This window comes from Kitasatospora sp. NPDC088264, from assembly GCF_040685715.1.
Lineage (GTDB): Bacteria > Actinomycetota > Actinomycetes > Streptomycetales > Streptomycetaceae > Kitasatospora.
On the sequence record NZ_JBFBIR010000025.1, the window covers coordinates 1 to 56,579 of the forward strand.

Here is a 56,579-nt window from a genome sequence, read left to right on the forward strand (position 1 = left end):
GCCGGGCTGCGCCCGCCCCCCCCGCGCGGGCGCCCCCGCCCATTAGAAACCGGCCGGGCCAGGTCGGCCAGGCCGACTTCCCGCGCCGGACGCGGGTCAGAGCCAGCGCTGCGCGGCCTCGACACTGTCGGAGCCACTGGTGTTGAAGGCGATGGCGGCCTGCGGGGCGTGGCGGCGGACGAGGTTGACGACGAGCTCGAAGAAGGGCAGGGCGGGTTCGGGCTTGCGGATGCCGCCGCCGATGACGACGACATCCCAGTCCCGGCCGGCGAGGGCGGCGGTGATCACGGGCCCGGCCGTCTCGTCGGGCGCGACCAGGGCCATCGACGCGTCGATGCCGTGGTCGGCGAAGCGGGCGAGTTCGGCGTCGAGGACGGCCCGCAGGCCGTCGCCGTCCATGCCGGGGACGGTGTGCGGGTCGAAACCGAGGATGAGTGCGGTAGCCATGCCGGGGAGGACGGTCAACCCGACCGGCCGGGTTCCGTGCCGGCCGGCGCGGTGACCATCCGCAGCGGGACGAAGGCCCGGAGCCGGAAGCCCCGGCCCCGCTCGCCCGGCCCGGCCTCCAGCCGCCCGCCGACCAGGGCCAGCCGCTCCTCCAGGCCCGAAAGCCCATTGCCCGGCTGGGACTTGCCCGGTCCGCGCCCGTTGTCGGCGATCTCCAGGACGGCGTAGCGCTCGCCGCCGCCCTCCCAGCTCTCGTCGGCCGTGACGGTGCAGACGGTGGCGCCCTCGCCGTGCCGGACGATGTTGGTGACGGCCTCGCGCAGTGCCCAGGCCAGCGCGCCCGCCTCCTCGTCGGCGAGCCCCGGCCAGGTGTCGGCCAGTTCCGGCGCGGCCTCCAGCCGGACCTGTGCGGCGGCCAGCGCGGTGCGGGCGGCGGCGAGTTCGACCGGCAGGGTGGGGCGGCGGAAGCCGGTCACCGCCTCCCGGACATCGATCAGCGACTGCCGGGCGACCTGCTCGATGTCGGCGACCTGCGCCCGCGCCGCCTCGTCCTTGCCTGCGTCCATGAACCGCCCGGCCAGTTCGCTCTTCAGCGTGATCAGCGACAGCGAGTGCCCGAGCAGGTCGTGCAGGTCGCGGGAGAGGCGCAGCCGTTCCTCGGAGGCGGCCAGGTGGGCGACGGCGGCGCGGGCCTCGCGCAGTTCCTTCATGGTGGCGACCAGCCGCTGCATGCCGGTCATCGCGGCGCCGGCGAGGAAGGAGGTGAGGGCCAGGGTGGGGATGGTGTCGCCGCCGGCGTGGCTCAGCACGCCGACGGTGGCGGTGAGCGCGGCCATGGCGGCGACACCGGGCAGCGCGTAGCGCACCGGCAGGATCACGGCGACGCACACCGAGGCGTAGGTGAAGAGGGTCAGGAAGGCCTCACCGAGGACGAAGGCCGAGACGCTCGCGAGCACGACCATCATCGCGACGATCAGCCGACAGGCCCGGGGCCGCATCCCGACCATCGAGCGGAAGATCACCAGCAGGACGTAGCTGCCGACGAAGACCGCCAGGCAGAGCCAGCCGAACACCCGGGCGGCCGTCCCGTGCCCGCCGTGCAGCAGGTTGCCCACCGGGTAGGCCAGGTAGATCGTCCACAGCAGCATCCAGCTGACCTTGACCAGCAGCTGCCGCCTGGTCTCGATCGGCGAGCCCGGGACGGTCATGAACGACGTGCGCGCCGGACCCGCCTCCGGCTGCTCGTCGGATCGGCGGGTCTGGCGCGGCTCGGTCATGCCGGTCATCATGCCTGGCGGGTGTCGCGGCGGTACAGCGCCGCCGCGGCGACGACGAACACCGCGAGGAAGGCGGCCAGCCCGGCGACCGCGCCGGTGTCCAGGGAGTGCCCGGGCTGGGTGAACGCGGCCAGCTGGTTGTACAGGTATACCGGGTTGAACCGGGCGAACTTCTCCAGCGAGCCGCTCACCGGGAACCACGTCCCGCCGAACAGCGCCATCACCATGTAGGTGATCATCACGATGGTCTGCACCGAGTCCGGCGCCGCCGCGTACCCGAGCGCGACCCCGAGCGCCGCGAACACGAAGCTGCCCAGCCACAGCGCCGCCGCCAGACCGGCCCACTGCGCCGCACCGAGCGACACGCCCTGGACCGCGCCGAGCGCGAAGACCACCAGGATCGCCGGCAGCGTGGTCACCGAGCTCGCGGCGATCTTGCCGAGGGTGTACGCCCGGCCGGGCAGCGCGGTGAGCCGCAGCTGGCGCACCCAGCCGCTCTTGCGCTCCAGCGAGATCCGCTGCGCGCTGCCGGTGAGCACCGCGCCGACCGCGCCGAAGGTGGCCATCGAGACCATGAAGTAGGTCTTCGCCGACAGGCCGCCGGCCAGTGGGGAGGAGCCGTAGGCGTGGGTGAAGAAGAAGTACATCAGCGCCGGGAAGGCGATGGTGAAGACCAGGTAGCGCCGGTTGCGGAAGGTCCGCAGGATCTCCAGCCGGATCAGGGTGGTCATCGCACGGTCTCCTTCGCGTCCTCGCGCTGGTCCTGCGCGCCGGTGATGGTCAGGAAGGCCTGTTCCAGGCCGAGGCCGGTGACTTCCAGCCCGCGCGGGTACAGGCCCGCGCGGTAGAGCCCGGCGACGCTGGCGTCGGCGTCCGCGGTGCGGATCCGGACGGTCCGCACGCCCGGCACCCGGGCGGTGACGTCCAGGGACTGCACGCCCGGCAGCAGGCGCAGCACGCCTTCGTCGAACTCACCGTCCACGTCGTGGAGTTCGAAGGCGACCCGACGGGCTCCGGCGCGCGCCTTGATCTCGGCGGAGCTGCCGTCGGCGATCAGCCGGCCCCGGTGCAGGACGAGGACGCGGTCGGCGATCGAGTCCGCCTCCTCCAGGTAGTGGGTGGCGAACAGCACCGTGCGCCCGGCGTCGGCCTGCGCCCGCATGCTCGCCCAGAACGCCTGCCGGACGGTGACGTCCATGCCGGTGGTGGGCTCGTCCAGCACGATCAGGTCGCTGTCTCCCGCGATCGCGAGCGCGAAGCGGACCCGCTGTTCCTGGCCGCCGGACAGCTTGTCGGCCCGGCGCTCGGCCAGTTCGGTGATCCCGGCATCGGCCAGCACCTCCTCGACCGACCGGCCGCGCGGGTGCACGTCGCGGGCGAGCTCGACCAGTTCGCGGACCTTGACGTCGGCCATCAGCCCGCCGCTCTGCAGCATCGCGCCGACCCGGCCGGCCGCGATCGCCTCCCGCGGGGTGCCGCCGAACAGCGTGACGCTGCCCTGGTCGGGCTGGCGCAGGCCGAGCAGCAGGTCAAGGCTGCTGGACTTGCCGGCGCCGTTCGGGCCGAGCAGGGCGACGGTCTCGCCCGGGCGCAGCACGAGGTTGAGGTCGTCCACGGCGCACACCCGCCCGTAGCTCTTGCCGACGCCGCGGAAGGCGGCCACTTCGGTGCTCATCGTCCCGCTCTTCTCCCCTGGTGGTGTCGCGCCCGTGGTCGCGATCGGTGTCGCGATCGGTGTCGTTCGCACCACCTCAGAGTCCCGTGCGGGCGGGGTGCGGCGGCAGTGTCCGCCGTCGTGCCTTCGGTATGACGGATGTCATGGCTGCGGCCGGTACCCGGGTCAGGGGTACCGGCCGCACGACCGCAGGTCAGGCTGGGTGTCAGAGGCCCAGCGCGCGCTTCACGAAGTCGACCTGGAGCAGCAGCAGGTTCTCCGCGACCTCCTCCTGCGGCGTCATGTGCGTGACACCGGACAGCGGCAGCACGGTGTGCGGGCGGCCGGCCGCGAGCAGCGCGGAGGACAGCCGCAGGGTGTGCGCGGCGACCACGTTGTCGTCCGCCAGCCCGTGGATGATCATCAGCGGCCGCTCCAGCCCGGCGGCGTAGCCGGTCAGCGAGTTGGCCGCGTACACCTCGGGCCGCTCGGCCGGGTGGCCGAGGTAGCGCTCGGTGTAGTGGGTGTCGTACAGCTCCCAGTCGGTCACCGGCGCGCCGGCGACGGCCGCGTGGAAGACGTCGGGGCGGCGCAGCACGGCGAGCGCGGAGAGGTAGCCGCCGTACGACCAGCCGCGGATGGCGACCCGGCCGAGGTCCAGCGGGAACTCCTCGGCGAGCGCCTGCAACGCGTCGGCCTGGTCGTCGAGGGTGGCCCCGGCGAAGTCGAAGGCGATGGACTTCTCCCAGGCCGGGCTGCGGCCGGGGGTGCCGCGCCCGTCGGCGACGACCACGGCGAAGCCCTGGTCGGCGAACCACTGCGAGTTGAGGTGCGGGTTGTGCGCCTGGACGACGCGCTGGCCGTGCGGGCCGCCGTACGGGTCCATCAGGACGGGCAGCAGGCCGTCCCGCTCGCGGTCGTAGCCGGTGGGCAGGAAGACCGCGGCCGGGATGCGGCGCTCGCCGGCGAAGCGGAACACCGGGCGGGCGGTGATGACCGGGGTCTCGGCGTAGGAGGCGATGGTGGCGACGTCGTCGACGACCACGCCTTCGGGCAGGTCGCGGGCGACCTGGACGAGGGTGCCGGGCAGGTCGGGCTCGGCGGTGGCGCGCACGGTGATCCCGCCCGCGTGCACGGCGCTGGTGACGGAGGTGAACGGACGGCCGTTGGCGGACTCCCAGCCGAGCCGCTTGCCGTCGTGGCTGATCCGGCCGACGGCGATCCAGCCGGGCTCGGGGTCGGTCTCCGCGGCGCCGCCGGAGGCGGTGAACAGCACCTCGGCGTCGGTGACGGCGACCACCGAGCGCAGGTGCAGGTCGGCCCCGGTGACGGCCTGGTCGCCGATCACCAGCGCCCGCACGCCGCCCTCGTCGGAGATCCGGACCAGCTTGCCGTCCGGGGTCCAGGCCGGGACGCCCTGGAACAGCTCCAGCCAGGCGTCGTCGCGCTCCTCGAACAGCACCTCGGTGGCGCCGGTGGCCACGTCGAGGCCGAGGACCAGCTGGCTGCGCTGGTCGCGGGCCTGGACGAGCAGCAGCGGCACGCCGCCCGCGGACCAGTGCACCCGGGCGAGGTACGGGAAGGCCGTGCGGTCCCAGACCACCTCGGTGCGGCCGCCGTCCAGGTCGAGCACCCAAAGGCCGACCTCGGCGTCGGCGGTGCCGGCGGCCGGGTAGGCGACCTCGGCGGGCTCGCGCTGCGGGTTGGCCGGGTCGGCGATCCACCAGCGGCGCACCGGGGTGTCGTCGGCGCGCTCGACCAGCAGCCGGTCGCCGTCGGGGGACCACCAGAAGCCCCGATCGCGGCTCATCTCCTCCTGGGCGATGAACTCGGCCTGCCCCCAGGTGACGTTCGGGCCGTCGGGCTCGGCGAGCACCCGGTCGGCGGTGCCGTCGGCGCGGGTGAGGCGCAGTTCGCCGGCGGTGTTGGCGTAGGCGACGTGGCTGCCGTCCGGGGAGACCCGCGGGTCCAGCAGCGGGCCCTGGGCGGGCAGTTCAGCGGTGGCGCCGGTGGCCAGGTCGGCGGTGAACAGCCGGCCGGAGAGGGCGAAGGCGGCCAGCCGGCCGGCCGCGTCCAGGGCGTAGCCGACGATGCCGGCCGAGCCTTCGCGGCTGCGCTCGCGGCGGGCCTTCTCGGCGGGCGAGAGGTCCTCCTCGCCGCCGCCGAGCAGCACGGCCGGGTCGGCGGCGATCCGCTCCTCGCCGGTGGCGGTGTCGAGGGTCCAGAGCAGGTTGGCCCGGTCGCCGCCCGATCGGGAGCGCAGGAAGACGACCCGCGAGCCGTCCGGTGCGACGGAGAAGGAGCGGGGCGCGCCGACGGTGTAGCGCAGGGTCCGCGCGTACTGCCGGGGGAAGGTGTCCGCAGGGGTGTGGGAGGTCATGGCACCAGACCCTACGACGCCGTACTCCCGCTGCCGGGCGCCGGTGATCACTCGTTCGGAGCATCGTTCCCGAGTACGCCCCAAAGGCGCCCATACCCCCTCCGACCGGCCCATGCGCCCTACGAGTGCCTCCGTACCCCGGCGTGTGGAGACTCACCGAATGTAATGCTCCCCTTACTCATCGGGTATGACTGGTCGGGCGAGTGATCGTCGGGCCCGTCCCGGCCACGGTCGCCCGACCGCAAGTCCCGTACGGTCCCACCGTCACCCTCCCCAGGGGGTGGCGCACCCGAGAAGGGGTGTGAGCCGACATGGCTTTGTCCGTCTCCGCAGCCATGCTGATGCTGGTCATCGTGGTGGTACTGATCCGCCGCTCCGGGCTGAAGCTCGCGCACGCGATCATCTGCGCGCTGCTCGGCTTCTACCTGGCGTCCAGCTCGATCGCGCCGTCGATCAGCCAGGTCACCAGCAACCTCGCCGGGATGATCAACGGCCTGAAGCTCTGACCCCGCCACGGCGGTCGTTAGGCTTCCTCCCATGACCGCGACTACCGGCCGCCGCCTGCTCCTGGTGCACGCCCACCCCGACGACGAGTCGATCGGCAACGGCGCCACCATGGCCCGGTACGCCGCCGAGGGCGCCCAGGTCACCCTGGTGACCTGCACCCTCGGCGAGGGCGGCGAGGTGATCCCGCCCGGGCTGGCCCATCTGACGGCCGATCGGGAAGGCACCCTCGGCGCGTACCGGATCGGCGAGCTGACCGCGGCGATGCGCGCGCTCGGCGTCACCGACCTCCGCTTCCTCGGCGGCCCTGGCCGCTACCGCGACTCCGGGATGATGGGCCTGCCCGACAACGACGTGCCCGGCTGCTTCTGGCGGGCCGACCTCGACGAGGCGGCCGGCCACCTGGTCGCGGTGGTCCGCGAGGTCCGGCCGCAGGTGCTGGTCACCTACGACGAGAACGGCGGCTACGGGCACCCGGACCACATCCAGGCGCACCGGGTCGCGATGCGCGCGTACGAGCTGGCGGCCGATCCGGCGCACCGCCCGGAGCTGGGCCCGGCCTGGCGGATCGCCAAGGTGTACTGGAACCGGATGCCCCGCTCGGTGATCGAGGCCGGGCTCGCCGAGACCGCCGCCCGGGCGTCCTTCCCCGGGACGGCCCGGCCCGCCGACGTTCCCGGGGTGGTGGCCGACGAGGTGGTCACCACCGTGCTGGACGGCTCCGCGTACGCCGGGCGCAAGGCCGCCGCGATGGCCGCGCACGCCACTCAGATCACCGTGGACGGCGCCTTCTTCGCGCTCTCCAACGACCTCGGCCAGCCGCTGGTCGCCACCGAGTACTACCAGCTGGTACGCGGCCAGGCCGGGCCGGAACGGCCCGAGGACGACCTGTTCGCGGGGCTGTCGCCCGCCGCCGACCCGCTGCCCACCGCCACCGCCACCGCCGAGGAGAGCGTCCGATGACCGAGCCCGCCGCCGCCCGGCCGCCGCGCCGCTCGTTCCCGGCGGCCGTCCTCGGCACCCGCGGGGAACGGCTGGCCGAGCCTCAGCCCCCGCGCGCCGCCCGGATCGCGGCCTACGTCCTGTTCTTCCTGCTGGGTGTCGCGGTGTCGGTCTGCGGATCCTTCGTGCAGGCCTTGTGGCCGCCCGTGGGGGTCCTGCTGGCGCTCGCGGCGACCGGCGCCACCTTCTACGGCGGCCTACGGGTCACCGGCACCCGGCTGGGCGCGGCACTGCCCGCGGCCGGCTGGTTCATGGCGATGCTGCTGGTGATCGTGCCCCGGCCGGAGGGCGACAACGTGCTGTGGTCCAACGCCACCTCGCTCGGCTGGCTGTTCGGCGGCTCGGTCCTGGGCGTGATCTGCGCCACCCTGCCGACCCGCGGCAGCTGGTTCCCGGGCGTGCCCGGCCCGCCGCGCTGAACCCGCCCGCGGGGCACGTACGCACCGCGCACGACGCGCAGTCAGGAGCGCGCGGCCGTACTCTCATACCGGAGGAACCGGACGTATCAGGATCTGTCCGAAGCCGTTCGCCGCTCTGTTCTTCCCAGTATGGTGGTCCCGCAGAACGCCGTACCCGACCGCCGCCCGCCCAGGCCCGGCGACCACGAACCGCGGTCGCGCCGCACGGCCCGCCCGCGAACCCGGAGCAGAGCAGCATTGAGCAGCCGCGAATCTGACAACGCCCACCCGACGCCCCGGCGTACGGGTCCGGACGCCTACCCGTCGGGCACCCCGCCCTACGGCACACCGGGGCTCCCGGGCGGCGACCGGGCCGGTGCCGCCCAGGGCGCCGCGTCGGGCGGCGAGGACGACGGCCCGAAGACCGAGACCACCCTGACGACCCGGGTCCGGATCAACATCCCCGGGTCGCGCCCGATCCCGCCGGTCGTGGTCCGCAGCACCGTCAAGAACGAGGACGGCCCGGGCGAGGAGGCCCCGGCGGCCGTCCCCGAGCCGGGCGGCCCGCGGCACCGGTCCGCGCCCTCCTCCCCCGTCCTCGGGTTGATGGAGGGCGGCGCCCGCACGGCCACCCCGCCGGAACTGCCGCCGGAGTGGCAGGTCCCGCCGATCCCGCCGGCGACGTCCGAGGCCGAGTCCACCGGCGCCTGGTTCCGGCCCCGGCAGAAGAAGGCCGAGCCGGCGCCGACCGCCGTACCGGCCGGTGCCCCGAACACCCCGGGCGCGCCGGAGGCCCCGGCCGCGCCCGCCGCCGCCGAGCCCCGGCCGACGGCCGCCCCGGCCCCCGGCGCCCGCCTGAACGGTGCCCGCCCCGCCCAGGGCGCGGCCCGTCCGAACGGCCGACCGGTGCCCGCCCAGGCCCAGGCCCCGAACCCGGCCCCGAATCCGAACGGTGCGCAGGCCCCGGCGGAGGAGCCCGGCGTGTACGAGGCCGCCTCCCCCTTCGCGCCGCCCACCGCCGACCCGTTCGCCCCGATGGCGCCCACGGCTGGAGCCCGCGGCCGGCGCGACGACCGCCCGCAGCAGGACGCCCAGCAGAACGGCGGCCGGCGCAACGGCCGGCAGTCCGACGGACGGCCGCAGCAGGGCCCGCGCCCGGGCGCCCGCCCGCAGGGCCCGGCGGCCGGCGCGACGGACCCGGAGGACACCTCGGTCGACGGCTTCGAGCCGATCCGCGAGGGCACCCCGCCGCCCGCCGCCATACCGGGCCTGCCGCAGAACGGCGCCGCGCACGGCGGCGAAGCCCGCCCGCAGCCCGGCCTGTTCGCCTCGGCCCCGGCCGGTGCCGACCCGTTCGCCGCCCAGCGCCCCGCCGCACCGGGCCAGGACGCCTTCGCCCACCCGGCCCCCGGCGGGCTCTTCCCCGGCGCCCCCGGTACCGCCCCCGGGCACCCGCAGCAGCCCGGACCGGACCCGGAGGCCACCGAGTTCACCCCGCTGCCGACCCCCGCCCCGGGCCCCCGGCCCGCACCGCAGCCGGCCAGGACCGAGTCCGCGCCCGCGCCCGCGCCCGCGCCCGCGCCCGCCAAGACCAAGGGCAAGGCCAAGCCGAAGGCCAGCGCCGGCAAGAAGCTGGTCAAGCTGGGCGTGTACGGCTTCGGCTTCGTGCTGTTCCTCGGCGCCGCCGCGTACGGCACCGGCCTGATGCTCAACCAGTCCGACATCCCCAAGGGCACCGTGGTGCTCGGCACCGACATCGGCGGCAACAGCCGCGACCAGGCGATCCACCAGCTCGACGAGACCGTCGGCAAGACCGGCCAGCAGCCGCTCAAGCTGAAGGTCGGCGACCAGGCGCTGAACCTCGACCCGACCGTCGCCGGGCTGAGCTTCGACACCACGGGCACCGTGGACGGCCTCGCCCAGCACAGCTACAGCCCGGTCGACGTCATCAAGTCGCTGAAGGGCGGCACCAAGGCGGTCGCACCGGACGTCAAGGTGGACCGGGCCAAGCTCAAGGCCGCCCTGGACACCCTGGCCTCCGGCTCGGGCCAGGGCCTTCAGGAGGGCTACGTCAAGTTCGCCGACAACGGCGACCCGGTCGTGGTGCCCGGCCGGGCCGGCCAGGCCGTCGACTCGGCGAGCGCCCTCGACGTGGTCGAGCAGGCCTACCGCGACCGCGCCGCCGGCAAGCCCGAGCAGCCGATCGCGCTCGCCGTGACGGCCGCCCAGCCCAAGGTCTCCCCGCAGGCCCTGCAAGCCGCCGCGGACAGCCTCGGCAAGTCCGCGCTCAACGGCAACGTGTACGTCCTGGCCGGCGCCAAGAAGTGGATCTTCGGCAAGCAGGTCGCCGCCAAGACGCTCACGCTCGTCCCGGACGCCTCCGGCAAGATCGTGCCCAAGTGGGACCTCGACGCGCTGAACGGCCAGCTGGGCAGCGTGTTCGACAAGGTGAAGGTCAAGAAGAACGGCCAGAACGCCGCGATCACCCCGCAGGACGTCGCGGACGCCGTCACCTCGCTGCTCGACAAGACCGGCGAGAAGGACCGCACCTTCAAGTTCACCGTCGCCTGAGCAGCGACCGCACCGATCGGGGGGCGGGCCGGCATCCGGCCCGCCCCTCGACAACTCCCCCTCCCGGTCAGCAAGATGTGACGCCACACCTTCCGCCACAGCCACCTCGGGGAGCACGCCGATGAGCCGCCGCCTCCAGCACCGGACGGCTCTGCTCGCCGGTCTCACCGCCCTGTCGCTCTCACTGACGCTCTGTTCGTGCGCCTCCGGCCAGGGTGGCGCCGCCGCGGACGGGCCGTCCGCCACCGGGGCCCCCAAGCTCACCTCGATCGACGTCAACCCGCGCGAGCGCTCCCAGCTGCGCCAGGGCGGCACCCTGCACCTGGCGATCGCCCAGTTCTCCCGCCAGTGGTCGCCGATCCAGACCGACGGCAGCGAGTCCTCGACGATCAGCGTCAGCAAGCCGCTGCTGCCGACCTTCTTCCGCTCCGACGCGGCCGGCACCCAGACCGCCAACCCGGCCTACCTGCAAGACGCCCACGCGGAGCTGCGGGACGGCCGGCAGGTCGTCGTCTGGACGCTCAACCCGAAGGCCCACTGGTCCGACGGCACCCCGATCACCTGGCGCGACCTCGAAGCCAACTGGCGGGCGCTGAACGGGAAGGACCCGGCCTACCGGCCCGCCAGCAACACCGGCTTCGAACAGGTCTCCTCGGTCGAGCGGGGCAAGGACGACTTCCAGGCGGTGATGACCTTCGACCGGCCGTTCTCCGAGTGGCAGTCGATGTTCAACGGCGCCGCCAACGCCCCGCTGCTGCCCGCGAGCCGGCTAGCCACCCCGGAGCTGTTCAACTCCGCCTACCTGGACGCGATCCCGGTCACCGCCGGCCCGTTCAAGGTCGAACGGCTGGACCGCGCCGCCCAGACCATCACGCTGGTCGCCGACCCCGCCTGGTGGGGCGACAAGCCGCTGCTGGACCGGATCGTCTTCCACGCCATGCTGCCCAACGCCATGGCCCCCGCCTTCGCCAAGGGCGAGATCGACCTCTTCAACAACGGCCCGGACGTCGCCGGCTACCAGACCATCAAGAGCACCAAGGGCGCCGCCGTCCGCCGGGCCGGCGGGCCCGACTTCCGCCAGCTCACCCTCAACGCCCGCACCCCGGCGCTCAGCGACGCGACCGTCCGCCAGGCCGTCTTCCAGGCCATCAACCGGGACGCCGTCATCCGCTCCGACCTGAACGGCCTGGACTGGCCAGCCGCCCCGCTCAACAACCACCTGCTGGTCGCCAACCAGAACGCCTACCGGGACAACTCCCTCGGCCTCAGCCGCTACGACCCCGCCGAGGCCGCCCGCAAGCTGGACGCGGCCGGCTGGCGGCTCGACGGCGACGTCCGCAAGCGCAACGGCCGCGAGCTGAACCTGCGGATGGTCATCCCGGCCGGCGTCACCCAGGCGCAGAGCGAGGCCGACAGCGCCACCAGGACGCTCAAGGACGTCGGCGTCAAGGTCACCACGGTCACCTCCGCCGCCAACGAGTTCTTCGACAAGTACGTCAACCGCGGCGACTTCGACATCACCGCGTACTCGCTGCTCGGAACGCCCTTCCCGGCCAGCGGCAACCGCGCCGACTTCGTCCAGAACGGCGGCACCAACCACGTCGGCACGGGCAGCCCGGCGGTGGACGCCGCCCTCGACCGGGCCGCCGCCGCACCCGACGCGGCCACCGCCTCCGAGGCGATCAACCAGGCCGACGGCGAGCTGTGGAAGGTGGCCGGCGTGCTGCCGCTCTACCAGCGCCCGCAGCTGTACGGCGCCCGCGCCAACCTCGCCAACATCGGCGCCCAGGGGCTGTCCGACATCGTCTGGGAGAACGTCGGCTTCGAGCGGTAGGCGCCGGCGGCGCCCCGGCGCCCTCAGCCGTGCAGGGTCTCCCGCCAGAAGTGGCAGGCGCTGCGACGGCCCGGCAGCTCGGCGCCCTCGGCGTCCACCATCGGCACCAGCGGCGGGAGTTCGCTCAGGCAGCGGTCCTGCACCCGGTCGCAGCGCGGGTTGAACGCGCAGCCCTGCGGGATCTCCAGGAGGCTGGGCGGCAGGCCCTTGATGGCGTGGAGGTTCTGCCCCTTCTGGTCCAGCCGCGGGATCGAGTCGAGCAGTCCCCGGGTGTACGGGTGGGCGGGGCGCGCGTACAGGTCGCGCACCGGGGCCGTCTCGACGATCCGGCCCGCGTACATCACCGCGATCGTGTCCGCGACGTCGGCGACCACGCCGAGGTCGTGGGTGATCAGGATCAGCCCCATGTGGAACTCGTGCTGCAACTCGGCCAGCAGGTCCATCACCTGGGCCTGCACGGTGACGTCCAGCGCGGTGGTGGGCTCGTCCGCGATGATCAGGTCCGGCTCCATGGAGAGCGCCATGGCGATCATGATGCGCTGGCGCATGCCGCCGGAGAACTGGTGCGGGTAGTCGCCGACGCGCTGCCTGGCCGCCGGGATCCGCACCCGGTCCATCAGCTCGATGGCCCTCTCCCTGGCCTCCTTGCGGCTGGCGCCGCGGTGCACCTGGAACATCTCGCCGAGCTGGTACCCCACGCTGAGCACCGGGTTGAGCGAGGACAGCGCGTCCTGGAAGATCATCGCGATCTTCTGGCCCCGGACGAACCGCCGGGCCCTGGAGCCCATGGTCAGCAGGTCCTCGCCGCGGTAGAGGATCCGCCCGCCGGTGATCCGCCCGGGCGGCGTGTCCAGGATGCCCATGATCGCCTGCGCGGTCACCGACTTGCCCGAACCGGACTCACCCAGCACCGCCAGCGTCTCCCCGGCCGACACCGAGTAGCTCACCCCGTTGACGGCCCTGGCCACGCCGTCCCGGGTACGGAACTCGACGTGCAGGTCGTCGACCTCCAGCAGCGGGGTCCCGGGCACCAGGTTCTCCCGACCGCCGCCGATCACCTCCACCATGTCCATCCGAGCAGCCCTCCCCCAGCGCAGCGGCGAGCACCTGTACGCGCAGAGCAACTATCAACGACCCGACCCCACTTGCGGAATCGCGCGGCACGTCTCTTTTCCATCACAAGAAAGGGCGCACCCCCGGTGCGGGGGCGCGCCCTGGGTCTCGCGAGCCGCTAACCGGGCTCGGTACCGCCCTGCCCGACCTCGCGCTCCGCCGCGCTCTGCCCCATCTCGCGCTCCGCCGCGCTCTGCCCGATCTCGCGCTCCGCCGCGCTCTGCCCGATTTCGCGCTCCGCCGCGAAGTGACACGCCGAGTCGTGCCGGGCCGCCCCGCCCAGCCAGGACGGCGAGGCGAGCAGCGGGATCTCGGCCGCGCAGCGGTCCTGCGCCTTCCAGCAGCGGGTGCGGAAGCGGCAGCCGGACGGCGGGTTGGCCGGCGAGGGCACGTCCCCGGTGAGCACGATCCGGTCCCGCGACTCCCTGGCCGTCGGGTCCGGCACGGGGACGGCGGAGAGCAGCGCCTGGGTGTACGGGTGGGTGGCGTGGTCGTAGATCTCGGCATCGCTGCCGATCTCGACCATCTTGCCGAGGTACATCACGCCGACCCGGTCCGAGATGTGCCGGACGATGGAGAGGTCGTGCGCGATGAACATGTACGAGAGGTTGAACTCCCCCTGCAGCTTGTCCAGCAGGTTGATCACCTGCGCCTGCACCGACACGTCCAGCGCGGAGACCGGCTCGTCACAGATGATGATCTCCGGCCTGAGCGCCAACCCCCTTGCGATGCCGATGCGCTGACGCTGCCCGCCGGAGAACTGGTGCGGATAGCGGTTGATGTACTCGGGGTTGAGCCCGACCACGTCCAGCAGGTCCTGGACGGCCTTGCGGCGGTCCCCCTTGGGCGCCACCTCGGGGTGGATCTCGAAGGGCTCCCCGATGATGTCGCCGACCGTCATGCGCGGGTTCAGCGAGGTGTACGGGTCCTGGAACACCATCTGGATGTTGCGGCGGACGGCCTTCAGCGCCGACCCGGACAGCCGGGAGATCTCCTCGCCCTTGTAGCGGACCGATCCCCCGGTGGCCGGCTCCAGGTTCATCAGCACCTTGGCCAGCGTGGACTTCCCGCAGCCGGACTCGCCGACGACGCCCAGCGTCTCGCCCTGCCTCAGGTCGAAGGAGATCCCGTCGACGGCCTTCACGGCGCCGACCTGCTTCCTGAACAGCACGCCCTTGGTCAGCGGGAAGTGCTTGACCAGGTCCCGGACTTCGAGGATCGGCTCGCCGCGCGGCACTTCCTGGGCGAAGGCGGCCTCCTCCGGCACCGCGGCACCCAGTGCGGTGGACCCGTTAGCGGCCATGGAGGGTCTCCTTCCAGAAGAAGCAGGCGCTGCCCCGCCCGGCCAGCGGGGCGCCGTCGTCCTCGGCGACCGGGTACAGCTCCGGCACCTCGGCCCGGCAGCGGTCCTGCGCCCGCGGGCAGCGCGGGTTGAAGGCGCAGCCCTGGGGGATCCGCAGCAGGTTGGGCGGCAGGCCCTTGATGGCGTAGAGCTCCTGGCCCTTCTGGTCCAGCCGCGGGATGGAGTCCAGCAGGCCACGGGTGTACGGGTGCGCGGGGCGCGCGTACAGCTCGTGCACCGGGGCGGTCTCGACGATCCGGCCGGCGTACATCACGGCGATCTTGTCGGCGACGTCGGCGACCACGCCGAGGTCGTGGGTGATCAGGATCAGGCCCATGTTGTACTCCGCCTGGAGCTCCGCGAGCAGGTCCATCACCTGCGCCTGGACGGTGACGTCCAGCGCGGTGGTGGGCTCGTCCGCGATGATCAGGTCCGGTTCCAGGGCCAGCGCCATGGCGATCATGATGCGCTGGCGCATGCCGCCGGAGAACTGGTGCGGGTAGTCGTTCACCCGCTGCTTGGCCGCCGGGATCCGCACCCGGTCCATCAGTTCGACGGCCCTGTCCTTGGCCTCCTTGCGGGACGCCCCCCGGTGGGCGCGGAACATCTCGCCGAGCTGGAAGCCCACCGTCAGCACCGGGTTGAGCGAGGACAGCGCGTCCTGGAAGATCATCGCGATCTTCTGGCCGCGGATCCTGCGCCGCTCCTCGTTGCCCATCTTCAGCATGTCCCGACCGCGGAAGCGGATCTCCCCGCGCGGGATCCGGGCCGGCGGCATGTCCAGGATGCCCATGATCGCCTGCGCGGTCACCGACTTGCCCGAACCGGACTCGCCGAGCACCGCGAGCGTCTCCCCCGCCCGGACGCTGTAGTCGACCCCGTTGACCGCCTTGGCCACGCCGTCCCGGGTGACGAACTCGACGTGCAGGTCACGGACGTCGAGCAGTGGCCCCTCGTACGACGCGGTCCGCTCGGACCTGCTGGCGTCCACAGCTGTACTCACGTTGCGCTCCCCTCGCTCAGCGAAGCTTCGGGTCGAGGGCGTCGCGCACCGCGTCGCCCAGCATGATGAAGGCCAGCACGGTGACGGAGAGCGCCACGGCCGGGAAGAACAGCACGTACGGCGCCGTCCGGATCACCTTCTGGGCGGAGGAGATGTCGATGCCCCAGGAGATGGTCGGGTCCTGCAGACCGATGCCGAGGAAGCTCAGCGTCGCCTCGGTGGCGATGTAGCCGCCGAGCGCGATGGTGGCGACGACGATCACGGGGGCGATCGCGTTCGGCAGGATGTGCCGGAACATCAGCCGCCCCGTCCCGGCGCCGAGCGCCCGGCCGGCCACCACGTAGTCGGACTGTTTGACGGTCAGCACGGCGCCGCGCATGACGCGGGCGATCTGGGTCCAGCCGAGGAAGGCCAGCGCGATGACCACGCTCCACACCGTTCGGGTGGTGAAGGCGTTCAGCAGCACCAGGGCGCCGAGCAGCAGTGGGAGGCCGAAGAAGATGTCGGTGATCCGGGAGATCACCGCGTCGACGGCGCCGCCGAAGTAGCCGGCGACCATGCCGGCCAGTCCGCCGAGCACGGTGACCGACAGGGTCACGCAGATGCCGACGGTGATCGAGGCGCGGGCGCCGTACACCACCCGGGCGTAGATCGACCGGCCCTGCCCGTCGTAGCCGAACCAGCCGGCACCGAAGAAGTCCGTCCAGTCCGGCCGCCTGAGGTAGTCGTGGATCAGGTCGGCCTTGCGCGGGTCGGCGTCGGTGAACGCCCAGGGGAAGACCGCCATGACGACCAGCAGCAGGATCAGCACGGCGGAGATCAGGAAGATCGGCCGCCGGCGCAGGTCCCGCCAGGCGTCGCCCCAGAGGCTGCGGGCCTCCTCCCGCTTGGCCGGGTCGGGCTCGACCAGGGTCTCCTGCTCGACCGCCATGCCCTGCTCCCCGGCGTAGTCGAGGTGCGAGACCCCGGGCTTGGGGCGCGGCTCGTACGAGTTCTCGTCGTGGACGTCAGGCATAGCGGATCCTCGGGTCCAGGACCGCGTAGAGCAGGTCGACGAGCAGGCTGGCGACGAGGTAGACGATCACCAGGACGGTCACGATGCCGACCACGGTGGGGCCTTCCTTCTGGTTGATCGCCCGGTACAGGACGTTGCCGACGCCCTGCACGTTGAAGATGCCCTCGGTGACGATCGCCCCGCCCATCAGGGCGCCGAGGTCGGTGCCGAGGAAGGTGACCACCGGGATCAGCGAGTTGCGCAGCAGGTGGCGGGAGATGACGGTCCGCCGGGGCAGCCCCTTGGCGACCGCCGTGCGGATGTAGTCGGCCCGCAGGTTCTCGCCGATGGACGTCCGGGTGAGCCGGGCGACGTACGCGAGCGAGAGCGAGCCCAGCACGATCGCGGGCAGGATCAGCTGGGAGAGGTCGGTGGAGTCCTGCACCGTCGGGGTGACCCAGCCGAGGTTGGTGGCGAAGATCGTCTGCGCGATGTAGGCCAGCACGAAGACCGGGATCGAGATCACCACCAGGGTGAGGATCAGCACCAGGGTGTCCTGGACGCTGCCGCGCCGGAGGCCGGAGGCCATACCCAGGGCGAGGCCGAGGACCACTTCGAAGACGAAGGCCATCAACGCGAGCCGGATGGTGACCGGGAAGGCGGTCGCCATGATCTCGGAGACGGGGCGGCCGGTGAAGCTCGTCCCGAAGTCCCCCTGGAAGAGGTTCCCCATGTAGTGCAGGTACTGCTTCCAGACCGGCTGGTCCAGGAAGTACTTGTGCTTGATGCTGGCCACGATGGCCGGGTCGGCGGCCTTCTCGCCGAACAGCGCCGACACCGGGTCGCCCGGCAGCGTGTAGACCATCAGGAAGATCAGCAGCGTGGTGCCAAAGAACACCGGGATCATCTGCAGCACCCGCCGCAGCACGTAACTGCCCATCCGAGCCTCCTTCCTAGACGTGCCCTGGGTGCACGGCCGGCCGGGGACGGTCGGCCGGGAGGGCCGGGCCCCGCCCTCCGTGCGGGAAGGGCGGGGCCGGCGCGAGGGGTCGGGGGATCAGCCCTTGACCTCGACCTGGGTCCAGGCCGGGTTTCCGAAGGAGTCGAACTTCACGTTCTGCACCTTGGTCGAGTAACCCGAGTTGGTGCGGTAGTACCAGAGCGGGATAGCCGGCATCCCGCTCGGCAGCACCGCCTCGGCCTGCTGGTAGCCGGTCACCGTGTCGGCGACGCTGGCGGCCTCGTCGGCCTTGGTGGCCGCCTGGTCGAACTGCGGGTTGCTGTAGCCGAAGTCGTTGGACGCGGCGCCGGTGCGGTACACGTCGGACAGGAAGTTGGCGTTCAGCGGGTAGTCCTGCACCCAGCCGGTGCGGAAGGCGCCGTTGACCTGGTGCCCGGTGATCGCGGCGCGCGCGGTCTTGAAGTCGGGCTTCGGGTCGCCGAGGCACTCGACGCCGGTGCTCTGCCGGATCGAGTTGCAGACCGCGTCGACCCACTCCTTGTGGCCGCCGTCGGAGTTGTAGGTGATCAGCAGCTTGTTGCCGGGGACGCCGCCGCCGTCGCTGATCAGCTGCTTGGCCTTGGCGGGGTCGAACTTGCAGAAGTCGCCGCAGGCGCCGTCCTTGTAGCCCTCGACGCCCTCGGCCACCCAGGCGGTGGCCGACTTGCGGGAGTTCTGCAGCACCGTCTTGGTGATGGTGTCGCGGTCGATCGCCATGGACAGGCCCTGGCGCACCTTGGCCTTGTCGGGCGCGGCCCAGTCGGCCTGGTAGAGGGTGAAGCCGATGTTCTGGATGGCGCCCTGCGGGGCGTCGATCGCCCGGTCTCCGAGGTCGCTCTTGTACGTCGCCAGCGCGGACGGCGGCACCTGGTCCATCACGTCCAGGTTGCTGGACTGGAGGTCGGCGTAGGCGGCCTCGGACGTGGTGTACATCTTGAAGACGATGCCGCCGTTCTTCGGCTTGTCGACGCCCTGGTAGTCCGGGAAGGCCTTGGTGACGACCTCGGTGTTGTGGTTCCAGCTGACGAACTGGTAGGGGCCGTTGCCCACCGGCTTCTGCCCGTACCCGGTCGGGTCGTTGAAGAAGGCGTCCGGCAGCGGGGAGAAGGCGATGTAGCCGAGCTTGTACTCGAAGTACGAGACCTTGTTGCTGAGCTTGACGGTGAAGTGCAGGTCGTCGACCACGGTCAGGCCGGACATCTTGGTCGCGGTCGGCTGGCCGCTGCCGGGGTGGACGTCCTGGTAGCCCTCGATGTCGGAGAACCAGGAGCTGTTGATCTGGTTGTTGCTGGTGGTCGCGCTCCAGTTCCAGGAGTCCACGAAGTTCTTGGCGTGCACCGGCGTGCCGTCGTGGAACTTCCAGCCGTCCTTCAGCGTGACGTCGAAGGTCTGGGAGTCGCTGGTGTCGATCTTGTCGGCGACCTGCATCCGGATCTTGGCGGTGGCGGGGTCGTAGTCGACCAGCCCCTTGAAGAGGTTCTGGATGATGCGACCACCGCCGACCTCGTTCGCGTTGGCCGGCTGCAGCGGGTTCTGCGGCTCACTGCTCTGGTAGCTGAAGCTCTTGCTGCTGTCCGACGAGCTGTTGCTGCTTCCGCCGCCGCCGCTGCTGCACCCGGTGGCCACCAGGGCCACGGATGTCGCAGCGGCGAGGACCCAGCGAGCACGGGCGGCTACGGGCATGGAAGTCCCTCCTCGTGGTGTGTGTCGCATCACACCCCATGAGAAGCGCGCCCGGACGACGGCGCGAGTCAGGTGCACCCGGACGGGTGCACCGGACGCCCCGTGAGTTGACGGAACGACGGAAGGGCCCGCGGCGCGAAGCCACGGGCCCTTCCGGGGATGCCACGGGGAGTCAGGCGGCGGCCGGCTCCCGGACCTCGGCGAAGTGACAGGCCGACTCGTGCGCGGCCGGGCCCTTCAGCACCGAGGGCACCGCGAGCAGCGGGATCTCCTCGGCGCAACGGTCCTCCGCCTTCCAGCAGCGGGTGCGGAAGCGGCAGCCGGACGGCGGGTTGGCCGGCGAGGGGATGTCACCGGTCAGGATGATCCGATCGCGGTTCTCGCGCGCCGTCGGGTCCGGCACCGGCACCGCGGAGAGCAGCGCCTGGGTGTACGGGTGGGTGGCGTTGTCGTAGATCTGCTCGTCGGTGCCGATCTCGACCATCTTGCCGAGGTACATCACGCCGACGCGGTCGGAGATGTGCCGGACGATGGAGAGGTCGTGCGCGATGAACATGTACGACAGGCCGAAGTCGCCCTGCAGCTTCTCCAGCAGGTTGATCACCTGCGCCTGGACGGACACGTCCAGGGCGGAGACCGGCTCGTCGCAGATGATGATCTCGGGCTTGAGCGCGAGGCCGCGGGCGATGCCGATGCGCTGGCGCTGGCCGCCGGAGAACTGGTGCGGGTACCGGTTGATGTACTCCGGGTTCAGACCCACGACGTCCAGCAGGTCCTGGACGGCCTTGCGGCGGTCGCCCTTGGGCGCCACCTCGGGGTGGATCTCGAAGGGCTCCCCGATGATGTCGCCGACCGTCATGCGCGGGTTCAGCGAGGTGTACGGGTCCTGGAACACCATCTGGATGTTCCGGCGGACGGCCTTGAGGGCCTGGCCGGACAGCTTGGAGATGTCCTCGCCCTTGAACAGCACCTGGCCGGAGGTCGCCCGCTCCAGGTTCATCAGCACCTTGGCCAGCGTGGACTTGCCACAGCCGGACTCGCCGACGATGCCGAGCGTCTCGCCCTTCGCCAGCTCGAAGGAGATGCCGTCGACCGCCTTGACCGCGCCGACCTGCTTCTTGAAGAGGATGCCCTGGCTCAGCGGGTAGTGCTTGACCAGGTCCTTGACCTCCAGGATGGGCTCAGCCATGGAGGGTCTCCTTCCAGAGGTGGCACGCGCTGCGGCGGCCGGTGAGCTCCTTGCCGTCCTTGTCGGTCACCTGGTGCAGCGCCGGGATCTCCGTGCGGCACAGGTCGGTGGCGACGTCACAGCGGGGGTTGAACGCGCAGCCGGCCGGGACCTTCAGCAGGTTCGGGGGCAGGCCCTGGATCGCGTAGAGCTCCTGACCCTTCTGGTCCAGGCGCGGGATCGAGCGGAGCAGGCCCTTGGTGTACGGGTGCGCCGGGTTGGCGTACAGGTCGTGCACCGGGGCGGTCTCGACGATCCGGCCGGCGTACATCACGGCGATCTTGTCCGCGACGTCGGCGACCACGCCGAGGTCGTGGGTGATCAGGATCAGGCCCATGTTGTACTCGGCCTGGAGCTCCGCGAGCAGGTCCATCACCTGGGCCTGGACGGTGACGTCCAGGGCGGTGGTGGGCTCGTCCGCGATGATCAGGTCGGGCTGCATCGAGAGCGCCATGGCGATCATGATGCGCTGGCGCATGCCGCCGGAGAACTGGTGCGGGTAGTCGCCGACGCGCTGCCTGGCGGCCGGGATGCGCACCCGGTCCATCAGCTCGATGGCCTTCTCCTTGGCGTCCTTCTTGGAGGCGCCCTGGTGCACCCGGAACATCTCGCCGAGCTGGTAGCCCACGCTGAGCACGGGGTTGAGCGAGGACAGCGCGTCCTGGAAGATCATCGCGATCTTCTGGCCGCGGATCCTGCGCCGCTCCTCGTTGCCCATCTTGAGCATGTCCTGGCCGCGGTACAGGATCTCGCCCTGCGTCACCTTGCCGGGCGGCATGTCCAGGATGCCCATGATGGTCTGGGCGGTCACGGACTTGCCGGAGCCGGACTCTCCGAGCACGGCGAGCGTCTCGCCGGCCGCGACGGAGTAGTTGACGCCGTTCACGGCCTTCGCGATGCCGTCCCGGGTGTGGAACTCCACGTGGAGGTTCTTGACCTCCAGCAGCGGGGTGCCAACTTCGAGTCGGCCGCTCTTCTGGTTGTTGTTCTCGATCACGGTGGTCATCGGGTCGTCACCTCTTCTCTCAGCGGAGCTTCGGGTCGAGGGCGTCGCGCACCGCGTCGCCGAGCATGATGAAGGCCAGAACCGTGAGGCTCAGCATTCCGGCGGGGAAGAACAGGGCGAACGGGGCGGTCCGGATCACCTTCTGGGCGGTGTTGATGTCGATGCCCCAGGAGATGGTCGGGTCCTGCAGACCGATGCCGAGGAAGCTCAGCGTCGCCTCGGTGGCGATGTAGCCGCCGAGCGCGATGGTGGCGACGACGATCACCGGGGCGACCGCGTTCGGCAGGATGTGCTTCCACAGGATCCGGCTGGTGCCTGCGCCGAGCGCCTTGGCGGCCGTCACGAAGTCGGCCTGCTTGACCGTGATGACCGAACCGCGCATGACACGGGTCATCTGGGTCCAGCCCAGGGAGACCAGCGCGAAGACCACGCTCCAGATGGTGCGCGAGGTGAAGGCGTTGAGGATGACCAGGGCGCCGAGCAGCAGCGGGATGCCGAAGAAGATGTCGGTGACCCGGGAGATGATCGTGTCGACCCAGCCACCGAAGTAGCCGGCCAGCATGCCGGTGATGCCACCGAGGATGGTCACACCCGCCGTGACGCAGATGCCGACGACGACCGAGGCGCGGGCGCCGTAGATCACCCGGGCGTAGATACTGCGGCCCTGGAGGTCGTAGCCGAACCAGTCCGCCTGGAAGAAGTGGCTGTAGTTCGGCTTCGTCAGGTAGTGCGCGCGCAGGTCGCCGGCGCGCGGGTCCGCCGAGGTGAACAGCCCGGGGGCGATCGCGATGACGATCAGCAGCAGGATCAGCAGCGCGGAGATCACGAAGATCGGCTTGCGGCGCAGGTCGTGCCAGGCGTCGGAGCCGAGGCTGCGGGCCTTCTCGGGCTTGGCCGCCGGGGTGTCGGCGCCACGCTGGGCCGGGATCTCCTCGGCCGTCTTCTTCTCGGTCAGGTCAGGCATAACGGATCCTCGGGTCCAGGACCGCGTAAAGCAGGTCGACGATCAGGCCGGCGGCCAGGTATACGAGCACCAGGAAGGCCACGAAGCCGGCGACCGTCGGGCCCTCCTTGTGGTTGATCGCCGCGTAGAGCGCGTTGCCGATGCCCTTGACGTTGAAGATGCCCTCGGTCACGATCGCGCCACCCATCAGGGCGCCCAGGTCGGTGCCGAGGAAGGTGACCACCGGGATCATCGAGTTGCGGAGCAGGTGGGTGCCGATCACCTTGCGCCGGGGCAGGCCCTTGGCCACCGCGGTGCGGACGTAGTCGGCCTTGATGTTCTCGGCTATGGAGGTACGGGTGAGACGCGCCACGTACGCCAGCGACAGCGAGCCGAGCACGAACGCCGGCAACACCAGCTGGGTGATGTCGTTGCTGTCCTGGACGGTCGGCGTGACCCACTTCAGGTTCTGCCCGAAGACCGTCTGGAAGATGAAGCCCAGCACCGGAACCGGGATCGAGATCAGCAGCAGGGTCAGGACCAGGGTGCTCTTGTCGAACGCCTTGCCGCGGCGCAGACCGGCGAAGAGGCCGATGGTGACGCCGAGCACGATCTCGATGGCGAACGCGAACAGCGCCAGCCGGGTGGTGACCGGCAGCGCATCGGTGATCACGTCGAGCACCGGCCGCTGGTCCAGGGTGGTTCCGAAGTCACCGGTGAGCAGCTTCCCCATGTAGTCGAGGTACTGCTGGACCAGCGGCTTGTCGAAGCCCATCTGGTGCCTCAGAGCGGCGAGCTGGGCCGGGTCCGGCGCCTTGTCGCCCCACATCGCGGCCACCGGGTCACCCGGCAGCGCGTGCACCATGAAAAAGATGAGCGCGGTCGTTCCGAGGAAGACCGGGATCATCTGGAGCAGTCGCCTTGCGACAAAGCGCCCCATCGTGCCTCCATGTATGACTCTGCCGGGCCCGTCATCCCGGCCAGAGATAAGTCGGCGTGCCAACGGCCGGTGCCAGTCCTCGCCCTTGTGGGGATGGGACGGGCACCGGCCGTTGTCACCGGGTCAGGCGGTGCCGACCGATTACTTCTTCTTGACCTCGACGTCGGTGTAGACCGGGTTGCCGAAGGAGTCGAACTTCACGTTCTGGACGTTGTTGGACCAGCCGGAGCTGGTCTTGTAGTACCAGAGCGGGATGGCCGGCATGTCCTTGGCCAGGACGGCCTCGGCCTGCTGGTAGAGCTCGGTGGTCTTCTCCACCGTGGTGGCCGCGTCGGCCTCCTTCGAGAGCTTGTCGAACTCCGGGCTGGAGTAGCCGGCGTCGTTCGCCGCCGCACCGGTGCCGTAGACGTCGCGCAGGAAGTTGGCGTTCAGCGGGTAGTCCTGCACCCAGCCGGTACGCATCATGCTCGACACCTGACGCTTGGTCACGATGTCGCGCGAGGTCTTGAAGTCCGGCTTCGGGTCACCGAGGCACTCGACGCCGGTGGCCTGGCGGATCGAGTTGCAGACCGCGTCGACCCACTCCTTGTGACCACCATCGGAGTTGTAGAGGATGGTGATCTTGTTGCCGGGCACGCCGTTGCCCTCGGCGATCAGCTGCTTGGCCTTGGCCGGGTCGTACTTGCAGGCGTCGCCGCAGGCGCCGGCCTTGTAGCCCATGACGCCGGGCGCCACGAAGCCGTCGGCGGGCTGACGCGTGCCGTTCAGCACGGTCTTGGTGATGGTGTCGCGGTCGATGGCCATCGACAGGCCCTGGCGGACCTTGGCCTTCTCCGGCGCGTTCCAGTCGGCGTTGTACAGCGCGAAGGAGATGTTCTGGATGGCGCCCTGCGGCTGGTCGACCGCGCGCTTGCCCAGGTCGTCCTTGTACTTGGGCAGGTCGGTCGAGTCGACCTGGTCCAGGACGTCGAGGGTGTCCGACATCAGGTCCTTGTACGCGGCCTCACCGGCGGTGTAGTTCCGGAAGACGATGCCGCCGTTCTTGGCCTTGTTCGTGCCCGCGTACTTGTCGAAGGCGGCCAGGGTGATGGCCTTGTTGTGCTCCCACGACACGAACTTGTACGGGCCGTTGCCGACCGGCTTCTGGCCGTAGCCCGCCGGGTCGGAGAAGAACCCGGTCGGCAGCGGGTAGAAGGCCGAGTAGCCGAGCTTGTACGTGAAGTACGAGACCGGGCTGCTCAGCTCGATGGTGAAGTGCGTGTCGTCGACGACCTTCAGACCGGACATGGTGTCGGCGGTCGGGTCACCCTTCTCCGGGTGAACGGCGTCGTAGCCGACGATGTCGGAGAACCAGTCCGAGTTGATCTGGTTGTTCTTGGTGTTCGCCGACCAGTTCCAGGAGTCCACGAAGGACTTGGCCGTCACCGGGGTGCCGTCGTGGAAGGTCCAACCGGACTTCAGCGTGACGGTGTAGTTCTTGGCGTCAGTGGTCTCGATCTTGTCGGCCACCTGGTTACGCAGGGCGCCAGTGGCGGGGTCGTAGTCGACGAGGCCCTGGAAGAGCTGCTTGACGATGCGGCCGCCCTGGTTCTCCATGGCGTTGGCCGGCTGCAGCGGACGCTGCGGCTCGCCGCTCTGGTAGCTGAACACGCCCTGGGCGTTGACCGCAGCGCCATCGGAGCTGCTCCCACCGGTGGAACCGCCACTGCTACAAGCAGTCGCGGCGAGGGCGACCGCAACAGCTGCGACAACCCACTTGGCCTGGCTCCCACCACGCATCGGTGTGCCTCCTGAATTCGACGTTGCAACGAGGAGGGCACTGCGGACGGGTGTTACCTGGCCCGCTGTGCCGTCCGCGCTCGTGGTTTCGGCGCGCACCCCTGCGCGTCACCCTTGACCCGAGCCTGACTGCACCCACTATCCGTCACGCACGGACACGAAAGTGACCAGTGACGATCTCAATTAGGTCACATGAACAGTCGGTAAGTTTCGAAAACCGGACATAAGAGACATAGCCAGACAGGCACCAAACGGACAGTCGTCATGAATGACGAACTGTCACGTTCGCTCAGCGGACACCTGGGAGTGATGAGCGCTATTCCGTTAATACGCCCGTCGACAACTTGGAGTAGTTGAAAAAGTTCGCCCCCCTCTCCATGGGAAAGGGGGGCGAAGCATTCCGGCCAAAGGCCGGTCAAGCCGTCCGGATCACGCCTTCTTGGCGCGCGAGGCGGTGCGGCCGCGGTCCTTCGCGTCGAGGACGACCTTACGGATGCGAACCGTCTCCGGGGTCACCTCGATGCACTCGTCCTCGCGGCAGAACTCCAGCGACTGCTCCAGCGAGAGCTTGCGCGGCGGGACGATCGACTCGGCCACGTCTGCGTTCGAGGAACGCATGTTGGTGAGCTTCTTCTCCTTGGTGATGTTGACGTCCATGTCGTCGGCGCGCGAGTTCTCGCCGACGATCATGCCCTCGTACACCTCGGTGCCCGGCTCGCAGAAGAGCACGCCGCGCTCCTGGAGGTTGGTCATCGCGAAGGCGGTGACCACGCCGGACCGGTCGGCGACCAGCGAACCGTTGTTGCGGGTGGTCAGGGTGCCGAACCACGGCTCGTGGCCCTCGTGGATCGAGTGCGCGATGCCGGTGCCGCGGGTGCTGGTGAGGAACTCGGTCCGGAAGCCGATCAGACCGCGGGACGGGACGACGAACTCCATCCGGACCCAGCCCGAGCCGTGGTTGGACATGTTGTCCATCCGGCCCTTGCGGACGCCCATGAGCTGCGTGACCGCGCCCATGTGCTCCTCCGGCACGTCCACCGTGAGGCGCTCGACCGGCTCGTGGGTCTTGCCGTTGACCTGCTTGGTGACGACCTGCGGCTTGCCGACGGTCAGCTCGAAGCCCTCGCGGCGCATGGTCTCGATCAGGATGGCCAGCGCCAGCTCACCGCGGCCCTGCACCTCCCAGGCGTCCGGGCGCTCGGTCTCCAGGACGCGCAGCGAGACGTTACCGATCAGCTCACGGTCCAGGCGGTCCTTCACCTGGCGGGCGGTGACCTTGCGGTCCACCTTGCCGCTGGACTTCGCGTCCGCGCCCTTGCCGCTGCCGCCACGGCCGACCAGCGGCGAGGTGTTGGTGCCGATGGTCATCGAGATGGCCGGCTCGTCCACCGTGATCAGCGGCAGCGCGATCGGGTTCTCCGGGTCGGCGAGGGTCTCGCCGATCATGATCTCGGAGATGCCGGCGACGGCGCAGATGTCACCCGGGCCCGCCACCTCGGCCGGCTTGCGGGTGAGCGCCTCGGTCATCAGCAGCTCGGAGATGCGGACGCTGGAGATGGTGCCGTCGCGCTTGATCCAGGCCACGGTCTGGCCCTTGCGCAGCTCGCCCTGCTCGACGCGCAGCAGCGCGATGCGGCCGAGGAAGTTGTCGGCGTCGAGGTTGGTGACGTGGGCCTGGAGCGGCGCGTCAGCCTCGTACGTCGGGGCCGGGACGTGCTCCAGCAGGGTGGAGAAGAACGGCTCCAGGCTGGTGCTGTCGGCCGGGACGGTGCCGTTCTCCGGCTTGGTCAGCGAGGCGACGCCGTCACGGGCACAGGCGTAGACGATCGGGAACTCGATCTGGTCCTCGTCGGCGTCCAGGTCCAGGAACAGGTCGTAGGTCTCGTTGATGACCTCGTCGATCCGGGAGTCCGGGCGGTCCGTCTTGTTGATGCAGAGGATGACGGGCAGCCGGGCGGTGAGCGCCTTGCGGAGCACGAAGCGCGTCTGCGGCAGCGGGCCCTCGGAGGCGTCGACCAGCAGGACGACCGCGTCCACCATCGACAGACCGCGCTCGACCTCGCCACCGAAGTCGGCGTGGCCCGGGGTGTCGATGATGTTGATGGTGATGGGCGCGCCACCATCCTTCGGGTGGTACTTGACGGCGGTGTTCTTCGCGAGAATGGTGATGCCCTTCTCGCGCTCCAGGTCGTTGGAGTCCATCATCCGGTCGTCCAGGTGCTGGTGGGCGGCGAAGGCGCCGGCCTGCTTCAGCATGGCGTCGACCAGAGTGGTCTTGCCGTGGTCGACGTGGGCGACGATAGCGACGTTGCGGATGTCGTTGCGCGTGGGCATGCCTAGCTGATTCTCCTGGAATCGTGGGTTACGGCGCCCGGCCGCGAGACGCCGACCAGCGATCCCTGCTGGATCGCCGCCGCCCGTTCCGCCTGCTACTACCGGTCCACCCGCCGTGGCAACGGACATGCCCCGGCTTCCTCCTATCGTACGGGGAAGCGCCCAGGTGAGCAGAAACGGGCAGGTCGGGCGGGATCAAGATCACAGGCAGGCCACCCGTTCGTCACCCGCTGTTCGCTCCCCGACCGGCTCCGGCGGGCCCGGGGAACGGGCTCAAGCGCTCCACCCCACGTCCTGGAAGCGCGGCCAGCCGTACCCCCAGACCCCGGCGCCCGCGACGCCCGCCCGGACGCCGACCAGCTCGGGCCGCTGGTAGAGCGGCACCGAGTGGCCGAGCTGCCAGATCCGCACGTCCGCCTCCTGGAGCAGGCGGAGCCGGGCGGCCGGGTCGAGCTCGGCGGTGGCGCGGTCGAAGAGCCGGTCGATCTCCTCGGTTCCGCTGCGGGCGTAGTTGCTGCCGGGGTCGAGGGTGCCGTCGGCGTCGGGCCGGGGCTTGGCGTAGACGGGCCGCTGCTCGCTCGCCGGGCTGGTGCCGGCGGGCCAGGAGAACAGGGCGAGGTCGTACTCCCCGGCGGCCAGCTGGTCCTGGACGAAGGTGTCGGCGGACGCGGTCACGGCCTTCACCTCGACACCGGACTCGCCGAGGTCGGCGGTGAGCGCGTCGGCGGTCCGCTTGGCGGTCGCGGAGCCGGCCGGGACGAGCAGGGTGAGGGTGAGCTCCTTGTCGTCCTTGGTGCGGGTGCCGCCGGTGTCGGGCCGCTTCCAGCCCGCCTCGTCGAACAGCCGGGCGGCGTCGGCCGGGCCGGCGGCCGCACTGTTGTCGCGGTAGCCGTCCTGGTCGCCGGCGAGCAGGTGGCTGCCCAGCGGGGCGCCGGGCAGGCCGAGCGGGGTGAGCGCGGCGTCGGCGATCCGCCGCCGGTCGACGGCGCGGGTCAGGGCGAGCCGCAGGGCCGGGTCGGCGAGCGGGCCGTGGGCGGAGTTGAGGGTGAGCTGGGTGAGCGAGGCGCCGACGGCCCGGTGCACGATGACGCCGTGCAGTCCCTCGGCCCGCCGCAGGGCCAGCGCCGCGGCCTCGGGTGCGGCGGGCGGGGGCGCCGCCTCGGCGGTCGGCGTATCGGAGGCGCCCGGGGTGGCGGTCGGTGTGGCGGAGGCGGTGGGCGTGGCGGAGGCGGCCGGGGCGGGCGCGGGCACCGCCTGGTCCACCGCCGCGGTGAGCGGGGCGATGTCCAGCCGGTTCTGGTCGAGCGCGTCCAACCGGCCCTCCGGCGGCGCGGCGATGAACTCGATCCGGTCGGTCTTCGGCTGGTCCCCCCACCACCGCGGGTTGCGGGCGAGGACGACCTGCCCGCCCGCGGGGTCGTACCCGGAGACGGTGTACGGCCCGGCGCTCAGGTGCTCTCCGCCGGTCAGCGCCTGGTTGAACGCGGCCGGGGTGGCCGTCTCGGCCGCCGGGTAGAGCGGGCCGAACAGCGAGCGCCATTCGGCGTACGGGCGCCGGAAGGTCACCCGGACTTCGTGCGGGTCGGCGCCCTGGGCGATCGCGTCGATGGCGTCGTACCCGGCCGGGCGTCCGCCCTGGTAGGTCGGGTCGAGGCCGGAGAGGGCGGCCCGCTGGGCGGTCAGGTCGGCGGCCGTGAGCGGGGTGCCGTCGCTCCAGACCGCGCGCGGGTTGAGCCGGTAGGTGACGACCTGCGGCTGCTGCCCGGGCGGGGTGGACTCGGCGCCGGCCAGGTAGTCCGGGTCGGGGACGAGCCGGCCGTGCCCGTCGGGCCGGAACAGCGAGGGGTAGAGGGCGTGCGCGAGCAGTGCCGAGTCGGCGGTCGCGTCACCCTGGTAGACGTTGAGCGTGGCCGGGACGCCGTCCACGGCCCAGCGCAGCCTGCCGCCGCCCCGGACGGCGGTGCGGTCCGCGGCCCGGACGTCCCCGGTGCCGGAGGTGGGGTCGGCCGAGGCCGGCGCGGGGTCGGGGGTACGGGCCGGATCCGGGCCGTCGGAGCAGCCGCCGAGGCCGGCGGCGAGCAGCAGCGCGACGGCTGCGGAGGTGAGCTGGCGGACGCGCATGGCGGCCATGGAACGCCGTCCGGGCGCCCGGGCCCGGGCCGACACGGCGAACCGCCCGCCGACTGCACCCGGACGGCCGAACCGCGACCGGCCTAGAGGCCCAGCTCGAACCAGACGATCTTGCCCTTGGGCGTCCGCCGGCTGCCCCAGCGCTCGGCCAGCAGGCTGACCAGTTGCAGGCCGCGCCCGCCCTCGTCGGTCTCCTGGGCGCGCCGCTGCCGGGGCTGGGCGTAGCCGTCGTCCCAGACCTCGCAGACCAGGCCGCGATCGCGCAGCAGCCGCAGCCGGATCTCGCCCCGGCCGTGCTTGAGCGCGTTGGTGACCAGTTCGCTGACCAGCAGCTCGGTGGTGTCCACGAGCTCCTCCAGGCCGCGGGTCAGCAGCCAGCTGCAGGCCAGCTCGCGGGCCTTGGCGACGGAGGTGGGCTCGGGCGGCAGGAACCAGTTGCCGACGGCGTCCTCGGGGAAGGCGTGCACCTTGGCCATCAGCAGGGCGATGTCGTCCTCGCCGTGGTGCGGGTTGAGCTCGCCGAGGACGTGCTCGCAGAGCTCTTCGAGGCCCTTGCCCTTGGCCGACAGCGCGGTGCGGAAGCCGCGCAGGCCCTCGTCCAGCTGGTGCTTGCGGCTCTCCACCAGGCCGTCCGTGTAGAGGCCGAGGATGGCGCCGTCCGGGAGGGTCAGCTCGACCTCCTCGAAGGGCTCGCCGCCGACGCCGAGCGGCAGGCCGGGCGGGACGTCGAGCATCCGGGCGGGCTCGCCGGGGCTGAGCAGGACGGGCGGCAGGTGGCCGGCGTTGGCGATCCAGCAGCGCCGGGTGACGGCGTCGTAGACCGCGTAGACGCAGGTGGCCAGGTAGACCTCGCGGGCCTCCTCGTCGGCGGCGGAGGTGAGCCGGCCGTACGGGGTGGGCGGGCCGGCCGGCACGGTGTCGCCGCCGAGGCCGCGGGCGATCTCGTCGAGGGCGGTGAGCACCTCGCCGGGCTCCAGGTCGAGCATGGCGAGGGTGCGGACGGCGGTGCGCAGCTGGCCCATGGCGACGGCGGCGCGCAGGCCGCGCCCCATCACGTCGCCGATGACCAGGGCGGTGCGGTTGCCGGGCAGCGGGATGACGTCGAACCAGTCTCCGCCGACCTCGGTGTTGTTGTTGCTGGGCAGGTAGCGGCAGGCGATCTCCAGGCCGCTGGCGGCCGGGTTGCCCGGGGGCAGCAGGCTGCGCTGGAGGATCAGGGCGCGCTCGTGCTCGCGGCGGTAGAGCCGGGCGTTGTCGATGCAGACGGCGGCGCGGGCGACGAGTTCCTCGGCGATGGCGACGTCGCGGGCGTCGAAGGGCTCGCTGCCGATCGCGCGGGAGAGCTGGACGAGGCCGAGCACCTGGTCGCGGGCGACCAGCGGGACGATCAGGGTGGAGCGCAGCAGCGGGTCGGGCCCGGGCTCGGGGACGACGCTGCGGCCGGTGCGCAGCGCCCGGGCGTGCGGGGAGCGTCGCGGGTAACAGAGGGTGCCGCCGGCCTCGGCGATGGGCAGGCCGGTGACCGAGCCGAGCACCGAGGAGGCGCCGCCGATGACGCTGGAGACGGCGACCCGGCGCAGTTCGCCGCTGCCGTCGGTGAGCACGGTGTCGCCGAGCCGGCCGGCGCTGGGCACGGTCTCGCCGGAGAGCAGCGCGGTGTACAGGTCGACGGTGGCGAGGTCGCAGAACGGCGGGACGACGACGTCGAGCAGTTCCTTGGCGGTGGTCTCCAGGTCGAGGGTGGAGCCGATGTGCGCGCTGGCCTCGTTGAGCAGGGCGAGGTTGCGGCGGACGCCGTCGGCCTCGCGCTCGGCGACGTGCCGGCTGGTGACGTCGGAGACCTGCCCGGCGACGCCGATCGGCTGTCCGGCCGCGCCGTTGAGGCGGTACAGCGAGACGGCCCAGAGCCGGTTGCCCTCGCGGGTGGGGACGGCGCCGTGGAAACGCAGGTCGAAGACGGGCTCGCCGGTGGCGAGGACCTTGCGCAGGGCGGCGGTGAGGCGGTCGGCCTCGGACGGCGGGAAGAGGTCGTGCGGGGTGAGGCCTTCGAGGTCGGTGGGGGCCAGGCCCATGCCGGAGGCGAAGGCGTCGTTGACCCGCTGGAGGCGCAGCCGGTCGTCGAACAGGATGAAGCCGGTGGGCGTCTGCCCGAAGACGGCCTCGGAGGCGGCGAGGTCGGTCTCGACCCGGCGCAGCCGCCCGAGGTCGACGGCCAGGCAGGTGGCGCCGGCGGTGGGCAGGGCGCTGTCGGGCATCAGGTAGAGCTCGGCGAGGCCCTCGCCGCCGACGGCGTCCCGGTAGGGGGTGGTGCCGACCCACTCCTCGCCGGCCAGGGCGCGTTCCAGCCGGGCGCGTCCGCGCTGCCAGAGCTCGCGGGGGACGAAGGTGGTGATCGGGTCGGCGCCGACGGCGTCGGGGGCGGGGACGCCGAAGAACTCGGCGGCGCGCTCGCTCCACTGGCTGATCCGGCCGTCGGGGCCGATGGTGAAGGTGGCGACCCGGATGTAGTCGTAGATCGACCCGGGGCCGCCCGCGCCCCGCGGCTGGTCCGCGGCCCCGGGGTGGTGACCGAGGCCCACGGGGCCGGCGCCGGGCGGGTCCGCCGGCGCGGGCAGGTGCGGTGAACCGGCCTGCCCGGGCACGACAGCATGACCGCTGCTGCTCGGCGCGTTCCGCGCCGGGGTGCTGTTCAACGGACCGACCCCTCCAACCCGCGACCGTCCGGATGTCGAGAAGACCGAGTATTCATCATCGAGGGGTACGTTCACACGCCCTCAACATCACAACATCAGATCGGGCGAAGGTTTTTGTCCTACCGCCCGCGCAACCACAATGCCACGTCCGCGCCCCCTTCCGGGCTGCGCGCTCCCCCCGGCCACCTGCTGGCATATGCGGTCCCGCCCTCCTCGCCCCCGCTCGGGCTCGCGCCCCCGACCCGCTGCGCTCCCTATGACTCCTCGGGCTCACTACCCGGCAGCGCCTGCTCGAACCAGACCACCTTGCCGATGCCCTCGGCCCGGGCACCCCAGTGCAGCGCCAGGCGGCGGACCAGTTCCAGGCCCCGGCCGCCCTCGTCGGCCTCGGCCGCGTGCCGCTCCCGGGGCGGCTCGGGCAGCGGGTCGGAGATCTCGACCAGCAGCGTCTCGCCGAGCGTCAGCCGCACGCCGATGGGGGCGCTGGCGTACCGGACGGCGTTCGTGACCAGCTCGCTGACCAGCAGCTCCGCGGTGTCGGTGAGCTCCTCGACGCCCCACTCGGCGAGCGTGGAGCGGACCAGCCGGCGGGCCCGGGAGACGGCGGTGGGCTCGGCGGGCAGGGTCCAGCCGGCCGTCGGGGTACCGGCCTGGCCGTGGCCGAGCCGGGCCAGCAGCAGCGCGACGTCGTCCGGCTCGCGGCCCTGCTCCATGGTGTCGAGCACGGCCTCGCAGGCGGCCTGGATGGAGGCGTGCGGCTCCTGGAGCACGGTGACCAGCCGACCGAGGCCGACGTCGAGGTCCTTGTCCCGGGACTCGACCAGGCCGTCGGTGCAGAGGGCGAGCAGGCTGCCCTCGGGGATCTTCAGCTCGACGGATTCGAACGGGACGCCGCCGACGCCGAGCGGGGCGCCGGAGGGCAGGTCGAGGATCCGGCCGGCGCCGCCGCGCAGCGGGCCGCCGGTCCGGGTCGGCTCCCCGCCCTCCTCGCCCGGCACCACCAGGACGGGCGGGATGTGCCCGGCCTTGGCGACGGTCAGTCTGGCCGTCCCCGGGTCGAACACCGCGTAGACGCAGGTGGCGAGCAGCGCCTCGTCCGGGCCCTGGGCCAGGTCGTCGGCCAGCTCGTGGACGTGCCGCAGCAGGACGTCCGGCGGCAGGTCGAGGGCGGCCAGCACCCGGACGGCGGTGCGCAGCCGCCCCATGGTGGCGGCGGCCCGCAGGCCGTGGCCCATCACGTCGCCGACCACCAGCGCGGTGCGGTCGCCGGGCAGCGGGATGACGTCGAACCAGTCGCCGCCGACCTCGGCGCCGCTGCTGCCGGGCACGTACCGGTAGGCGACCTCGACGCCGGTGGGCTGCGGGACCTGCTGCGGGAGCAGGGTGCGCTGGAGGGTGAGCGCGGCGGTGCGCTCGCGGGCGTACAGCCGGGCGTTGTCCAGCGAGCTGCCGGCCCGGTCAGCCAGCTCGACGGTGAAGGCCAGGTCGTCCCGGTCGAAGCCCTCCCGGTAGCCGCCCCGGCTGACCAGCAGCAGACCGATCACGATGCCGCGGGCGCGCAGCGGGACGACCAGCATGGAGTGCACGCCCAGGTCGTGGGCGGCCTGCGTCTTCGGGTCGCCGGGGTACGTCACGTCGTCGAGCTGGTCCGCGCCGGAGAGCAGTTCGGGGACGCCGGTGCGCAGCACCCGGCCGCAGGCGGAGTCCTCGGCGAAGGTGATCCGGGCGCCGCGGCGGAGCATCACCTCGACCTCGGGGCCGTCCTGGACGGAGGCGGTGCCGAGCTGGAGCAGCGAGGTGCGGCGGTCGTGGCCGTGCCGGGGCAGGTCGTCACCGTGCGCGACGGCCTGCAGCAGGATCACCGCGGAGTGGTCGGTGAGCCGGGGGACGACGGAGCTGGCGAGCTCCTGGGCGATCCGGGCGGCGTCGAGCAGGTCGCCGACCCGGGAGCCGAACTCGTTGAGCAGCGAGAGCCGGCGCCGGGCGTGCTCGACCTTGGCGACGGCGCGGTAGCGCTCGGTCACGTCCATCACGGTGCCGGAGATGCCGAGCACCCGGCCGGAGCGGTCGGTCATCCGACTGTAGGAGATCGAGCGGTAGCCGGAGCGGGCGGTGACCGGGGAGGCGAGGGTGACGTCGATGACCGGCTCGCCGGTGGCCAGCACCTGGCGCTGGATCGCGGTGACCTCGTCGGCGGCCCGCTCGGGCAGGGTCTCGCCGGTGGTCCGGCCGACGTGGTCCGCCAGGGCGACGCCGTTCATCTCGGCCAGGGTCTGGTTGACGGCGGTGTAGCGCAGCTCGGTGTCCATGATCGCGATGCCCAGCGGGGACTGCTCGAACAGCGCGTCACGGACGGCGAGGTCGCGCTCGACGGCCCGGACGGCGGCCGCCTCGGCCATGTTGACCTGGAGGAACGGGGTGCCGTCGCCGTCCACCAGGAGGGAGATCCTGGCGTCCACCGCGATCGGCACGCCGTCCCGGTCGCGCAGTTCGGCGTTGCCGGCCCAGCGGCCGTGGCGCAGGGTGTCCTGGATCGCGGCCCGGATCCGGCCGACCTGCTCCTGGTCGGGGATCAGCTCGTCGATCCGGCGGCCGACCAGCAGCTCGTTCGGCCAGCCGAGCAGTTCCTCGGCGGCCGGGCTCCAGAGCACCACCCGGCCCGCGGTGTCCAGGATCGCGATGGCGACCTTCAGCATGTCGAGCAGGCTGCCCTCGGCCGGCCCGCCGGGGCCGTACGGGGCGTCGGACGGCCCACCGGGGAACGGCCGGGCGGGCCGGCTGCGCAGGCCGGGCTGGGGGCCCGGGTCGGAGACCGGGACGGCCAGGGTCGGCGCCGGCTGGTCGGGCCGCGGGGCTTCGGGGGCATCGGCGGCGTCCCGCCGACGGCGGCCGGCCGGTGGCTGCGGGGCGGCGGGCCGGGCGCCCCGGCGCAGCCGGGCGCGGGCGGCTGCGCTCCCCGCGGCGCCTGTCCGCGGTGCTCCTCCGCCGCCGTTCCCGGTACTCGACACCGACGGGGCCTCCGGCTCTGGTCGGGATCGGCGTCGCCGGCTGGGACGGCTCACCGATGGTGACGAATAGTGCCGAAAAGTGACATACCCAGCAGAACCCAGGCTATCCCGGCCGCCGGGTCGTCTTGTCTGATTGACCTACCCCGTACCCCGCGCGTCGCACACCGGCTCAGGCCGCCCTATGCATGGAGCAACCGGGCGACGTGCGGCAGGACGTCGCGGTCGTGCTCGATCCAGTCGACGCTGTCCAGCTCGGCCGGACCGAGCCAGCGCAGCTCGTCGTGGTCCTCCAGCGGACGGGGGTCGCCGGCCAGCAGCTCGGCCGCCCAGAAGCGCAGCTCCAGACCCGGCCGGACGCTCCACGCGCCCGGCAGCCGCTCCAGCGCCCGCGCCCGGACACCCAGCTCCTCCAGCAGCTCCCGCTCCAGCGCCTGCGCCTCGGTCTCGCCGGGTTCGGCCTTCCCGCCCGGGAACTCCCAGCGCCCAGCCACCGCCGCGGGCGCGCTGCGCCGGGCGGCGAGCACCCGGCCCCCGTGGATGAGGGCGCCGCCGACGACGATCCGGGGCTCGACGGGGTTCTCGCTCGCCTTGTCCATGGGCCCGACCTTAGGTCCTGTCCGGCCCCGCGCCGTCCGCAGCGGCGGCCTCGGCCTCGACCCAGTACAGCTGCTTGTGGCCGCGGGCCTCGAACTCGACCGCCAGCCGCTCCGCCGCGACGCGGTCGAGCCCGGCCGCGACCAGGAAGCGGTTGCCGTTGTCGTCCTGCCGCATCACCCGAAAGGCGCTCATGGCGGGGAGCGTATCCCCGGCCTGCGTGGGGGTCGGGCCGGGGATCCGCCCCCACGACGCTACGGGCGGCTCGCTACCGGGAGGTACGGGTGCGGTTAACGGCGGGTAACCCGGCCGCGCCCGGCGGCCCGGACCCGTCGGCAGCTCAGACCTGGAGGTCGGGCACCTGCTCGCCGGTGGACAGGCCGAGCCCGCGCCGGATCTCGATGCTGAGCGGCACCGACTTGGTCACCAGCGCCCGGGCCCGCCGGACGTCGCCCTCCAGGTCGTCGCCGGAGGCCGCCGCGTCCCAGGCGGTGGCGGCCGCCTCCTGGGCCGCCGCCAGCTTGCGGACCGCCGGCTTGACCTCGGCCGGCCACGCCGCCGACGCCTTGTTCAGCGCCGCGGCCTCCGCGTGGGAGGCGGTGGACATCCGCCGGGCCCAGGTCCGGTACTCGGACGACGCGTCCGCGAAGCCCTTGCTCGGCTGCTCCGCGTAGGCGTCGTTGAAGCCCCGGACGGCCTCCAGGTAGGCCAGCTGGGCGGGGTTCAGGCTGCCCCGGTCGGTGCGGACCGTCCCCAGGTGCTCGCCGTCGCGGTCCTCGAACGCGCAGGTGACGTAGCGGTCACCGGACCTCCAGTTGCCCCGGGTCGGGTAGAGGTAGACGTCGTCCATGCCGTCCGGGATCGCCCACTGGTCGAGGGCGTAGTCGTCGAGCACCGTGCGGCACAGTTCGGCGGCCCGCAGGCGGACCGTCGCCTCGCCCGGGTAGGACGGGCCGTCGCCCGCCGGGATCCGGGCGGTGCCGGCCACCTCGCCGTGGTGCGGGGCCGAGCACGGCACCCGGCGGACCCAGTAGAGCGTCTCGTCGCCGCCGTCGGGGTCGGCCCGGCTGCCGTTGTCGGGGGTGTTGTAGCAGTCCCCGGACTTCAGCGCGGCCCACGGGACGGACCCGGCCGGAGCCTTCGTGGACTGGCCGAACCGGCCGCCATCGGGGGACTCGAAGGTCGAACCGGACACGACGAGCGACAGCAGCACCGTGCCGACCACGCCGAGCACCAGCCCGGTCACCGCCATGCCGAAGCCGCGCTCCTTGCGGCGGTTGATCTGGACCAGCGCGATGATGCCGAACACCAGGGCCACCGGCGCCGCCACGACCAGGCCGGTCACCAGGGCGGCGACCGCGAAGCCGTTGGTGACGGGGGCGGGCCGGGGGTAGGGGAAGCCGGGCTGGAGGCCGGACTGCGCGGCGGGCGGCACCGACGCCCAGCCGCCGGCGGGCAGCGGCGGGGGCGGGGGCTGCGGCGGGGCCTGCGACGGGGACTGCGACGGCAGGGGCGCGGCCCACGGGTTGGCGGGCGCGGGCGGGAGGGGCGGCACGGGCGGGGCGGGCGCGGACGGGGCGGCGGGGCCGGGCTGTCCGGGTACCGCGACCGGCTCGGGCTGCCCGGCCTGCGCCTGCTGCTCCGGCTGGTCCGGCTGGTCCGCCCGCTCCGACTGCCCCGCCCGCTCGGCCCGCTTCGCCGGCGCGGCCCCGTGGGCCGGTGTGCGGGGATCGGCCGCAGGCGACTCCGGCCCCGGCGCGGGCGGTTCGGACGCAGGCTTGGACACGTGGACTCCCCCGGCCCGCCGGTACGGGCATCGACTCGGCAGCTCGACTCGTCGGCTCGCCCCCTCCAGCAACGGGCCGGACGGGCCCGAACGGCCCCGGTACGAGCGGACGCGCGACTTTACCCGATCTTTCCGAACGCCCGCGCGACCGTTTCGCCCGCCCCGCCGCCCATCCCGCCGCCCGGCCTCGCCCTCGGCCCGTCGCCGGCCCGGCCCCCGGTCAGCCGCGCGCCAGGATCTCGCCGTGCAGCATGGAGAACCAGCCGTCCCCGGCGGCGCTCCACTCCTGCCAGCCGGCCGCGATGCGCGCCAGTTCGGCCTGGTCCGCGAAGCCCCGCTCCACCGCCGTCCGGCCGATGGCGGAGCCGGTCACCCGGTCCGCCCACATCCCGCCCCACCAGGCGCGCTGCTCGGGCGTCGCGTACGTCCAGGTGGTGGCGGTCGCGGCGATGTCGGTGAAGCCCGCCGCCCGCGCCCAGGACAGCAGCCGCCGCCCGGCGTCCGGCTCACCGCCGTTGGCGCGGGCGATCCGCTCGTACAGCTCCAGCCAGCGGTCCAGCGCGGGCGCCTCGGGGAACCAGGTCATCGACGCGTAGTCGACGTCCCGGGCCGCGACCACACCGCCCGGCGCCGCGACCCGGCGCATCTCGCGCAGCGCGGCCACCGGGTCGGCCACGTGCTGCAACACCTGGTGAGCGTGCACCACGTCGAACTCGCCCTCTCGAAAGGGCAGTTCGTGGACATCGGCGACCTCGAACACGACGTTGGACAGGCCCCGGCCGGCCACGTACGCGGCGGCCTGCTCCAGCACCTCGGCGGAGGTGTCCACGGCCACCACGCGACCGCCCGGGCCGACCAGCTCGGCCAGGTCGGCGGTGATCGTGCCGGGCCCGCAGCCGATGTCCAGCAGCGCCTGCCCGGGGCGCAGTTCGGGCAGCAGGTAGGCGGCCGAGTCGGCCGCCGTCCGGGAGCGGTGCGAGCGCAGCACGGCCTCCTGGTAGCCGTGGGTGTAGACGGTGGCGGGCTGCTGTCCGGTCATGGTGTCCCCCTGGGGAGTGGTCGGTTTCCGCGACGCCTTCGACGCTAGTGGACATTCCGCATTCCGAGAAGATTTGTCTCACCTGTCGATCACCCCGCGACCGCGCCACCCCCGGCGGCCGTACCGTGGGGCGCACCCGAGAGAACGGTCCCCCCGCCCATGCCCGGCCAGCGCCCCTTCGTCCTGCTGAGCGCCGCGATGTCCCTCGACGGCCACCTCGACGACGCCTCCCCCGACCGCCTGCTGCTCTCCAACCGGGCCGACTTCGACCGGGTCGACGCCGAACGCGCGGCCGCCGACGCCGTCCTGGTCGGCGGCAACACGCTGCGCGCCGACAATCCGCGCCTGCTGGTCAACGACCCCGCACGCCGGGCCGCCCGGCTCGCGGACGGCCGCGCCGAGTACCCGCTGAAGGTGACGCTCAGCGCGAGCGGCGCGCTCGACGCCGACCTGCGCTTCTGGCACACCGGCGGCGCCCGGCTCGCCTACACCACGGACGCCGGCGCGACCGTGCTGCGGCCCCGCCTGGACGGGCTGGCCGAGGTGGTCGCGCTCGGCGGCGCGGTGGACCTCGGCGCGGTGCTGGACGACCTGGGCGCGCGCGGGGTGCGCCGGCTGATGGTCGAGGGCGGCGGCGGCGTGCACACCCAGTTCCTGGCCCAGGGCCTGGCGGACGAGCTCCAGCTGGCGGTCGCCCCGCTGCTGGTCGGCCAGGCCGAGGCGCCGCGGTTCGTCCGCCCGGCCGCGTTCCCGGGCGGCCCGGCCCGGCGGATGCGCCTGCTGGAGGCACGTACGGTGGACGACGTCGTCCTGCTCAGGTACGCCCCGAAGGAGCCCGCCCCGTGACCGGAGCCCGTCCCGTGACCGCCGACCTCGACCACCTGCGCCGGGCCGTCGAACTCTCCCGCCGCTGCCCGCCGTCCGCGACGGCCTTCTCGGTCGGCGCGGTGATCGTCGGCGCCGACGGCGAGGTGCTGGCGGAGGGCTACAGCCGGGAGGGCGACGCGCACGACCACGCCGAGGAGGCGGCCCTCGGCAAGCTGCCGACCGGCGACCCGCGGCTGCGCGGGGCGACCGTCTACAGCTCGCTCGAACCGTGCGGACAGCGCGCCTCGCGGCCGGCGCCGTGCGCCCGGCTGCTGATCGCGGCGGGCGTGCCGCGGGTGGTGGTGGCCTGGCGCGAGCCGGACCTGTTCGTCACCGACTGCCAGGGCACGGCTCTGCTGGCGGCGGCCGGGGTCGAGGTGGTGGAGCTGCCGGAGCTCGCCGAGGCGGCCCGCGCGGTCAACGCCCACCTGCTCGGCTGATCTTTTGTATCATCGGGGAACAAAGAGCTCGTCCTTCCTTGCCCGAGGAGCAGCCCCATGCCCGCCACACCCCTCCAGCTGACCGCTCGCGCCCTCCTCCTGGACATGGACGGCACCCTGGTCAACTCCGACGCCGTGGTGGAGCGCTGCTGGCACCGCTGGGCCGAGCAGCACGGACTCGACCCCGTCGCCGTGCTGGCCGTCGCCCACGGCCGCCAGGGCCACGCGACGATGGCCGAACTGCTGCCCGACCGCCCGGTGGAACTCAACCTCGCCGACAACCGGCGGATGCTCGCCGCCGAGCGCGCCGACACCGACGGCGTCGTCCCGATCCCCGGCGCGGGCGCCTTCCTCGCCGCCCTGGACGGCCTGCCGCACGCCCTGGTCACCTCCGCCGACGAACCGCTCGCCCGGGTCCGGATGGGCGCCGCCGGCCTGCCGATGCCGCCCGTCCTGGTGACCGCCGAGTCCGTCGGCGCCAGCAAGCCCGACCCGGAGGGCTTCCTCAAGGGCGCCGCCGCCCTCGGCTTCGCCCCCGCAGACTGCCTCGCCTTCGAGGACTCCGACGCCGGCATCACGGCCGCCCGCGCCGCCGGCATCCGCGTCGTCGGCATCGGCCCCCGCGCCGCCGCCCACCGGCCGGACGCCCACGCCGACACCCTCGACGACATCACCGTGACCACCGCACCGGACGGCACCCTGACCGTCACCGTCCGCCCCTGACCGGGGCGGCGACCGGCGACCCGGTCACCCTTGTCACCGCACGAGTCAGACGTAGGAGTCGAGCCATGAAGACGACGACCTACTCGGAGTCCCGCGCGCACTACGCCGAGGTGCTGAACGCGGTCACGGACGACCGCGAGGAGATCGTGATCACTCGCGCCGGACACGAACCGGTGGTCACAGTCTCACTGGAGGACCACCAGCCCCTCAAGGAGACCGCCTACCTGCTGCGCAGCCGCACGGTGACACGGAAGGGGCCGGGCTCGACAGAGCCCGGCCCCTTCCGGTCCGCACATTCGACCAACCGGTCAACTCGCGGCAAGCAGACGGCTACACGTTGAAGCGGAACTCCACCACGTCGCCGTCCTGCATGATGTATTCCTTGCCCTCGATGCGGGCCTTGCCCTTGGAGCGGGCCTCGGCGATGGAGCCGGTCTCGACCAGGTCGGCGAAGGAGATCACCTCGGCCTTGATGAAGCCCTTCTGGAAGTCGGTGTGGATGACTCCGGCGGCCTCGGGGGCGGTGGCGCCCTTCTTGATGGTCCAGGCGCGGGTCTCCTTGGGGCCTGCGGTGAGGTAGGTCTGCAGGCCGAGGGTGTCGAAGCCGACCCGGGCGAGGGTGGCGAGGCCGGGCTCCTCCTGGCCCATCGACTGGAGCAGCTCCAGGGCCTCGGCGTCGTCGAGCTCGATCAGCTCGGACTCGATCTTGGCGTTGAGGAAGATCGCCTCGGCCGGGGCGACCAGCTCGCGCTGGACGTTCTTGAAGTCCTCGTCGGCCAGCTCGACCTCGTCCACGTTGAAGACGTAGAGGAAGGGCTTCGCGGTCAGCAGGTGGAGGTCGCGGATCGGGGTGGTGTCGAAGCCGGCCTCGAAGAGGGTCTTGCCGGTCTCCAGGACCGCCTGCGCGGCCTCGGCGGCGGCCAGCACGGGGGCGGTCTCCTTCTTCAGGCGCGCCTCCTTCTGGAGCCGCGGCAGGACCTTCTCGACGGTCTGGAGGTCGGCCAGGATCAGCTCGGTGTGGATGGTCTCGATGTCGTCCTTGGGCGACACCTTGCCGTCCACGTGCACCACGTCCGGGTCGGTGAAGGCGCGCACGACCTGGCAGATCGCGTCCGACTCGCGGATGTTGGCGAGGAACTTGTTGCCCAGTCCCTCGCCCTCGCTGGCGCCGCGCACGATGCCGGCGATGTCGACGAAGTCGACGGTGGCCGGGAGGATCCGCTGGGAGCCGAAGATCTCGGCGAGCTTGGCCAGCCGCGTGTCCGGGACGCCGACGACGCCGACGTTCGGCTCGATGGTGGCGAACGGGTAGTTGGCCGCCAGCACGTCGTTCTTGGTCAGGGCGTTGAACAGGGTCGACTTGCCGACGTTCGGCAGGCCGACGATTCCGATCGTGAGCGACATGAAGCGCAGTCCCGTGGGCTTGGAGGAGTTGGGTCGGCACCGTGCGGGCCGACCCCCAAGTCTACGGGCAGCGCCTCACGCCCCGGTCGCCGCCGGGAGGGGCTCCAGGAACTCCGGCCGGCCGCCCGGGCGGCTGGGCCGGACAGGTCAGGCCGCTGAACGACGATCACATCAGCACTCCGCCAGGAGACACGGGGCAAGACCTGAACGGTCCATTACACAGTGTGGCGATGATCGGACCGTACGTTGGGCGGGTGGAGCAGAGCATCCGTACCCAGCCGCCAGGGCCCAGACGCCGACCGCCGAACGGCGCGGCCGGGGCCGCCGTCCCCGGGCCCGGCCGGGCTCCCGAGACCGCCGGAGCCCCCGCCGCCGCCCCCGCCCCCGCCGCCCGGCTACGCCCGGTAGCCGGGCCGCCCGCCGCCACCACCGCCCGCCCGGCCACCCCCAGGCTGCGGTTGCGGCTGCCGCTGCGCGGACGCGCCGAGGCCCCGCTGTACGGGCGGCGCCGGACCGGACGGCCGACCCGGCTGACCGCCATCGGCACGGGCGTGGCCGCCGTGCTGGCGACCCTCGCCGTCGCGGGCCTGGACCGGCTGCTGTTCGACGGCCTCGGCTGGCTGTTCGGCCTCGGCTACCTGGCCGTCTGCTTCCAGCTGGCCGTCCGGGTGCGCTACGTCGACCTGCTGGCCGCACCGATCAGCGGGCCGATCGCCTTCGCGCTGGCGCTGCTGCTGCTCGGGCCGGTCACCTCCTCGGGCGTCACCGCCCAGGTGGTGGCGCTGGCGACCGGGCTGGCGCTGCGGGCCGGCTGGCTGTTCTCCGGCACCGGGCTGGCCGCGCTGATCGTGCTCGCCCGGTTCGTGGCCCAGCGCCGGATCCAGCGCTCCCGCTGAGCGGTGCCTCGGGCGGGCGGCCTCAGCCCGCCGCCCGGGCCGCCGCCATGGCGGCGCCGACGATGCCCGCGTCGTTGCGCAGCTCGGCCGGCACCACCCGCGCCTCCCGCTCCCGCAGCAGCGGCAGGAACTTCTCGTGCTTGCGGCTCACCCCGCCGCCGATCACGACCAGCTGCGGCGAGAACAGCATCTCGACCAGGTCCAGGTACTCGTCGACCCGCCCGGCCCACTGCTCCCAGGTCAGCCCGTGCCGTTCCTTGGCGGCAGAGGAGGCCCGGCGCTCGGCGTCCTTGCCGCGCAGTTCCAGGTGGCCCAGCTCGGTGTTGGGCACCAGCACGCCGTCCACGAAGAGCGCGCTGCCGATGCCGGTGCCGAAGGTGAGCACCAGCACCACACCCGACTGGTCGCGCCCGGCGCCGTGCACGGTCTCGGCGAGCCCGGCCGCGTCGGCGTCGTTGAGCACGGTCGCGGGCAGGTCGAGCGCCTCGCGGAACAGGCCCGCGGCGTCCAGGCCGATCCAGCCCTTGTCCACGTTGGCGGCGGTTCTGGTCCGGCCGCCGACCACCACGCCGGGGAAGGTGAGCCCGACCGGGCCCTGGTGGTCGAACTGGCGGACCACCTCGCGGACGGCGGCGACCACGGCCTCGGGGGCGGACGGCTGCGGGGTGAGCACCTTGTACCGCTCCTGGGCCAGCACGCCCCGGGCGAGGTCGACCGGGGCGCCCTTGATGCCCGAACCGCCGATGTCCACGCCGAATACCGCCGCCATCACGTCCACCCTCCGCCGGGGCCGCGGACCGCTTGTCCACAGCCTGTGCACAAAACTACGAGAGGGCACGGGTGGACGCACAGCAGAAAACCCGGCAACCCCGAGGGGGTGCCGGGCTCTGCGCGAAAGGACCCGGGAGCGGTCCCGGGACCGGCCCTACAGCTTGCCCGCCGCCTCGGCGCGCAGGTCGCGGCGCAGCTCCTTGGGCAGCGAGAAGGTCAGGTGCTCCTCGGCGGTCTTGACCGTCTCGACCGTGTCGTAGCCGCGCGCGGCCAGCCACTCCAGCACGCCCTCGACCAGGATCTCCGGGACGGAGGCACCGCTGGTCAGGCCGACCGTGCCGACGCCCTCCAGCCAGGCCTCCTGGAGCTCCTCGGCGAAGTCCACCAGGTGGGCGGCCTTGGCGCCGTACTCCAGGCCGACCTCGACCAGGCGGACGGAGTTGGAGGAGTTCTTGGAGCCGACCACGATCAGCAGGTCGGTCTCGGGGGCCATCTGCTTGACCGCGACCTGGCGGTTCTGGGTGGCGTAGCAGATGTCGTCGCTGGGCGGGCTGACCAGCGCCGGGAAGCGCTTCTTCAGCTCGCCGACGGTGGCCATGGTCTCGTCCACCGACAGGGTGGTCTGGGACAGCCAGACGACCCTGGACTCGTCCCGGACCCGCACGTTGGCGACGTCCTCGGCACCGTCCACCAGGTGGATCCGGTCCGGGGCCTCGCCCATCGTCCCGACGACCTCCTCGTGGCCCTCGTGGCCCACCAGCAGGATGTCGAAGCCCTCGTCGGCGAAGCGCACGGCCTCCTTGTGCACCTTGGTGACCAGCGGGCAGGTGGCGTCGATGGTGGCCAGCCGGCCGGCCTTCGCCTCGTCGTGGACGGACGGCGCGACGCCGTGCGCGGAGAAGACCACGATCGAGCCCTCGGGCACCTCCTCCGTCTCGTCGACGAAGATCGCGCCCTTCTTCTCCAGGGTCTGCACCACGTACTTGTTGTGGACGATCTGCTTGCGGACGTAGATGGGCGCCCCGTACTGCTCCAGGGCCTTCTCCACGGCGATCACGGCGCGGTCTACACCCGCGCAGTAGCCCCGGGGGGCGGCGAGCAGGACACGGCGCGGCGCGGTGTTGGACATGGCTCCATCGTACGGGCGGCGCCGAGCCGCGCCGACGGGAGGCGCTTTCCGGACAGACCCGGTCGCCGGTGCTCAAATGTGGTGTCTATGAGCTCTGCGAACGGGCAAACGGAACCGGGCGGCCTGCGCCGCAGCCTGAGCGTCCGCGACCTGATGGTCTACGGCCTGCTGTTCATCGCCCCGATGGCGCCGGTCGGCGTGTTCGGCGTCCTGGACGCCAGGAGCCACGGCGCCGTCGCCACCGTCTACCTGGCCGCGACCGTCGCGATGGGCTTCACCGCCTTCTCGTACGCCCAGATGGTGCGCGCGGTGCCGCAGACCGGCTCGGTGTTCGCCTACGCGCGGGCCGGGCTGGGCGAGGGGCCCGGGTTCATCGCCGGCTGGATGGCGATGCTCGACTACCTGCTGATCCCGGCGGTCGCCTACCTGTTCTCCGGGATCGCGCTGAACTCGCTGGTGCCCGGGGTCTCCCGCTGGGTCTGGACGGCGCTCGCGGTGGTGCTGACCACCGCGCTCAACCTGATCGGCGTACGGACGGCGGCCGTGGTCGGTTTCGCGGTGCTCGCCCTGGAGATCGCGGTGCTGGCGGTGTTCGTCGCCGCGGCCGTGGTGGCGCTGCTCCAGGGCGGCGCCCGGCGCGGCTGGGACACCCCGTTCACCGCCGTCGGCGCCTTCTCGCTGACCGCGGTGATCTCGGCCGTGTCCGTCGCGGTGCTCTCCTACCTGGGCTTCGACGCGATCGCCACCTTCGTCGAGGAGGCGGTCGGCGCCTCGGCGGCGGTGGCCCGGGCCGTGCTCTGGTGCCTGGCACTGGCCGGGGTGCTGTTCGTCGCCCAGACCTACCTGGCGGCACTGCTGGAACCCCTGGGCCCGCAGCAGCTGGCGGCCGACCCGGCGGCGCAGGGCTCGGCCTTCTACGACACGGTGGAGAGCGGGGTCGGGCACTGGCTGCACGTCCTGGTGGCGGCCAGCAAGGCGATCGGCGCGGCCTTCGCGGCGCTGGCCGGGCAGGCGGCGGCCGGGCGGCTGGTCTACGCGATGGGCCGGGAGGGGCGGCTGCCGCGCGTCCTCGGCACGGTCGACCCGGCCACCGCGGTGCCGCGCCGGGCGCTGCTGGCGGCCGCGGTGATCACGATGGCCGCGGCGGTCTGGGCGGCCGACCGGGGCGACGGGCTGGACCAGCTGACCTCGGTGGTCAACGTCGGCGCGCTGACCGCCTTCGCGCTGCTGCACGCCTCGGTGATCGGCTGGTACACGGTGCGGCACGGCTCCCGGGACCGGGTGCGGCACCTGCTCGTCCCGGCCCTGGGGATCGTGGTGATCGCGGCGGTGGTCTACGAGGCCTCGACGACCGCGCAGCTCGTCGGGCTGATCTGGCTGGCGGTCGGGCTGGTGGTGCTGGGCGTCCAGGGCTCCCCCGCTCCGGGCGGCCCTGTCGGCGGGCGCCGCTAGCCTCGCGTACACGGCCGACACCAGCTCCCCGGACAGGCCCTAACCTCGTACGCATGGCCAACACCAGCTCCCCCGAAGCCCCGATCCCGGTCGGCAAGGTCTCCGCGCTGATCGGTGGCTGGATCGACCGGCTCGGCGCGGTCTGGGTGGAGGGGCAGATCACCCAGCTCAGCCGCCGGCCGGGGGCGGGCGTGGTGTTCCTGACCCTGCGCGACCCGCAGGCGGACGTGTCGCTCACGGTGACCTGCTTCCGCTCGGTGTTCGACCAGGTCGCGGAGGTGGTGCAGGAGGGCGCGCGGGTCGTCGTGCACGCCAAGCCGGAGTGGTACGCGGCACGCGGGCAGCTGTCGCTGCGGGCCTCGGAGATCCGGCCGGTCGGGCTGGGCGAGCTGCTGGCCCGGCTGGAGCAACTGAAGCGGCGGCTCGCCGGGGAGGGCCTGTTCGCGGCCGAGCGCAAGCGGCCGCTGCCGTTCCTGCCGCAGTGCGTCGGGCTGGTCACCGGGCGCGGCTCGGCGGCCGAGCGGGACGTGCTGGAGAACGCCCGGCGGCGCTGGCCGGCCGTCCGCTTCGAGGTGCGCAACGTCCCGGTGCAGGGGGTCAGCGCGGTGGAGCGGGTGAGCGCGGCCGTCCGGGAGCTGGACGAGCACCCCGAGGTGGACGTGATCATCGTGGCCCGCGGCGGTGGCAGCGTCGAGGACCTGCTGCCGTTCTCGGACGAGGGGCTGGTGCGGCTGGTCGCGGCCGCCCGTACGCCGGTGGTCAGCGCGATCGGCCACGAGCCGGACCAGCCGCTGCTGGACTTCGTCGCCGACCTGCGCGCCTCCACCCCGACCGACGCCGCCAAACGGGTGGTTCCGGACGTCGGCGAGGAGCTGGCCAAGGTCCGCCTGCTGCGGGACCGTGCCCGGCGGCACGTCCTCGGCCGGGTCGAGCGCGAGCAGCACGGGCTGGACGGCGTGCGCAGCCGCCCCGCGCTGGCCGTTCCGCACCGGATGCTGGACGGGCGCGGCCAGGAGGTCACCGCGCTGCTGGAGCGGGCCCGGCGCACCCTGCGGCACCGGCTGGACCACGCGCAGAGCGACCTCGGGCACACCCTCGCCCGGGTGGTCGCGCTGTCCCCGGCGGCCACCCTGGAGCGCGGCTACGCGGTGCTCCAGCGGACGGACGGCACGGTGGTGACCGACCCGGCGCAGGTCACGGCCGGCGAGGGGCTGCGCGCCCGGGTCGCGGGCGGGGCCTTCGACGTCGCGGTGGCGGACGGCCAGGGCTCGTAGGAACGCCCGGCGTCACGGTGGACGACGGTCAGGCCTCGTAGGAGCGCTGCCGGGAGAGTGCGCGGGAGTGCTCGCCGAAGCCGAGGCTGCGGTAGAGCGCCTCGCCGCCACTGCTGGCGTGCAGGTCGATCCGGCCGACCCGCTGGTCGTCGAACCAGTCCAGCAGCGCCTCGGTGCAGGCCCGGGCGTAGCCGCGCAGCCGGTGGCCGGGGTCGGTGCAGATGTTGAAGACGAAGCCGAACCGGCCGTCCGGGTTTCCCGGCGCGGGCAGCCGGTGCTCCAGCGTGCCGACCGCGCAGGCGGCGAGCCGGCCGGGCCGCCGCGGGTCGTCCACCACGAAGGACGGCATGGTCAGTTCCCCGGCCGGGGCGGCGAGGCGCTCGCGCAGTATCCGCTCGGCGGTGGCCTGCCAGGGCCCCGGCCCGGTCAGGCCGGCCATGCTGGGCATCGCCTCGAACATCAGGTTGCGCAGCCGGACGAGCTCGGAGGCGTCGGCCGGGGCGGCGGGTCGGACCGTGATCATGCGGCGGAGGGTAGCGCCGCCGGCCGGCCGGTTGCATCCGATTTCGCCGCTGCCTCCACCGCTGCCTTCGCCCGCCGCCTTCGCCCTGCCGCTTTCACCCCGCCACGGCCGTTGTGTCGGTGCTGCGCGGGCTCTGTCGGCTCCAGCCCCTACGCTGGCACGCATGGCAGAGCAGCAGGAGCAGCAGGACGCGGCGGCACCGACCCCGGACGACGCGCTGGGCTACGAGCACGCCCGGGACGCGCTGCTGGAGGTGGTCCGGCAGCTGGAGAACGGCGGGACGTCGCTGGAGGAGTCGCTGGCGCTGTGGGAGCGCGGCGAGCAGCTGGCGAAGGTGTGCCAGCGCTGGCTGGACGGCGCCCGGGCCCGGCTGGACGCGGCGCTGGCCGCCGAGGAGGACGGGGCCGCGGGCGGGCAGTGACGCGGCTCACAGTAGGCCGGGGAATCGTTGAAACTTCATCCATGTTGAGATGGTCTGACCGGCCACGGCCGGTCAATCCGACGAACCCCCTCCCGCATGAGGTGCAGACAAGCATGACCACCGACGCCCTGGTACTCGACGCCGCCGCTCAGGACCTGCTGTTCCGCGAGGCCCGCACCGCGAACACCTTCACCGACGAGCCGGTGACCGAGGAGCAGGTCCAGGCCATCTACGAGCTGGTCAAGTACGGCCCGACCGCCTTCAACCAGCAGCCGCTGCGCGTCGTCCTGGTCCGCTCGACCGAGGGCCGCGAGCGCCTCGTCCAGCACCTGGCGGACGGCAACAAGGCCAAGACCAGCACCGCCCCGCTGGTCGCCATCCTCGCCGCGGACAACGAGTTCCACGAGGAGCTGCCGACCCAGTTCCCGCACTTCCCGCAGGCCAAGGACGTGTTCTTCTCCGAGCGCACCGTCCGCGAGCGCTCCGCCTCGCTGAACGGCGCGCTGCAGGCCGCCTACTTCATCATCGGCGTGCGCGCCGCCGGCCTGGCCGCCGGCCCGATGACCGGCTACGACGCCGAGGGCATCAACAAGGAGTTCTTCGGCGACGGCGAGCACTCGGTGCTGGCCGTGGTCAACATCGGCAAGCCGGGCGACGACGCGTGGTTCCCGCGCTCGCCGCGCCTGGAGTACGACCAGGTCGTCACCACGGTCTGATCCACCGCACGCGCGAGGGCCCGCACCGGTTCGTCCGGTGCGGGCCCTCTCCGTATGCGCACGGGGGCGTTCGGGGTCGTACGGGCGCGTCCGCGGGGCGTTCGCGGGGGCGTACGGAGCTGTTCCCCCCGGGGCGACCCGGGGGCACGGGCTACTTGAGCGCCTGGGCCAGCTCGGCCAGTTCCTCGTAGGAGGCGGTGCCGGTGAGCACGGTGGTCGCGTCACCGGTCTGCACGGTCAGGGCGCGGGACTTCTCGCCCTGCACCCGCTCCCAGGTGCGCCCGGCGACCTCCGAGGTGCCGTCCGGCTTGCCGCCCGCGATCTTGTCGGCCAGCAGCGCGTCGCGGGGGACGTCGCTCTGCTCGACCGCCGCGTACTGGCCGGACGGCGTGACGAAGCCCAGGTGCCAGGCGTTGCCCTTGCCCTTGCTGATCGCGGCCGGCTGGTAGCCGACCGAGGTGGCCCGCCACTGGTCGGACAGCCCGTCCGGGGAGAGCAGCGGGTACGGCGCGCCGCGCTTCGCGGAGGCCGCCGCCACCTTGTACTCGACCACGTGCACCGGGTCGCTGTTCGCGTCGTGCGGAAGGAACAGGTACCCGATCCAGACCACGGCGCCGACCGCCAGCATCGACAGGACCATGTCCCGTACGGTCTCCCGGCCCCTCATGCGTTTGCTCTCTCCAGCCACCCCCACATGGTGACTCATCCCTACGGCGGTACGGCCACCCGGGGTGCCCGCGTACGGGTGAAGCGGGACGAACCGACCTGGTCGGGCGCCGGGTGGCGACCCGCGCCACAGACAGTCATCTCATAGGCAGATACGATCGCAGGACCCTCACCACGGCGTTCGACCAGGCAGTAGTCGGGCGCTTACTGGCCGTCGCGTACAGAGAGGTAACGACGATGACCACGCAGTACCCGAACCACCTTCCCAGCGCCCTGGAGGTCGCGCCCGAGGCTCCGGACCGGAACCTCGCGCTCGAACTCGTCCGGGTCACCGAGGCGGCCGCGATGGCCGCCGGCCGGTGGGTCGGCCGTGGCGACAAGAACGGCGCGGACGGCGCCGCCGTCAAGGCGATGCGCACCCTCGTCTCGACCGTCTCGATGAACGGCGTGGTCGTCATCGGGGAGGGCGAGAAGGACGAAGCCCCGATGCTCTACAACGGCGAGCGGGTCGGCGACGGCACCGGCGCCGAGTGCGACGTCGCGGTCGACCCGGTCGACGGCACCACGCTCACCGCCAAGGGCATGAACAACGCCGTCGCCGTCCTGGCCGTCGCCGACCGCGGCACCATGTTCGACCCCAGCGCCGTGTTCTACATGGACAAGCTGGTGGCCGGCCCCGAGGCCGCCGAGTTCGTCGACATCACCGCCCCCGCGGCCGTCAACATCCGCCGGGTCGCCAAGGCCAAGGGCAGCGCCGTCGAGGACGTCACCGTCGTCGTCCTCGACCGCCCGCGCCACGACGGCCTGGTCCGGGAGATCCGCGAAGCGGGCGCCCGGATCAAGTTCATCTCCGACGGCGACGTGGCCGGCGCCATCATGGCCGCCCGCGAGGGCACCGGCGTCGATCTGCTGATGGGCATCGGCGGCACCCCAGAGGGCATCATCGCGGCCTGCGCCATGAAGTGCATGGGCGGCGTCATCCAGGGCCGGCTGTGGCCCAAGGACGACGCCGAGCGGCAGAAGGCCCTCGACGCAGGCCACGACCTGGACCGGGTGCTCACCACCGACGACCTGGTCAGCGGCGAGAACGTGTTCTTCGTCGCCACCGGCATCACCGACGGCGAGCTGCTGCGCGGCGTGCACTACCGCCAGGAGACCGCCACCACCAGCTCGCTGGTGATGCGCTCCAAGAGCGGCACGATCCGCGAGATCAACTCCGTCCACAAGCTGTCGAAGCTGCGGGCCTACAGCGCGATCGACTTCGACCGCGCCAACTGACACCGGGCGACCGCACCCGCGGCCTCGGCGGAATCCCCCTCCGCCGAGGCCGCGGCGCGTCCGGCCCGGGGCACACCCGGAGCCCCGTCAGCCCGCTATCCGCCGCTGCCCCGCGACCACCCGGGTCGCCTCGCGCAGCTCCGACTCCCGGCGGCGGCGACGGGCCAGCACCACCCGGCGCTCGGCGGCCGTCAGCCCGCCCCAGACCCCGTACGGCTCCGGCTGCGCCAGCGCGTGCTCGCGGCACTCCAGCAGCACCGGACACCGGGCGCACACCTGCTTCGCCTGCTCCTCGCGCGACAGCCGGGCCGCCGTCGGCTCCTTCGAGGGCGCGAAGAACAGCCCCACCTCGTCCCGCCGGCAGGCCGCGCCGGTGTGCCAGGGGCTGTCCTCGCCCGAGGACGCGCCCTGGGCGGCGGTCTGGGGGCCCTGGCCGCCCGGGGGGTGCGGCTGCGGACTGCGCTCCAGCAACTGCGCGGCGGCGACGGGCGAGGTGGTGCGGGACTCGATCGGATGCAGCACGGCCGTACTCCTGACGAGACTCTCGGACACGGGGAAGCTCGCTCCCCTGCCCGGCTGCGAGCCCCCGCTGTCCAACCCCGAGTCGGCCGCTGGGCCGCCTCCGGTGCGCAGCCGTACAAGAAGCGATGTGCGGAAGGAACTACCCCGCCCGCCCGCGATTCATGCACACTGCACGCAATCGACTACGGAGCGCACCGGAGACAACGCGGAACGCCCGGCCGGGAGTTGATCCCCGACCGGGCGTTCGACCCGCCAACCCCGGCTACTCGGTGCCGAGTTGCTTGCGCACCCACTCCTTGAGCTTCTTGCCCCGGCGCGGCTTGGCCTCGCAACCGCCGAACACCGCGACGCCCTTGACCCGGACCACCGGCGCGTACGGGTCCGCCGCCGTCTGCTCCTTGACGTCGAATCCGCCGAAGATGCCGACGCCGCCGCCGTGCAGGCTCACGTTCTCCGGCACCCGGATCTCGACGCCGCCGAACAGCGCCGTCACCTCGATCTCCACCTCGGGCGACTCGAACACGGCGTCGGTCAGGTCGATCTCCACCCCGCCGAACGCCGCGAACGCCTTCAGGTGCGACCCCACCCGCCAGCGGCCCTTGCGGGACGATCCGCCGAAGATCGCCACCATCGACGGCGACTCCTGGCGCGCGGGCGGCAGCGCCGGCGTCACCGCACGCGGCGCCGGGGCCTCCAGCGGCGGCTTCTCGAACGACAGCGGCCGGTGGCCCGGCAGGTCCCTGGTCAGCGGCACCAGATCGCCGAAGGTCTTGGCGGCGTACGCGGCCCCGATCCGGTCCGCGTGCTCGTCCGCGTCCAGCCGGCCCTCGGCGTAGGCGTCCCGCAGCAGCTCCGCGATCCGCTCGCGGTCGGCGTCCGACACCCGCATCTCCGCCTGCGCCACCGGGGCGTGCGACGGCTGGGTCTGCTGCTCCGGCAGCGGCCGGAGTTGCGGCTGCGGCTCGGGCCGGCTCTCGGGCTTGGTCATCGGTACGGGCGCCGGCACGGACGGCTGCCCCGGATCGTCCTGCGACGGCGAGTTGTCCACGGCCCAAGACTAGTCGCTCGTACGTGCGGCCGAGTGAGCCCGGTCACGCAGGCTGCCCTGTCCGCGTGCGACGCGGAGCCGGGTCCTACCCTTGAGGGTGCTTCGCCGACGCAGCCGGACCACTGGAAACCTAAGGACCGCCCCCATGGCTCCCACGCCAGACTTCGAGTACAGCGACCTGCTCCCCCTGGGCGCTGACCCGACCCCGTACCGCAAGCTGACCTCCGAGGGTGTCTCCACCTTCGAGGCCGGCGGTCGCACCTTCCTCCAGGTCGAGCCCGAGGCGCTGCGGCTGCTCACCGCCGAGGCGATGCACGACATCTCGCACTACCTGCGCCCCGCCCACCTCGCCCAGCTGCGCCGCATCCTGGACGACCCGGAGGCCAGCCCGAACGACCGCTTCGTCGCGCTCGACCTGCTGAAGAACGTCAACATCTCGGCCGGCGGCATCCTGCCGATGTGCCAGGACACCGGCACCGCCATCGTCATGGGCAAGCGCGGCCAGAACGTGCTCACCGAGGGCGGCGACGAGTCGGCCATCGCGCGCGGCGTCTTCGACGCGTACACCAAGCTCAACCTGCGCTACTCCCAGATGGCCCCGGTGACCATGTGGGACGAGAAGAACACCGGCAACAACCTGCCGGCCCAGATCGAGCTGTACGCCACCGACGGCGGCGCGTACAAGTTCCTCTTCATGGCCAAGGGCGGCGGCTCCGCCAACAAGTCCTACCTGTACCAGGAGACCAAGGCCATCCTGAACGAGGCGAGCATGCTCTCGTTCCTGGAGCAGAAGATCCGCTCCCTCGGCACCGCCGCCTGCCCGCCGTACCACCTGGCGATCGTGATCGGCGGCACCAGCGCCGAGTTCGCGCTCAAGACCGCCAAGTACGCGTCCGCGCACTACCTGGACAACCTGCCGACCTCCGGCGACGCCAAGACCGGCCACGGCTTCCGCGACCTGGAGCTGGAGGCGAAGGTCACCGAGCTGACCCAGAAGATCGGCATCGGCGCCCAGTTCGGCGGCAAGTACTTCTGCCACGACGTGCGGGTCGTCCGCCTGCCGCGCCACGGCGCCTCGCTGCCGGTCGCCATGGCCGTCTCCTGCTCCGCCGACCGCCAGGCGCTCGGCAAGATCACCGCCGAGGGCGTCTTCCTGGAGCAGTTGGAGACCGATCCGGCCAAGTACCTGCCGGACACCACCGACGAGCACCTGGACGACGACGTCGTGCGCGTCGACCTCGACCAGCCGATGTCCGCGATCCGCGCCGAGCTGTCCAAGTACCCGGTCAAGACCCGGCTCTCGCTCACCGGCACCCTGGTCGTCGCCCGCGACATCGCCCACGCCAAGATCAAGGAGCGCCTGGACGCCGGCGAGGGCATGCCCAAGTACCTCCAGGACCACCCCGTCTACTACGCCGGCCCGGCCAAGACCCCCGAGGGCTACGCCTCCGGCTCCTTCGGCCCCACCACCGCCGGCCGGATGGACTCCTACGTCGACCAGTTCCAGGCCGCCGGCGGCTCCATGGTCATGCTCGCCAAGGGCAACCGCAGCAAGCAGGTCACCGACGCCTGCGCCGCCCACGGCGGCTTCTACCTCGGCTCCATCGGCGGCCCCGCCGCCCGTCTCGCCCAGGACTGCATCAAGAAGGTCGAGGTCCTGGAGTACGCCGAGCTCGGCATGGAGGCCGTCTGGCGCATCGAGGTCGAGGACTTCCCGGCCTTCATCGTGGTCGACGACAAGGGCAACGACTTCTTCCGCGAGACCACCGAGGGCCCGCTGATCACCAGCCTCCGGGTCCGCTCCAAGGAGTAGCCGCGCCGCGTTCGTCGACCGCCCCGGCCGCGTCCGTCGCGACCGGGGCGGCCGCGTTGCGCGTGCTCACGCGTCGAAGTCGTACTCCAGGACGTAGGAGGCGGCGTCGAGGATCATCTCGTTGAGCTCGACGACCTGGCCGTCGTCGGCGAAGGCGGTACGGCAGATCAGGATGACCGGGGTGCCCGCCGACAGCTCCAGGCGGGCGGCCTCGTCCGCGCCGGGCATCCGGGAGCGGACCTCCTCGCGGAAGTGGACGGGCTTCGCGCCGATCTCGGCCAGCCGGGCGTAGGTGCCGCCCGGGCCGGTGTCCTCGCGGGTGATGGCCGTACCGGCGACCAGGCCGGCCGGCAGGTAGGAGGTCGACAGCAGCACCGGCTTGCCGTCCAGCACGAAGCGGCGGTGCCGTACGCACATCGACGCGCCCGGATCCACTCCCAGCACCCGGGCGACGTGCTCCGGCGCGCCCCGTTCGGTGACGGACACCTGGTCGACCACCAGCAGGCGGTTGTCGATGTCCGCCGACCATATGGACCGGCCCGAGCCCCACTGCCCCTGCGCCAGCCGCTGGATCCCGCGCCGGCGCAGCGGCCGGAAGTCCCGGACGAAGACCCCCGCTCCCCGGCGCGCCTCGGCGATGCCCTCGCTCTGCAGCACGCCGAGCGCCTGGCGGGCGGTCATCCGGGCCACGCCGTACTCGTCCATGAGGTCGTTCTCGCCCGGCAGCCGGTCACCCGCGCGGTACCGGCCGTCGTCGATGGCCGCCTTCAGCGTGTCGGCGATCCGTTGGTACTTGGGCTGTTTGTCGCCACTGCTGCCGGTCATCGCCGCTCCCTCTCCCTCGGACAAATCGTAGGCGCGCCCACGGCCGACGGTAAGCCGATACGACCATTGACATCTCTAGAGATATTAGCTTCTCTAGAGATGCTGGGTAGTCGCCGAGCACCACACACACGGACAGCGACCAGGGCGCGGCCCCCACCCGGCGCCGCACCCGCACCAGAACAGCGAGGAGCAGTGCGGTGAGCACCCGTCAGCGCGACTCCGCGGCCTACCGGCCGCACGTGGGTGAACTCGTCCTCGACCGGAGGACCGGACGCACCGGCATCTACATGGACACCATCGGCGGGGAGCACTACCTGCGCCCCGAGGGCGGCGGCCGCGAATGGACCGCCGAACCCGGACGGGTCTCGCCCGTTCCCAGGCCCCGCGATTCAGCCGAATACGATCTTCCGCGCTAATTGCGGCAAAAAGCACGCAAACAGCAACATTCCCACCCGCAATCCCCCCGAGTGAATCCGGAATTCCGGAACGCCCCGCACCCACCGTCGGGCACGTTACGGATATCACCGGTCACCATGAGTGCATCACGGGCGGGATTCGGCCACCGGGCGGGCACCGGTGCCGAATGGAGCACGCCCAAAACCCACAGCGCCCCCGTGCCCGGACCGGGACACGGGGGGCACGGGGCCTTCGGCCGGACCGGCTTACGGGTGGCCGGAGATCATGCCTTCCGGCTCGTACCGCTTGCCCGGCCCGCCCGTGGCCGGCGCGACGGGCTCCACCACGTGCGCGGCCTCGTCCCCGAACAGGTCGTTCTCTATCGCCGCCTTCTGCGCGTCGGACGGCGCGGTGTACTCGGTCGTGTTCGAGGACGCGGCCACCGCGCCCTCGACAGCCTCGCCCGCCTCCACAGCGACGGCCGGGACATCCGTCGTCGCCGCGTTCTCGGGCGCCGAAGCCACCGGGGTCTCGCTCTGGTCGTTGGCCATTGGGCGGCCGCCTTTCGGTCATCAAATGTGTCTCGCCCGACCTCCGTGGCACGGGCGTGCGGACAGTATCGTAGGGTTGATTAAATGTCCGATAAACATCGCGCGGCTTGCGCTGCCGCCCGGCAGAGTCGGGCGTCCGCCTAAGCTGAAGCACCACGGCGGACCGCCGAGCGCCCTTTCAC

Annotated in this window: 48 protein-coding genes and 1 pseudogene; 16 read left to right on the plus strand and 33 right to left on the minus strand. The window is 72.4% G+C overall.

Translation table 11 applies throughout. From position 1 onward, the window contains the following. Positions 1-96: 96 nt before the first annotated feature. From AB0O82_RS20495 to AB0O82_RS20515, 5 genes are all read right to left on the minus strand, one after another. Positions 97-447, minus strand: coding sequence for a hypothetical protein (locus AB0O82_RS20495; protein ID WP_363585411.1), 351 nt, complete (start codon positions 445-447; stop codon positions 97-99). A gap of 14 nt (positions 448-461) precedes the next feature. Further along, positions 462-1,724, minus strand: coding sequence for a histidine kinase (locus AB0O82_RS20500; protein WP_363585412.1), 1,263 nt, complete (start codon positions 1,722-1,724; stop codon positions 462-464). Between the two features lie 8 nt (positions 1,725-1,732). After that, positions 1,733-2,455, minus strand: a complete 723-nt coding sequence (locus tag AB0O82_RS20505) for an ABC transporter permease (RefSeq protein ID WP_363585413.1) — start codon at positions 2,453-2,455, stop codon at positions 1,733-1,735. Continuing rightward, positions 2,452-3,399 (minus strand): ABC transporter ATP-binding protein, encoded by a 948-nt coding sequence (locus AB0O82_RS20510; protein ID WP_363585414.1) that lies wholly within the window; start codon positions 3,397-3,399, stop codon positions 2,452-2,454. The genes AB0O82_RS20505 and AB0O82_RS20510 overlap by 4 nt, the downstream gene beginning before the upstream one ends. Before the next feature lie 205 nt (positions 3,400-3,604). Continuing rightward, on the minus strand, positions 3,605-5,758 hold the full coding sequence (locus AB0O82_RS20515) for a prolyl oligopeptidase family serine peptidase (protein ID WP_363585415.1): 2,154 nt from the start codon (positions 5,756-5,758) through the stop codon (positions 3,605-3,607). A gap of 311 nt (positions 5,759-6,069) precedes the next feature. Here AB0O82_RS20515 and AB0O82_RS20520 point away from each other — a divergent pair, with 311 nt between their 5' ends. The 5 genes from AB0O82_RS20520 (at position 6,070) to AB0O82_RS20540 (ending at position 12,067) form a co-directional block, all read left to right on the plus strand. Next, positions 6,070-6,264, plus strand: a complete 195-nt coding sequence (locus AB0O82_RS20520) for a DUF2304 family protein (protein WP_063347949.1) — start codon at positions 6,070-6,072, stop codon at positions 6,262-6,264. 31 nt (positions 6,265-6,295) lie between these two features. Next, entirely contained in the window at positions 6,296-7,225 is a 930-nt protein-coding gene (mshB, locus tag AB0O82_RS20525; protein WP_363585416.1) for an N-acetyl-1-D-myo-inositol-2-amino-2-deoxy-alpha-D-glucopyranoside deacetylase, read from the plus strand. After that, complete coding sequence (locus AB0O82_RS20530; protein ID WP_363585417.1) at positions 7,222-7,683, plus strand: DUF6113 family protein; 462 nt, start codon at positions 7,222-7,224, stop codon at positions 7,681-7,683. Before mshB ends, AB0O82_RS20530 begins: the two co-directional genes overlap by 4 nt. Positions 7,684-7,920: 237 nt before the next feature. Continuing rightward, entirely contained in the window at positions 7,921-10,233 is a 2,313-nt protein-coding gene (locus tag AB0O82_RS20535; protein WP_363585418.1) for a peptidoglycan binding domain-containing protein, read from the plus strand. Between the two features lie 121 nt (positions 10,234-10,354). After that, positions 10,355-12,067, plus strand: coding sequence for an ABC transporter family substrate-binding protein (locus AB0O82_RS20540; RefSeq protein ID WP_363585419.1), 1,713 nt, complete (start codon positions 10,355-10,357; stop codon positions 12,065-12,067). A gap of 23 nt (positions 12,068-12,090) precedes the next feature. Here AB0O82_RS20540 and AB0O82_RS20545 read toward each other — a convergent pair whose 3' ends face one another. From AB0O82_RS20545 to AB0O82_RS20635, 19 genes are all read right to left on the minus strand, one after another. Beyond that, positions 12,091-13,140: an ABC transporter ATP-binding protein gene (locus AB0O82_RS20545; protein ID WP_363585420.1), complete on the minus strand. Its 1,050-nt coding sequence runs from the start codon at positions 13,138-13,140 to the stop codon at positions 12,091-12,093. A 158-nt stretch (positions 13,141-13,298) separates the two neighbouring features. Further along, positions 13,299-14,483, minus strand: coding sequence for a dipeptide ABC transporter ATP-binding protein (locus AB0O82_RS20550; protein WP_363585421.1), 1,185 nt, complete (start codon positions 14,481-14,483; stop codon positions 13,299-13,301). Further along, positions 14,473-15,525 (minus strand): ABC transporter ATP-binding protein, encoded by a 1,053-nt coding sequence (locus AB0O82_RS20555; protein ID WP_363585422.1) that lies wholly within the window; start codon positions 15,523-15,525, stop codon positions 14,473-14,475. The genes AB0O82_RS20550 and AB0O82_RS20555 overlap by 11 nt, the downstream gene beginning before the upstream one ends. Before the next feature lie 16 nt (positions 15,526-15,541). Continuing rightward, a complete protein-coding gene (locus AB0O82_RS20560) occupies positions 15,542-16,456 on the minus strand; it encodes an ABC transporter permease (protein ID WP_363585478.1) in 915 nt (304 codons plus the stop codon). A gap of 76 nt (positions 16,457-16,532) precedes the next feature. Then, positions 16,533-17,459, minus strand: coding sequence for an ABC transporter permease (locus AB0O82_RS20565; protein WP_363585423.1), 927 nt, complete (start codon positions 17,457-17,459; stop codon positions 16,533-16,535). Positions 17,460-17,576: 117 nt separating this feature from the next. After that, a complete protein-coding gene (locus AB0O82_RS20570; protein ID WP_363585424.1) occupies positions 17,577-19,202 on the minus strand; it encodes an ABC transporter substrate-binding protein in 1,626 nt (541 codons plus the stop codon). A gap of 172 nt (positions 19,203-19,374) precedes the next feature. Next, the gene (locus AB0O82_RS20575) at positions 19,375-20,391 is read right to left on the minus strand and encodes a dipeptide ABC transporter ATP-binding protein (protein WP_350879925.1); all 1,017 of its coding nucleotides are present in this window, start codon (positions 20,389-20,391) and stop codon (positions 19,375-19,377) included. Then, positions 20,384-21,436, minus strand: coding sequence for an ABC transporter ATP-binding protein (locus AB0O82_RS20580; RefSeq protein ID WP_363585425.1), 1,053 nt, complete (start codon positions 21,434-21,436; stop codon positions 20,384-20,386). Before AB0O82_RS20580 ends, AB0O82_RS20575 begins: the two co-directional genes overlap by 8 nt. A gap of 19 nt (positions 21,437-21,455) precedes the next feature. Continuing rightward, positions 21,456-22,400: an ABC transporter permease gene (locus AB0O82_RS20585; RefSeq protein ID WP_363585426.1), complete on the minus strand. Its 945-nt coding sequence runs from the start codon at positions 22,398-22,400 to the stop codon at positions 21,456-21,458. Continuing rightward, on the minus strand, positions 22,393-23,319 hold the full coding sequence (locus tag AB0O82_RS20590; protein WP_363372519.1) for an ABC transporter permease: 927 nt from the start codon (positions 23,317-23,319) through the stop codon (positions 22,393-22,395). The genes AB0O82_RS20585 and AB0O82_RS20590 overlap by 8 nt, the downstream gene beginning before the upstream one ends. 141 nt (positions 23,320-23,460) lie before the next feature. Beyond that, the gene (locus AB0O82_RS20595; protein WP_363372516.1) at positions 23,461-25,098 is read right to left on the minus strand and encodes an ABC transporter substrate-binding protein; all 1,638 of its coding nucleotides are present in this window, start codon (positions 25,096-25,098) and stop codon (positions 23,461-23,463) included. Positions 25,099-25,527: 429 nt separating this feature from the next. Beyond that, complete coding sequence (typA, locus tag AB0O82_RS20600; protein WP_063347962.1) at positions 25,528-27,432, minus strand: translational GTPase TypA; 1,905 nt, start codon at positions 27,430-27,432, stop codon at positions 25,528-25,530. A gap of 273 nt (positions 27,433-27,705) precedes the next feature. Then, a complete protein-coding gene (locus AB0O82_RS20605; protein WP_363585427.1) occupies positions 27,706-29,553 on the minus strand; it encodes an ABC transporter family substrate-binding protein in 1,848 nt (615 codons plus the stop codon). Positions 29,554-29,645: 92 nt separating this feature from the next. Beyond that, entirely contained in the window at positions 29,646-32,141 is a 2,496-nt protein-coding gene (locus AB0O82_RS20610; RefSeq protein WP_363585479.1) for a SpoIIE family protein phosphatase, read from the minus strand. A gap of 368 nt (positions 32,142-32,509) precedes the next feature. Beyond that, a complete protein-coding gene (locus AB0O82_RS20615) occupies positions 32,510-35,263 on the minus strand; it encodes a SpoIIE family protein phosphatase (protein WP_363585428.1) in 2,754 nt (917 codons plus the stop codon). A 179-nt stretch (positions 35,264-35,442) separates the two neighbouring features. Continuing rightward, positions 35,443-35,859, minus strand: coding sequence for an NUDIX domain-containing protein (locus AB0O82_RS20620; protein ID WP_363585429.1), 417 nt, complete (start codon positions 35,857-35,859; stop codon positions 35,443-35,445). 10 nt (positions 35,860-35,869) lie between these two features. Continuing rightward, positions 35,870-36,052 carry an SPOR domain-containing protein gene (locus AB0O82_RS20625; RefSeq protein WP_363585430.1) on the minus strand — a complete coding sequence of 61 codons (183 nt, stop codon included), beginning with the start codon at positions 36,050-36,052 and terminating at the stop codon, positions 35,870-35,872. Positions 36,053-36,197: 145 nt separating this feature from the next. Further along, on the minus strand, positions 36,198-37,643 hold the full coding sequence (locus tag AB0O82_RS20630; protein ID WP_363585431.1) for a DUF4190 domain-containing protein: 1,446 nt from the start codon (positions 37,641-37,643) through the stop codon (positions 36,198-36,200). 220 nt (positions 37,644-37,863) lie between these two features. Beyond that, entirely contained in the window at positions 37,864-38,682 is an 819-nt protein-coding gene (locus AB0O82_RS20635; RefSeq protein WP_363585432.1) for a methyltransferase domain-containing protein, read from the minus strand. A 159-nt stretch (positions 38,683-38,841) separates the two neighbouring features. On the opposite strand from AB0O82_RS20635, the pseudogene AB0O82_RS20640 reads away from it, so the two are divergent. From AB0O82_RS20640 to AB0O82_RS20650, 3 genes and pseudogenes are all read left to right on the plus strand, one after another. Next, positions 38,842-39,989, plus strand: a pseudogene (locus AB0O82_RS20640) (dihydrofolate reductase family protein). Positions 39,990-40,046: 57 nt separating this feature from the next. Beyond that, positions 40,047-40,712, plus strand: a complete 666-nt coding sequence (locus AB0O82_RS20645) for an HAD-IA family hydrolase (RefSeq protein ID WP_363585433.1) — start codon at positions 40,047-40,049, stop codon at positions 40,710-40,712. A 65-nt stretch (positions 40,713-40,777) separates the two neighbouring features. Beyond that, positions 40,778-41,053, plus strand: coding sequence for a type II toxin-antitoxin system prevent-host-death family antitoxin (locus tag AB0O82_RS20650; RefSeq protein WP_363585434.1), 276 nt, complete (start codon positions 40,778-40,780; stop codon positions 41,051-41,053). Here the strand turns inward: AB0O82_RS20650 and ychF are convergent. Next, positions 41,043-42,116: a redox-regulated ATPase YchF gene (ychF, locus tag AB0O82_RS20655; protein ID WP_363585435.1), complete on the minus strand. Its 1,074-nt coding sequence runs from the start codon at positions 42,114-42,116 to the stop codon at positions 41,043-41,045. The two genes, AB0O82_RS20650 and ychF, sit on opposite strands and share 11 nt — an antisense overlap. Before the next feature lie 254 nt (positions 42,117-42,370). Here ychF and AB0O82_RS20660 point away from each other — a divergent pair, with 254 nt between their 5' ends. Beyond that, positions 42,371-43,012 (plus strand): DUF6542 domain-containing protein, encoded by a 642-nt coding sequence (locus AB0O82_RS20660; RefSeq protein ID WP_363585436.1) that lies wholly within the window; start codon positions 42,371-42,373, stop codon positions 43,010-43,012. 22 nt (positions 43,013-43,034) lie between these two features. On the opposite strand, the gene ppgK is transcribed toward AB0O82_RS20660, so the two are convergent. Both ppgK and AB0O82_RS20670 read right to left on the minus strand, forming a co-directional pair. Beyond that, positions 43,035-43,781 (minus strand): polyphosphate--glucose phosphotransferase, encoded by a 747-nt coding sequence (gene ppgK / locus AB0O82_RS20665; protein WP_363585437.1) that lies wholly within the window; start codon positions 43,779-43,781, stop codon positions 43,035-43,037. A 156-nt stretch (positions 43,782-43,937) separates the two neighbouring features. Further along, positions 43,938-44,912 (minus strand): 4-hydroxy-3-methylbut-2-enyl diphosphate reductase, encoded by a 975-nt coding sequence (locus AB0O82_RS20670; protein ID WP_363585438.1) that lies wholly within the window; start codon positions 44,910-44,912, stop codon positions 43,938-43,940. 87 nt (positions 44,913-44,999) lie between these two features. Here AB0O82_RS20670 and AB0O82_RS20675 point away from each other — a divergent pair, with 87 nt between their 5' ends. Next, positions 45,000-46,364 (plus strand): APC family permease, encoded by a 1,365-nt coding sequence (locus AB0O82_RS20675; protein ID WP_363585439.1) that lies wholly within the window; start codon positions 45,000-45,002, stop codon positions 46,362-46,364. A gap of 53 nt (positions 46,365-46,417) precedes the next feature. Continuing rightward, positions 46,418-47,638 (plus strand): exodeoxyribonuclease VII large subunit, encoded by a 1,221-nt coding sequence (gene xseA / locus AB0O82_RS20680; protein ID WP_363585440.1) that lies wholly within the window; start codon positions 46,418-46,420, stop codon positions 47,636-47,638. Positions 47,639-47,666: 28 nt separating this feature from the next. Here the strand turns inward: xseA and AB0O82_RS20685 are convergent, their stop codons facing one another. Next, the gene (locus tag AB0O82_RS20685; protein ID WP_363585441.1) at positions 47,667-48,161 is read right to left on the minus strand and encodes a GNAT family N-acetyltransferase; all 495 of its coding nucleotides are present in this window, start codon (positions 48,159-48,161) and stop codon (positions 47,667-47,669) included. Positions 48,162-48,324: 163 nt separating this feature from the next. Between AB0O82_RS20685 and AB0O82_RS20690 the strand changes: the two genes are divergently transcribed. Then, positions 48,325-48,582 (plus strand): exodeoxyribonuclease VII small subunit, encoded by a 258-nt coding sequence (locus AB0O82_RS20690; RefSeq protein WP_363585442.1) that lies wholly within the window; start codon positions 48,325-48,327, stop codon positions 48,580-48,582. A 113-nt stretch (positions 48,583-48,695) separates the two neighbouring features. Then, complete coding sequence (locus AB0O82_RS20695; protein ID WP_363585443.1) at positions 48,696-49,298, plus strand: malonic semialdehyde reductase; 603 nt, start codon at positions 48,696-48,698, stop codon at positions 49,296-49,298. A gap of 151 nt (positions 49,299-49,449) precedes the next feature. On the opposite strand, the gene AB0O82_RS20700 is transcribed toward AB0O82_RS20695, so the two are convergent. After that, positions 49,450-49,965, minus strand: a complete 516-nt coding sequence (locus AB0O82_RS20700; protein ID WP_063347978.1) for a DUF4245 domain-containing protein — start codon at positions 49,963-49,965, stop codon at positions 49,450-49,452. A 236-nt stretch (positions 49,966-50,201) separates the two neighbouring features. On the opposite strand from AB0O82_RS20700, the gene glpX reads away from it, so the two are divergent. Then, on the plus strand, positions 50,202-51,242 hold the full coding sequence (glpX, locus tag AB0O82_RS20705) for a class II fructose-bisphosphatase (protein WP_063347979.1): 1,041 nt from the start codon (positions 50,202-50,204) through the stop codon (positions 51,240-51,242). Between the two features lie 87 nt (positions 51,243-51,329). Here the strand turns inward: glpX and AB0O82_RS20710 are convergent, their stop codons facing one another. Continuing rightward, a complete protein-coding gene (locus tag AB0O82_RS20710; RefSeq protein WP_350879949.1) occupies positions 51,330-51,764 on the minus strand; it encodes a WhiB family transcriptional regulator in 435 nt (144 codons plus the stop codon). Positions 51,765-52,026: 262 nt separating this feature from the next. After that, entirely contained in the window at positions 52,027-52,812 is a 786-nt protein-coding gene (locus tag AB0O82_RS20715; RefSeq protein ID WP_363585444.1) for a DUF1707 domain-containing protein, read from the minus strand. Positions 52,813-52,957: 145 nt separating this feature from the next. On the opposite strand from AB0O82_RS20715, the gene AB0O82_RS20720 reads away from it, so the two are divergent. After that, the gene (locus AB0O82_RS20720; RefSeq protein ID WP_063347981.1) at positions 52,958-54,625 is read left to right on the plus strand and encodes a fumarate hydratase; all 1,668 of its coding nucleotides are present in this window, start codon (positions 52,958-52,960) and stop codon (positions 54,623-54,625) included. A 66-nt stretch (positions 54,626-54,691) separates the two neighbouring features. Here the strand turns inward: AB0O82_RS20720 and AB0O82_RS20725 are convergent, their stop codons facing one another. Next, positions 54,692-55,450, minus strand: coding sequence for a GntR family transcriptional regulator (locus tag AB0O82_RS20725; RefSeq protein WP_363585445.1), 759 nt, complete (start codon positions 55,448-55,450; stop codon positions 54,692-54,694). A 197-nt stretch (positions 55,451-55,647) separates the two neighbouring features. Between AB0O82_RS20725 and AB0O82_RS20730 the strand changes: the two genes are divergently transcribed. Continuing rightward, positions 55,648-55,866: a hypothetical protein gene (locus AB0O82_RS20730; protein WP_363585446.1), complete on the plus strand. Its 219-nt coding sequence runs from the start codon at positions 55,648-55,650 to the stop codon at positions 55,864-55,866. 246 nt (positions 55,867-56,112) lie between these two features. Here the strand turns inward: AB0O82_RS20730 and AB0O82_RS20735 are convergent, their stop codons facing one another. Then, a complete protein-coding gene (locus AB0O82_RS20735; protein ID WP_363585447.1) occupies positions 56,113-56,397 on the minus strand; it encodes a hypothetical protein in 285 nt (94 codons plus the stop codon). Positions 56,398-56,579 lie beyond the last annotated feature (182 nt).

Coding starts and splice junctions, on each gene's coding strand:
- AB0O82_RS20720 (WP_063347981.1), top strand. CDS start 52,958: ATGGCTCCCACGCCAGACTTCGAGTACAGCGACCTGCTCCCCCTGGGC.
- AB0O82_RS20545 (WP_363585420.1), bottom strand. CDS start 13,140: ATGGACATGGTGGAGGTGATCGGCGGCGGTCGGGAGAACCTGGTGCCC.
- AB0O82_RS20580 (WP_363585425.1), bottom strand. CDS start 21,436: ATGACCACCGTGATCGAGAACAACAACCAGAAGAGCGGCCGACTCGAA.
- typA (WP_063347962.1), bottom strand. CDS start 27,432: ATGCCCACGCGCAACGACATCCGCAACGTCGCTATCGTCGCCCACGTC.
- AB0O82_RS20670 (WP_363585438.1), bottom strand. CDS start 44,912: ATGTCCAACACCGCGCCGCGCCGTGTCCTGCTCGCCGCCCCCCGGGGC.
- AB0O82_RS20625 (WP_363585430.1), bottom strand. CDS start 36,052: ATGAGCGCCTTTCGGGTGATGCGGCAGGACGACAACGGCAACCGCTTC.
- AB0O82_RS20570 (WP_363585424.1), bottom strand. CDS start 19,202: ATGCCCGTAGCCGCCCGTGCTCGCTGGGTCCTCGCCGCTGCGACATCC.
- AB0O82_RS20520 (WP_063347949.1), top strand. CDS start 6,070: ATGGCTTTGTCCGTCTCCGCAGCCATGCTGATGCTGGTCATCGTGGTG.
- AB0O82_RS20540 (WP_363585419.1), top strand. CDS start 10,355: ATGAGCCGCCGCCTCCAGCACCGGACGGCTCTGCTCGCCGGTCTCACC.
- AB0O82_RS20530 (WP_363585417.1), top strand. CDS start 7,222: ATGACCGAGCCCGCCGCCGCCCGGCCGCCGCGCCGCTCGTTCCCGGCG.
- AB0O82_RS20645 (WP_363585433.1), top strand. CDS start 40,047: ATGCCCGCCACACCCCTCCAGCTGACCGCTCGCGCCCTCCTCCTGGAC.
- AB0O82_RS20735 (WP_363585447.1), bottom strand. CDS start 56,397: ATGGCCAACGACCAGAGCGAGACCCCGGTGGCTTCGGCGCCCGAGAAC.
- AB0O82_RS20700 (WP_063347978.1), bottom strand. CDS start 49,965: ATGAGGGGCCGGGAGACCGTACGGGACATGGTCCTGTCGATGCTGGCG.
- AB0O82_RS20675 (WP_363585439.1), top strand. CDS start 45,000: ATGAGCTCTGCGAACGGGCAAACGGAACCGGGCGGCCTGCGCCGCAGC.
- AB0O82_RS20495 (WP_363585411.1), bottom strand. CDS start 447: ATGGCTACCGCACTCATCCTCGGTTTCGACCCGCACACCGTCCCCGGC.
- AB0O82_RS20560 (WP_363585478.1), bottom strand. CDS start 16,456: ATGGCGGTCGAGCAGGAGACCCTGGTCGAGCCCGACCCGGCCAAGCGG.
- AB0O82_RS20585 (WP_363585426.1), bottom strand. CDS start 22,400: ATGCCTGACCTGACCGAGAAGAAGACGGCCGAGGAGATCCCGGCCCAG.
- AB0O82_RS20515 (WP_363585415.1), bottom strand. CDS start 5,758: ATGACCTCCCACACCCCTGCGGACACCTTCCCCCGGCAGTACGCGCGG.
- AB0O82_RS20565 (WP_363585423.1), bottom strand. CDS start 17,459: ATGGGCAGTTACGTGCTGCGGCGGGTGCTGCAGATGATCCCGGTGTTC.
- AB0O82_RS20550 (WP_363585421.1), bottom strand. CDS start 14,483: ATGGCCGCTAACGGGTCCACCGCACTGGGTGCCGCGGTGCCGGAGGAG.
- AB0O82_RS20590 (WP_363372519.1), bottom strand. CDS start 23,319: ATGGGGCGCTTTGTCGCAAGGCGACTGCTCCAGATGATCCCGGTCTTC.
- AB0O82_RS20635 (WP_363585432.1), bottom strand. CDS start 38,682: ATGACCGGACAGCAGCCCGCCACCGTCTACACCCACGGCTACCAGGAG.
- AB0O82_RS20605 (WP_363585427.1), bottom strand. CDS start 29,553: ATGCGCGTCCGCCAGCTCACCTCCGCAGCCGTCGCGCTGCTGCTCGCC.
- AB0O82_RS20500 (WP_363585412.1), bottom strand. CDS start 1,724: ATGACCGAGCCGCGCCAGACCCGCCGATCCGACGAGCAGCCGGAGGCG.
- mshB (WP_363585416.1), top strand. CDS start 6,296: ATGACCGCGACTACCGGCCGCCGCCTGCTCCTGGTGCACGCCCACCCC.
- glpX (WP_063347979.1), top strand. CDS start 50,202: ATGACCACGCAGTACCCGAACCACCTTCCCAGCGCCCTGGAGGTCGCG.
- AB0O82_RS20505 (WP_363585413.1), bottom strand. CDS start 2,455: ATGACCACCCTGATCCGGCTGGAGATCCTGCGGACCTTCCGCAACCGG.
- ychF (WP_363585435.1), bottom strand. CDS start 42,116: ATGTCGCTCACGATCGGAATCGTCGGCCTGCCGAACGTCGGCAAGTCG.
- AB0O82_RS20575 (WP_350879925.1), bottom strand. CDS start 20,391: ATGGCTGAGCCCATCCTGGAGGTCAAGGACCTGGTCAAGCACTACCCG.
- AB0O82_RS20690 (WP_363585442.1), top strand. CDS start 48,325: ATGGCAGAGCAGCAGGAGCAGCAGGACGCGGCGGCACCGACCCCGGAC.
- AB0O82_RS20695 (WP_363585443.1), top strand. CDS start 48,696: ATGACCACCGACGCCCTGGTACTCGACGCCGCCGCTCAGGACCTGCTG.
- AB0O82_RS20620 (WP_363585429.1), bottom strand. CDS start 35,859: ATGGACAAGGCGAGCGAGAACCCCGTCGAGCCCCGGATCGTCGTCGGC.
- xseA (WP_363585440.1), top strand. CDS start 46,418: ATGGCCAACACCAGCTCCCCCGAAGCCCCGATCCCGGTCGGCAAGGTC.
- AB0O82_RS20650 (WP_363585434.1), top strand. CDS start 40,778: ATGAAGACGACGACCTACTCGGAGTCCCGCGCGCACTACGCCGAGGTG.
- AB0O82_RS20595 (WP_363372516.1), bottom strand. CDS start 25,098: ATGCGTGGTGGGAGCCAGGCCAAGTGGGTTGTCGCAGCTGTTGCGGTC.
- AB0O82_RS20725 (WP_363585445.1), bottom strand. CDS start 55,450: ATGACCGGCAGCAGTGGCGACAAACAGCCCAAGTACCAACGGATCGCC.
- AB0O82_RS20510 (WP_363585414.1), bottom strand. CDS start 3,399: ATGAGCACCGAAGTGGCCGCCTTCCGCGGCGTCGGCAAGAGCTACGGG.
- ppgK (WP_363585437.1), bottom strand. CDS start 43,781: ATGGCGGCGGTATTCGGCGTGGACATCGGCGGTTCGGGCATCAAGGGC.
- AB0O82_RS20685 (WP_363585441.1), bottom strand. CDS start 48,161: ATGATCACGGTCCGACCCGCCGCCCCGGCCGACGCCTCCGAGCTCGTC.